Genomic DNA, 56,434 nt, shown 5'->3' on the forward strand with positions numbered 1-56,434 from the left:
CGGTCGTCGACCCGCTGCCGCTGCCGATGGCCGGGCCGCTCGGAGAGCTGCTGGGCCGGGCGCTGCTGAAGCGGCACGAGGAGCGCGGGGTGCGCTTCGCGCTCGGGACCGGGGTGGCCGGGTTCCTGGGGGACGAGCGGGTGACCGGGGTGGAGTTGAGCGACGGTTCCGTGCTGCCCGCCGACGTGGTGGTCGAGTCGGTCGGTTCCGTCGCCAACACCGAGTGGCTCGACGGCAACGGGCTCGACCTGACCGACGGGGTGCTCACCGACGCCTTCCTGCGGGCCGGCGGCCGGCCGGACGTGGTCGCGGTCGGCGACGTGGCGCGGTTCCCCAACGCCCGCTACGACGGTGTGCCGCGCCGGGTCGAGCACTGGTGCATCCCGACCGACACCGCCAAGCACGCGGCGAGGACGCTGGTCGCCGACGCCGATCCGGCGCCCTTCGCGCCGTTGCCCACCTTCTGGAGCGACCAGCACGACTTCCGGCTGCAGTCCTTCGGGGCGCCGGTGCTCGGCAAGGAGGACGTCCGCGTCCTCGACGGCGACCCGGAGGGGGACGTGCTCGTCGGCTACCACCGCGACGGCCTGCTCGTCGGTGTCGTCGCGCTCGGCGGTCCGGCCGTGGCCGCGTCCGCCGCCCGCTACCGAGCCGAGCTGCTGAAGCAGCCCGCCCTGACCGTTTCCTGACCGACCGAGGAGCCTCAAGTGACCGGTGTGCGTGGCTTTTTCCACCCCAGGACGGCGAGCGGTGCCTCGTCGCTGATCCCGGCGCCGCCGTGGCGGTACTCCGGTGACCTGCTCACCGTCGAGTACCGCACGGATCCCGCGCGGGTGCGCGAACTGCTGCCCGAGCCACTGGAATTGGCCGACGAGGATCCGGGCGCGGTCGCCCTGATCTGGGCCGACTGGCAGTCCTGCTCGGCGTCCGGGGCGGAACTTCTCGATCCGGTGCGCGCGCAGTACAAGGAGGCCTTTGCGGTCGTGCGCTGCAGGTACCGGGGGCAGACGTACTCGCGGTGCGTCTACATCTGGGTCGACAAGGACTTTGCGATCGCCCGGGGCCTGCACCAGGGGTATCCGAAGAAGCTCGGGTCGATTCACCAGACGCGGCCGCATCCTTACGGGCCCGCGCCTCGGATCGAGGCGGGGGCGCGGTTCGGGGCGACGCTGGCGGCGGCCGACCGGCGGCTGGCCCAGGTGGTGGTGACGCTGCGGGAGCCGTCCGGGACGAACGGGTTCGTCAACGGGCATCCGATGGCTCATCACCGGTGGCTGCCGGCGATCGAGAAGGGCAAGGGGTTGGCTCTGGATGAGCTGATCGAGTCGGGGGCGGCGGACTTTGAAGGGGGCCAACCGTGGGTGGGGGACGCCGAGTTGGAGTTGTTCGAGGCGCCTACGGAGGAGCTGGCCCGGCTGGAGGTCCGGGAGCCGATCGCCGCGTATTACCGGCAGGTGGGGGTGGTTTGGGATGGGGGGCGGCTTCTTGAGTCCGGAACGTCGGGAGTGGTTGCCGAGTGAGGTGCGTGGTCGGGTGCGGGTGGTTCGTGGCTGGTCGCGCCCACGCGGCGGCAGCCGCAAATTGAACACAGCCCCGCGCCCCTAGGTGGGGGCAGTTCCCCTCTTTCGAACAGGAGCCCATGTCATGATCGACAAAGTTGCCGTCGCCGGTGTTTCCGTCGACACCCGGCACTGGATCGGCGGTCAACGCGTCGCCTCCGGCGACACTTTCACCGATACCTCTCCCATTGACGGCAGCGTCCTTGGCGAAATCGCCCGTGGCGGTCCTGCCGAAGCCGAAGCCGCCGTTGCCGCCGCCCGAGCCGCCTTCCCCTCCTGGGCCGCCACCCCCCGTGCCGAACGCGCCCGGATCCTGCACGCCATCGCCGACGGGGTCGAGAAGCGCATCGAAGAGCTCGCGATCGTCGAGACCACCGACAACGGTGCCCTCCTTCGCTCGCACCGGCGCGGAGTCATGCCCCGCGTCGCGCACAACTTCCGTTTCTTCGCGGACTGGTTGCTCAAGCTCGGCCACGAGGACTTCGAGACCCGTGGCCACCGCAACCACGTCAGCTGGGACCCCGCCGGTCCCTGCGTGCTGATCACCCCGTGGAACGCCCCGCTCATGCTGGCCACCTGGAAGGTCGCCCCGGCCCTCGCCGCCGGGAACACCGTGATCCTCAAGCCCGCCGAGTGGTCCCCGCTCACCGCCTCCCTCCTCGCCGACATCGCGGCCGAGGCCGGGCTGCCCGCCGGTGTGCTCAACGTCGTGCAGGGGTACGGCGCCGAGATCGGTGATGCGCTCACGTCCCACCCGGACGTGCGCCGCATCAGCTTCACGGGTTCTGTCCCCACGGCCAGGCGCATCGCCGCCTCCGCCGCCGCCAACCTCACCCCCCTGAGCCTCGAACTCGGCGGCAAATCACCGCTGTTGGTCTTCGCCGACGCCGATCTCGACCTGGCCGTCGACCTCGCGGTGGAGCAGTACGACAACGCCGGGCAGGTCTGTCTCGCCGGCACCCGCCTGCTCGTCGAGGAGTCGGTCGCCGAGGAGTTCACCCGGCGGTTCGTGGAGCGGGCGCGCGCCCTGCGGCAGGGGGATCCGCGCGACGAGGACACCGACATCGGGCCCAACATCCACCCCCGTCAGCTGGAGAAGATCGACGGGTTCGTGCAGCGGGCGATCGCGGGAGGGGCGCGTGCCGTGATGGGCGGGCATCGCCAGGACGGGCAGTTCTACGCGCCGACGCTCCTCACCGACGTCGCGCAGGACAGCGAGGTCGTGCAGGAGGAGGTCTTCGGGCCCGTCCTCACCCTCCAGACCTTCGCCGACGAGGAGGAGGCGGTCCGGCTCGCGAACGACACCCGGTTCGGGCTCGCCGCCACCCTCGCCACCGGTGACCCCGAGCGTGCCGAGCGAGTCACCGGGCAGTTGGTCGCCGGCACCGTGTGGGTCAACTGCTTCTTCGTGCGTGACCTCCAGGCGCCGTTCGGCGGCTCCCGGCTCTCCGGGGTCGGGCGCGAGGGCGGCACCTGGAGCTTCGACTTCTACTGCGACCTGAAGAACACCGTCACCGCACCGAAGGGCTGGAAGGACCATGGGTGAGATCGTCGGGGCGGGGCTCCTCGCCCACGTCCCCACCATCGTGCTGCCGGAGGCCGACCGGCTGGAGCTGAACGAGGGTAAAGAGATCACCCTCGTCACCGGCCTGCGCGAGCTGCGCACGGACGTCTTCGAGCGGGACGACTACGACACCGTCGTCGTACTGGATTCACACTGGGCGACGACCGTCGAGTTCGTGGTCACGGCCCAGCAGCGCCGGGCGGGACTGTTCACCTCCGAGGAACTGCCGCGCGGGATGTGCCGGATGCCGTACGACTTTCCCGGTGACCCCGAACTCGCCCGCAACGTCGAGAGGTTCGCCGACAGGCACGGCACCTGGATCACCGCGATCGACGACGAGTACCTGCCGATCTACTACGCCACCATCAACCTCTGGAAGTTCCTGGGCGAGGGCCTGCCCGACAAGCGGTGGGTGACCATCGGGGTGTGCCAGACCGGGGACATGGAGGACCATCTGCGGCTCGGGCGGGCGCTCGCCGACGGCATCGCCGCCACCCCGGGGCGGCGGGTACTGCTCCTCGCCTCCGGTGCCCTCTCGCACACCTTCTGGCCGCTGCGCGAGCTGCGTGACCACGAGGCCAGCGACCCGGTGCACATCCGCACCCCCGAGGCCCGGGCAGCAGACCACGAGCGCATCGAGTGGTTCAAGGAGGGCCGTCACGACAAGGTCCTCGACACCATGGACGCGTTCTGGAAGTTCAAGCCCGAAGCGAAGTTCGCCCACTACCTGATGCTGGCCGGCGCCCTCGGCGAGCAGGCCTGTGCCGCACCGGCCCGGCAGTACGGCGAGTACGAGAACTCCGTCGGCACCGGCCAGGTGCACCTCTGGTTCGACCGGCCCGCCGGCGGCTGGACCGGCACCGATTCGCCCCTGACAGCCGCGCCCCACCACCCGCACCGCCGTCCCTAGGAAGGCCGCCATGGCTGCTTTTTCCGAGTATCGCCGTATCCTCCTCGACGGCGCCGCCGTCCAGGTCACCGTCGACGGGGACGAACTCGTCGCCGGGGACGGGCGCCGCGTCAGGATCGAGGAGGCGCAGCATCTGCCGCCGGTCGTGCCGTCCAAGGTGATCGCCGTCCACCTCAACCACCGCAGCCGGGTCGAGGAGTTCCGGATCGGGCTGCCCGACACCCCGACCTACTTCCACAAGCCGACCTCCGCCCTCAACTCCCACCGGGGCGCCGTCGTCCGGCCCGACGGCTGCAAGTGGCTCAACTACGAGGGCGAGGTCGCCATCGTCATCGGGAAGACCGCACGGAACGTCTCGCCTGCCGAGGCGGGGGAGTACATCGCCGGGTACACGGTCGCCAACGACTACGGACTGCACGACTTCCGGGACACCGACGCCGGCTCCATGCTGCGGGTGAAGGGGTCGGACACCCTGTGCCCGCTGGGTCCCGGCCTGGTCACCGACTGGGACTTCCACGGCAAGCGGCTGCGCACGTACGTCAACGGCGAGGTCGTCCAGGACGGATCCACCGACGAGATGAAGTGGGACATGCACTATCTCGTCGCCGACATCGCCCGCACGATCACCCTCCACCCCGGCGACGTACTGCTGTCCGGCACCCCGGCCAACTCGCGGCCCGTGCAGCCCGGCGATGTCGTCGAGGTCGAGGTGGAGGGCCTCGGGCGGCTCACCAACCACATCGTCACCGGGCCCACTCCGGTCCGCACCGACGTCGGCGCCCAGCCCACCGAGTCCGAGGAAGTGCTGTCCACCGCGCTCGGCGGCGACTGGGAGTTCCGTGGCATCCGCGCACCCCGCAGGTAGACGCCACGGCAGGCGCCGGGAACCGGCGGGTAGGGTCGCGACCATGACCGAATCCGCCGAGCCCCCGCACCAGCCCGACGACCAGCCGGAGGACCGGTCGCGCAGGCGGCTCGGCTACGGCGAGGGGCGCGAGGCGCTGCTCAGGGCCGCGGTCCGGGTCGTCGGCGCACGGGGGCTGCGGCACCTCACCTACCGTGCCGTGGCCGAGGAGGCCGGGGTCACCCATGGCCTGGTCGTCCACCACTTCGGCTCCCGGGACGCGCTGATCGAGGAGTCCCTCGCCTACGCCGTGCGCCTCAGCCTCAGCAGCAGCCTGCTGGAGCCCGGCACCGGGAAGCCCGAGGACTTCGTGGCCGGCCTGACGGACATGGTCGAGGACGACGCGGACGGCCAGGCGTACCAGTACGAGCTGCTCCTGGAGGCCCGCCGCCGGCCCGAGCTGCTCCCGCAGGTCCGCGCGCTCTACGACGAGTACTTCGGCGCCTCCCGGCGCGAGCTGGCCCGCATCCTGCCCGGCGACGCGAGTCCGGCGTTCAACCGGCTGGTCTTCGCCGCGCTGGACGGCCTGGTGCTGCACCAGCTCACCGGCATCGGCGACCGCGCCGACACCGAGGCGGCCCTGGCCGAGCTGCGTTCCCTCCTGCGCACCCTGGGTGAGCGGTCGCCGGACCGTCGCGACTGAGCGTGCCCGGCCCGGAGCCCCCCGTCGCGGTCGCGCCGGGGGGTTTGCCATGCCCTGGGCCGGTCGGTTTCCCTGGCGTAAATTCCCCTTCCCACCCCCTTGTCAGATGGATAGTTCCGGCCCACCATGAGGCAACTCGTTTGGCTCAAAACGAAAACTCTCCCTTCCCCTCAGCAGGTGATCCGAGTGGACAGTCAGACGGTCGACGCCTCTCCGCAGGCCGGAGCGGGCAACCAGCCCGCGGCCACCCTCAAACGCAACGCCCTGGGTGTCCTGGGCATCCTCTTCTTCGTCCTGTCCGCCCAGGCGCCGCTCACCGGTATCGCGGGCGCCGTGCCGATCGCGGTCGCCGTCGGCAACGGCGCCGGGGCCCCGGCCGCCTACGCCCTCGCCGGAGCGGTCATCCTGCTGTTCTCCGTGGGCTTCGTGGCCATGGGCCGGCACGTCGTCAACGCCGGCGCCTTCTACACGTACATCGGCAAGGGGCTCGGCCGGACGACCGGCAGTGGCAGCGCCGCCGTGGCGCTGTTCGCCTACTGCACGGTCCAGGCCGCGATGTACGGTCTGTACGGGTACGCCGTCGGCGGGCTCGTCGAGCACTACTCCGGCGCGCACATCGCCTGGTGGGTCTGGGCCCTGGTGACCATGGCCGTGGTCCAGGTGCTGGGCGCCGCCGGGATCGAGCTGGGCGCCAAGGTCCTCGCCGTGTTCGTGCTGGCCGAGTTCAGCATCCTGCTCGCCTTCGCCCTGGTCACCTTCGTCAAGGGCGGCGGGCCCGAAGGGCTCGACTTCGGCGGCACGTTCTCGCCGCACGCGGTGCTCCAGGGCGCACCCGGCGTGGCCCTGATGTTCGCCGTCGCCTCGATGTTCGGCTTCGAGGCCACCGCCATCTACGGCGAGGAGGCCCGCGAACCCCGCAAGACCGTCCCCCGCGCCACCTACCTCTCGGTCACCGTGGTCACCGGCTTCTTCGCCTTCGTGTCGTGGATGCTGGTCTCCTCGTACGGCCCCTCGAAGGTCACCGCGGCCGCGGGCAAGGCGCTGGCGGGCGGCGACTCCACCGTCTTCGTCTTCGCGCCGATCGCCGACCAGTTCGGCGGCTGGGCCGACGACGTCCTGCCGATCCTACTCGCCACCTCCCTCTTCGCCGGCATCCTCGCCTTCCACAACTCCGCCAACCGCTACCTGTTCTCCCTCAGCCGCGAGGGCCTGCTGCCGGGCCGCCTGCGCACCCTCAACCACCGGCACTCGCCGTGGGTCGCGGGCCTGGTGCAGACGGCGATCGCGGTGCTCCTGGTGATGCCCTTCGCCCTCGCCGGCAAGGACCCGGTCCTCACCCTCTTCTCCTGGTTCAGCGGCGTCGGGGTCCTCGCCTGCATGCTGCTGTACTTCCTGACCTCGGTCTCGGTGATCGTCTTCTTCCGCCGCGAGCGCCTCGACACCCGGCCCTGGAACACGCGGATCGCCCCGGCCCTCGGCGCCCTCGGCATCGCCGCCATGATCTGGGTGATCCTGGCCAACTTCACGACCCTCATCGGCGGCGCCACCACCACGGCCGTCTGGCTCGTCCTCGCCGTCCCCGCCGTCCTGCTCCTCGGGGCGGGCACGGCACGGCTCGTCCACGGCCGCTGACGCACCCCGCCGGGCCCGGCCCCGCACGGCCGGGCCCCACACCCTTCGATTGGGATCACCATGCTGGACCTCACCCCCGACGAACTGATCGGCCGGGCCAAGGCCCTCGACCTGCCCGCACAGCACCACATCGACGGCACCGACGAGCCCGGCGGAGGAGCGGCCTTCGCCGTCGTCTCACCCCGGGACGGACAGCTCCTCACCCAGGTCGCCGATGCCGGCCCGGCCGAGGTCGACCACGCCGTGGCCGCCGCCCGCCGCGCCTTCGACGCCGGGCCCTGGCCGCGCATGGCACCCGCCGAGCGCGGCCGGATCCTGCTGCGCATGGCCGAACTCCTCGAAGAACAGCGGGCGGAGCTCGCCCTCACGATCACCCTGGAGATGGGCAAGCCGATCACCGAGGCGTACGCCATCGAACTGCGCGCGGCGATCACCACCTTCCGCTGGTACGGGCAACTGGCGGACAAGCTCACCGACGAGTCCCCGCACACCGCCTCCGACGCCCTCGCCCTGATCACTCGTGAACCGACCGGTGTCGTCGGCGCCGTGGTCCCCTGGAACTTCCCTCTGACGCTGGCGAGTTGGAAGGTGGCCCCGGCGCTCGCGGCCGGCTGTACGGTCGTCCTGAAGCCGTCCGAGTCCTCCCCGCTCTCCGCCCTGCTCCTCGGCCGCATCGGCACCGAGGCCGGACTCCCGCCCGGCGTCCTCAACGTCGTCACCGGCGACGGCCCCACGGCCGGGCGGGCGATCGGCCTCCACCCCGACATCGACGTACTGGCCTTCACCGGCTCCACCGCCGTCGGCCGCCACTTCCTGCGCTACTCCGCCGACTCCAACCTCAAGCGGGTCTGGCTGGAGCTGGGCGGCAAGTCGCCCAACATCATCCTCCCGGACGCCCCCGACCTGGACCGGGCCGCCGCCACCGCCGCCTGGGGCATCTTCTTCAACCAGGGCGAGATGTGCACCGCGCCCTCCCGGCTCCTGGTCCACTCCTCGATCGCCGAGCGCGTCACCGACGCCGTCGTCCGCCGGGCCGAGGAACTCCGCATCGGCGACCCGCTCGACCCGGCGACCGAGATGGGCGCGCTGGTCGGGGAGGCGCATCTGGAGCGCGTGCAGGGGCATGTCGACGCCGGCCGTGAGCAGGGCGCCCGGCTGCGCACGGGCGGGGAACGCACCCTGGCGGAGAGCGGCGGCAGCTATCTGCGACCGACGGTCTTCGACCGCGTCGACCCGGGTATGCGCCTTGCCCGCGAGGAGATCTTCGGCCCTGTGCTGTCCGTCCTCGCCTTCGACGGCCTGGACGAGGCGGTCCGGCTCGCCAACGCCACCGAGTACGGCCTCGCGGCCGGCCTGTGGACCTCCGACCTGTCCACCGCGCACCGGGTCTCCCGCGCCCTGAAGGCCGGCACGGTCTGGGTGAACTGCTACGAGGAGGGCGACCTGACCGTGCCCTTCGGCGGGATGAAGCAGTCCGGCAACGGGCGGGACAAGTCCGCGCACGCGATCGACAAGTACACCGAACTCAAGACGACCTGGATCCAGCTGTGACCCGTCCGCCCCGTCCGCTCATCGCCGTACCCGCCCGGTTCTCCGCCACCAGCTCGGCGCTGCGCTTCGCCGCCGAGGTCAACGCCCGGGCCCTGATCGAGGCCGTCTGGCGGGCCGGCGGCGAACCCGCGAGCATCCACCCCGCCGACACCGACGTGCCCGGCCGGCTCGCCCGCTTCGACGGCGTGCTGCTGCCCGGGGGCGGCGACCTCGCCCCGCACCGGTACGGAGCGACGGACACCCACGACACCGTCTACGACGTCGACGACCTCCAGGACGCCTTTGATCTTCAAGTCGCCCGGCACGCACTGGAGTCGGGCCTGCCGCTGCTGGCGATCTGCCGGGGACTGCAGGCCGTGAACGTGGCGCTGGGCGGCACGCTGGAACAGGACATGGGCGGCCCGGACCGCACCCACCGGCACCTGCGCCATCCGGTGACGGTCCGGCCCGGGTCGCGCGTCGAACAAGCGCTGGGGGAGGAGAAAGTGGCCGCCTCCTGCTACCACCACCAGCGCGTGGACCGCCTCGGCACCGGCCTCACCGTCACCGCGACGGCCGAGGACGGTACGGTCGAGGGACTCGAACCGACCGATGGACGGGGTTGGTTCACCGCGGTCCAGTGGCACCCGGAGGACACCGCGCACGAAGACCCGGTACAGCAGCGTCTCTTCGACGCGCTCGTCCGGGCTGCGGCCGTCTGATCAGTCCTTGGGCCGCCGTCCGCTGCGGCGCGGCGCGGGCTCGGCGCCGTCGAGCAGTTCCCGCCGCCGCTCCTCGCCGTGGTCCTCGACCTGGAGCACGACCCGCCGCAGCAGCTCCGCGAGGGTCCGGCACTCGGCGTCGCTGAGCCCGGAGGTCACGAAGGCCTCCTCCGCGTTGAACTCCGGGAACACCCGCTGCATCAGCTCCTCGCCCTGCTCGGTGAGGCTGAGCAGCACCAGGCGGCCGTCGTCCGGATGCCCGGTGCGGCCGAGCAGGCCACGCGACTCCAGGGTGCGGGCCACACCGGTGAGGGTGCCCTTGGAGATCCCGGCCTCCTCCGCCACGTGCCGGGTCTCCGACTCGCCCCACACCCAGACGACCCACAGCACCACGAACGCGGTCCAGGTGAGATCCGAGCCGCGCAGCACGGAGTTCTCCAGATGCTGGCGCACGGCGGAGGCGGCCCGGTGGATGTTGGCCACGGCCGCCATCTGGTCCCGGCGGACCGGGATCCCGCCGAGCTTCGCCGAGGCGAGCTTCTCCGCTTCGGTGATGGACCGATGACCGGGCACGGGTGACTCCTTCTCGACCTTCGTTCGGCCTCAAATTGTACGGAACGAAGCGTGCCGTCAGCGGGTGGCCGGGTGGGGCAGGTCGTGGGCCTCCAGGCTGATCAGCTGCTCCGCCGTCGGGGCGGTGAGCTCGGCGACGCGCTGGGCCTGGCGTTCGGTCGTCTCCTGGAAGATCTGGCGGGCCGAACGGCCGTTGCCGAAGCCCTCGCCCCGGGGCATGGCCTCGAAGAGGGAGAACAGTTCGGTACGGGCCGTGGGCGTCAGCTCGTAGCGGTGCTGCCCCGCCTGGAACTCGACGATCGACACCAGCTCGCCCGGCTCGTAGTCCTCGAAGAGGAGGGTGCGGCCGAAACGGGAGGCGAGGCCGGGGTTGGAGCCGATGAAGCGGTGCATGTCGCCGGGGTAGCCGGCGGCGATGACCACCACGTCGTCGCGGTGGTCCTCCATCAGCTTCACCAGCGTCGCCACGGCCTCGGTGCCGAAGTCGTTGCCCGCGAAGGCCGGGGCCAGCGAGTAGGCCTCGTCGATGAAGAGGACGCCGCCGAGCGCCCGGTTGAAGGCGGCGGTGGTCTTCGGGCCGGTGTGGCCGACGTACTCGCCGACCAGCGCGGTCCGGTCGACCTCGATCAGATGGCCCCGGCGGAGCAGGCCGAGGGCCTTGAGAAGGCGGCCGTAGAGGCGGGCGACCGTGGTCTTGCCGGTGCCGGGGTTGCCGGCGAACACCAGGTGGCGGCTGAGCGGCGGGGCGGGCAGCCCGGCCTCCTCGCGGCGGCGGACCGTCTGCATGAGCTTGACCAGGGAGCCGACGTCCTGCTTCACGCGGTCCAGGCCGACCAGTTCGTGGAGTTTGCCGAGCAGGTCCTCCAGGTTCTCCTCCTCCGGCTCGTCGGAGTCGTCGGCGGCCTTGGCGGCGGAAGAGGAGGTGGGGGCCGCACCCGGTCTGCCGTTCGCGGGGGCCGCGGCCGGGGTGCCGAAGGTCAGCGGGGTGCCGTCGGCCGTGCAGTCCTCCAGGACCGGCTTGGCGCCCTCGTCGGTGCCCAGCGCCTCCGCGCAGTCCCGGATCCGGCAGTGCCGGAAGACCGGGTCGGCGCCCTTGGCGACGTGCAGGGCCGGGAAACCAGCCCGGGTGACGTCGAGCGAGGTGAACGTGCCGCCCGCGCCCTCGGCCAGGAACACCCCGTTCTTGCCCGGCCGGTCGATGTGCAGCCCGGTCACCTCCGGCCTGGCGCCGGTCCACACGACGGCGCCGGAGCCCGCGCAGTCCTCGACCCGGCCGCCGGTCACCGTCGCCTCGGCGCCCTCGTCGACCACCAGACCGGCCGCTCCCGCACCGCTGATCCGGATCCCGGCGAGGGAGACGGCGGCGCCCTTGGCGACCTGCACGCCGATCTCCTTCGTCCCGGTCACCGTGGTATCCGCGACCGTGCTGCCGGCGGGCGAGCCGATGCCGATCCCCGCGGCGGACCCGGCGACCCGGCAGCCGGTGAGCGTGGCCACCGCCCGCTCCAGGACACTGACCCCGGTCATGGCGACGTCGGTGATCCCGCAGTCGGTCAGCTCGATCCGGGCCTCGCCCGTGGCGTGCACCCCGTGCTCGGAGCCGCCCCGCACCCGGCAGTCGGCGAGCCGCCCGACGGCCGTACCGGCCAGATGCACCGCGCTGAAGGTGCTGCGGTCGATCCGGCAGTCGGCCAGCTCCGCCTCGGCCGAACCCGTGACCAGGAGGCCGTTGGCCCCCGCGTCGGCCACGGAACAGCCCGAGGCGCTGAGCCGCGCGGTCTCCTGCACGACCAGCCCGCTGGCGGCCGCTCCCCGGATCCGGCAGTCGGTCAGCTCGGCCCGCGCCGAACCGGTCAGATGCACCCCCGCCGCCCCGGGCGTCTCGATCCGCGACTCCCCGGCCGTGGCCTCGGTCGCGTCCTCCAGGAGCAGCCCCGCCCTGCCACTGCCGGCCAGGACCGAATCGGTCAGCCGCAGCCGGGACCGGCCGCGCAACCGCATCCCGGACCCGGTCGTACGCTCCAGCCGCAGCCGTACGGCGTCCAGGCTCGCGGTGCCGGACAGCACCACACCCGTGCCGTCGACGCCGGTGACCGCCGTGTCCTCCAGGCGGGCCCGGACCCCGCCCGCCAGGTGCAGACCGGCCAGCCTGGCCCCCTCCAGACGGCAGCGGCGCAGCACGACGGCCGTCGTACCGCCCTCCTCGTCCTCCGGGCCCTTCACCTGGACCCGGCCGCCCTCCACCGAGCACTCCTCCAGGACCAGCCCGGCGCCCGGCGACACACTCACGGCGGGCAGGCCCGCGTCCGAGCCCCACACCGTGATGTTGTGCAGGGCGCAGTCCGGCCCGTCCACGGTCACCGCGGGCGCCTCACCGGGCGGCGCCGCGATCACCACACTGCCCCGGCCGTGCTCCGCCGTGAGCACGACCGCGCGGTCCAGGACCAGGTTCTCGGTCCAGGTGCCGGGGGCGATCACCACCAGATCGCCGGGCGAGGCGGCGCGTATCGCCTCGCCGATGGTCCGGTACGCGCCCCGGCCGCCCTGCCCCTTGGGCGCCACGGTGTGACGGGTGGTCATCTACGTTCCTCAGTCCTCGGTGCTCGCCGCTGCCCGGTCACGGTGCCTGGTAGTACGTCGGATTGATGCTCGCACGATACGTACTGGTCAGGTACAGCGACTGGATCGTCTTCTCGAAGATCTTGAAGGGTAGCTGGATCCAGAAGTCGGCGAAGCCCTGGCGGTGGAAGAGCCGGCTGCCGGCACTCATCACGAACACGTTCTTGACGAGTCCGGTGGTGGCCGCCGTGGTGACCGAGGCGGCGGCGTTGATCCCGCCCTCCCAGACCGCGTCCCCGCCGTGCAGCTTCACGGTCTGCCCGTCCGCGTTGGTCACGCCCCACACGGCCGCGTTCATGCTGCCGTTGACCCAGCCGGACAGCGCACTGCTCAGGACACCGAACGAGAAGTCGTACATACCGCCCCGCCAGCGGGTCGGCGTCTCGTTGCCCGCCCACTCGTTGACCCAGGTCTTGTCGTGGTTCAGCGGACGCCGGGTCCACGGCTTGCCGCCGTCGATGTTGGCGATGCCCGCCTTGAACTGGCCGAGCTTCTCGAACCCGAGGGCCCGGTTCTCGTGCACCGCGGTGCTCAGACCGGTCTTGATGGTCGCGCCGACCGCCGCGTTGGCGAACGACTTCAGCGCGTCCTTGCCGGTGAACGGCTTGTTCTGGACGGCGGCCACGATCCCGTTGACGGCCAGGTTCGCACCGAACTCCAGGATGAACTCCTGGCCGAACTCCAGCGCCGCCTTCTTGGCCACGGACTGCCAGTACGGCTCGTAACGCGCCTCGCGCAGCGCCGCGTTGCCGTCGGGCAGGACCGTGCCGGACCACGGCATGCGCTGGGCCTCACGGGTGGTACGGCCCCAGCCGCGGATCTCGGTGAGCGCGCCGCGGAAGTCGTACTCGTTGCCGACCAGCCGCCAGGTGTTGAACGTGTCCCGCTCGAACACCAAGCCGCTGTCGGTGCGCTGGGCGATCAGATCGCCGTTCCTGTTGTAACGGTTCCACTGACCGCGCCAGGCGTCGGTCTCCAGGAACCCGCCGCCGTCGGCCTTGCGCTCCCGCACCACACTGCCGTGGTCGAACTCCTTCCAGACCGAGCCGGCCGGGGTGTTCTGCGTGACGGTCGTGCTGTACGCCCGCACCCGCAGCGGTCCGCCGTTGTGCACCGGGGTCTCGCGCAGCACGGTGGGCGCGGCCTGGCCGGGCACGCGCAACTCGTCACGGAAGTGGCGGGCGCCGTCCGTCCACCGGTCCTGCCAGGCACGGCCGTTCCACCAGCGGCGCACCTGCTCGCCGTTGCCCACGGCGACGGGCGTGCCGTTGCGTTCGTGGGTACTGACGCGCCAGTCGCCCTGGTTGTCCCGCCAGGCGTCGACGTACCGGCCGGAGTCCAGCATCCGGCGCTCGCGGACCAGGTTCCCGTTGCCGTCGTAGTCCCGGTAGGAGTCGTCCCACGGCAGCCGCGAGTCGTTCGAGCCACGGAAGAACTCCCGTCGGCCGCTGCCGAGTTCGGTGCCCTGGGCGTCCAGCTCACGCCAGGTCCAGCGGCCCGAGTCGGCGCGGCCGGAGCCCTGGATCACCCGTCCGGCGGTGCCGTCCGGGTTGGCGTGGCTCTGCCCGACGAGGTTGCCGTGCGGGTCCCGGTCCACCCAGGTGCGGTCACCGGTGAACTCCCGCACGACCCCGTTCGGGCGGCCCTCACGGGCGGTCCGGGTGACGCCGCCGGCGTCCTGGTGGACGTCCTGCCAGAGCCTGCCCTCCGGGTCGTTCGCGAGCGGTTGGCGGTAGCCCCTGAGGTCGCCGGCCTGCCACGGGTGGTCGCCCGGGTTGGCCGGGGGGTGGCCGGGGCGCGCCGCGTGATCGCCGACCTTCAGGGACGTGCCGTCCTGCAGCTTGCCGCTGAAGCGCGCGAAGGTGCCGTCGGCCGCCAGGTCCAGAGCGCTGCCGTCCATCCCGACGTAACGCACCCCGGAGGTGGTGGCGCCGTCCCCGGCTTCCTTCGTCCAGGTGAACAACTGGTAGGTGTCGTCGCCCCGGACATGGGCGTACGGCGGCCGGGTGTGCTCGGCGCCGGCCAGCCAGCGGGTGCGGACCCAGGTGGGCGGGCGCTGCTCGCGCCAGCGGTCGGTGGTCAGGAAGCCGTCGCCGAAGGCCTCGTGCTTGCCGACCTCCTTGCCGTGCGGGGAGTGCCGTTCCCAGGTGGCGCGGAGATTCCCGTCGGCCGGGTTCATCGTGTGTTCCTGGTACTGGCCGGCCCGCTCGGGCCATTCGGCCATGCCCCACTGCTGCTGGGCGATCCGGCCGTCCGCGGTGCGGTCGGTCCAGCCGCTGCCGATGCGCTCCCGGGTCCGCGGTCCCGAGGCGATCACCTTGCCGTCGCCGTCGTAACGGTGCCAGGTCCAGGCCCCGTTGCCGTTGTCGACACCCAGGGTGTGGCCGGTCCGGCCGTTGAACTTCTGCAGCCCGTCGCGGTACTCGCGCACCGTGCGGCCCCAGCCGTCGGTGTCGCGCCAGCCGGTGCCCGCCGTGTCGTAGTGCCGGCTGCCCGTGCCGAGCGGAGTGCCGGTGTCGTCCCAGCGCACCCAGTGGGTACGGGGGTTGGTGCGGGCGAAGTCGATCGTGTCGGTACGCCGGAAGGAGTCGACCACGTCGCCGGAGGCACCGGGCAGCACCCGGCGCTCGAAGACCGGCACCTGCTTCTTGGTCGAGCTGAGCAGCTTGACGTGGCCGCCCGCGGCGCCGGTCAGGTCGGCGGTGCCGTGGTGGAAGGACCCGGCCGCCACGGGCGCGCCGGACCTGGTGGTCCGCTCCCAGGTGCCCGTGGCGTGGTCGACGACGTACCGGTAGTCCGTGCGTCGCCCGTTGTCCAGCACGTTGAAGCCCTGCCGGGCCACGCTGCCGTCGGCGGCCAGGTGCACGAACTCGCCGTGCCGCGGGCTGGTCCGGTCGTCGAAGACGATCCGCGTGGTGCCGTCGGGCCGCCGGACGGCGTCCCAGTGCGCGAGCCTGCCGCCCGCCGCGTCCTCCAACCAGGCGCCGGGGTGCTGCGCGGTCGGCGGCGCCACGACGAGGTGGCGTCCGCCGTGGCCCACGGGCAGCGGGGTGCCGGTGGCCGCGACGGCACCCTGGCCGTCGTACCGGGTGAACGTCCCGTCGGCCAGGGTGGTCCGGTGACCGCCGCCGGGCAGCGGGACCGTCTCCTGCGCGAACCGTCCGGTGTGCTGGTCGAAGACCTGCCGGCCGCCGCCGGGTCGGGCGATCTCGATGCGGCCGGCCGCGTCGAAGGTGACCGCCCGCGCCGGGTCCGGAGCGAAGGCGTCGTCCAGCCGGTGCGGAGCCGCGCCGAGCGGCCGGTCGAGATGCCCGGCCGGCGCGCCGTCCCGTCCGGTCAGCCGCAGCCCGTCGCCCGCGAAGTCGCCGTTCAGCGTGAAGGTGCGGTGGCCCGTGTCGTGGACGGTGCGGAAACCGCCGTTGTTCGCCAGCGTGGTGACGGTGTCGGGCAGTCGGTTGCCGTCGGCGTCGGTGAGGCGGTGACCGCCGGCCCCGTCCGGCTCGGTGAACCGGGCGCCGCGCGGCCCGCCGGCCGGGTCGGCCAGCGCGGTCGAGGTGCTCGCCGGGCGGCCCTGGGTGTCGTACAGCACGGACTCGCCGGTGACGTCGTCGATCGTGCGCGGCCGGTTGCCGCCGACCGCGACCACCCGCTGGGGCAGCGGCTGCCCCGCCGCGTCGGTGAGACGGTGACCGCCCGCGCCGTCCGGTACGACGATCCGGCCGCCGCGCGCGTTCGCCGCCGGGTCGAACAGGGCGAGGCCGGTGTCCTGGTAGCGGCCGTCGGCCGTGAACCTGCTGGTCGCGCCGTTCGTCTCGTCGGTCACCCGGAAGCCGGGGCCGCCGGGCAGCGCGGTGACCGTCTGGGGCTGCCGAGCACCGGACGGGTCGGTCAGCGTGAAGCGGCCCGTGCCGTCGTCGGCCAGGAACCGCTCCCCGCGCGTGCCCCGCGGGTCGGTCAGCGAGACACCGGTCTCCTGGAGACGGCCCTGGCCGTCGTGGCGTACGGACACCCCGGTCGTCTCATCGGTGACCCTGACGCCGTTCCCGTCACCCAGGTCCTGCACCCGCAGGTCAAGACGGTTGCCCGCGAGATCGGTGACATGGACGTCGGCGCCGCCGGTGACCCACACCCGGTCGGCCCCGCCGGGGACGCCGTCCCGGCCGGTGAGCTGGACACCCTCGTCGAGCCGGCGACCCAGGGCGTCCACGCGCTGGGTGACGCCGGTGTCGAGATGGGTGATCCGCGCCGCGTCTCCGGGCAGCGGGAAGGCGGTCAGCCGGTCCGCTCCGGGGCCGCGCACCGTCAGGGTCTGGCGCGCACCGTGGCCGTTGATGTCGGTGTGCAGACGCAGCCCGGTCGGCCCGCCGTCGGCCCCGTGCAGTGGCATGTCGTAGGCGATCCGGTCGCCGTTCGCGGTGTAGGTGTCGACGGTGTCCGACTGGGTGTTCCGGACGTCGAAACCGCCGTCCGGCCGGGCGACGACCGTGCGCGCCGGGTCCGGGTGCAACTGCTGGTCGACCACCCGCAGCGTCACCGCGTTGTCCTGGCCCACGCTCCGCTCGATGGTCAGGCCGTTCGGCCCGCTCACGCCCGAGTTGTTCAGAGCGATGTGGTTGACCGCGGGCGGGGCGGAGTCGGGCAGCGTGTCGAGCTTGCCCGCGCCGAGCGTCGCGCCGCGGCGGGTGGCCCCCAGCTCGATCTCGTGGATCCGGGCCTCGATCTCGGTCGGATGGACACCGAGGTCCTCAAGGTTCGTGTAGGCGGAGCGGAAGCGCTCCTGAGCGGAGATCAGCTCGTGGTTGAGCTGCACGTCGTATTCACTGACACCCCGTGAGGTGCCGGCTCCGCCCGGCGCGGCACGCAGATCCTCGACCCGGTTCAGTTCGACCCGGGCGGACGACAGCTCGACCCAGGCCTCGCGGAACGGCCGGCCGTCGCCGCCCAGCAGCTCGTCGAGCCGCGCCGAATCCTCCGCCCACGGCGTCTCCCCGGGCTGCCGGGAGGGCGCCGCGAGGGTGGTGTCACCGGTGTTCCGGAGCGGCGGGGTGCCGTCCAGCAGGCTCAGGGCGTCGTTCTGCCGCTGGGCCTGCGCGGACCTGTCCATGCCGTCGAGCATCGTCTGGAGCCTGGTCTGCGTGTACGGGGTCGTGCCGCCGGCGGCGAGCGCGGTACGGGTGCGGCCGGCCAGCCCGTCACCGTCGCCGCCGAGCCGCCGGAAGTCGTCGAGCAGCCGGTAGGCGTTCGCCTCGGCCCGCACCTGGTTCAGCAGCTGTTCCACTCCGGCGCGGCGGACCGAGTCCGGGCGGTCCCGCAGGAAGCGCTGGGCGGCGTCGGCCAGATTGTCGAGGGCCTGGGCCCGCTGCGCCAACCGGTCGGCGGGGACATGGTGGAAGGCGTCGAGTGCCCGGTCGACGTACCGGATCTGCGAGCGGGCGCGGATGCCGTGCTCCCGGTACGTGCTACGGCGGAAGGCGTCCCGGTCGAGGAGGTCGGGCGCGGCCGGGTGAGCGGTGCCGGGCGCCGGTGTTGCGGTGGTGTCGCCGGTCCGCCGGGGCGGCCCGAGCATGTCGTCCAGGACGGAGTCACCGAGCCGCGTGCCGTCCCTCGGGGGTACCGGGGTGAAGTCGCCGCCGTCGCCATGGTGGGGCGCGGCCGGGTGGACGTCGTCGAGGTGCGTTGCGGCCGCCTCGGTTTCGGTGGGGCGGGGCGGGGTGGTGCCGGTGTCCGCGAGGTGGGGTGTGCGCGTCTCGGCGTCGGCGAGGTGCGGTGTGGTGGTGTCGGTCGCCGCGAGGCGGGACGGAGGCGTGCCGGTGTCGAGCGGGTGCGGCTGGAAGGTCTCCGTCTCGGTCTCGGCCGGGCGGTGCGGTGTGGTGGTGTCGGAGAGGTGCTGCGGCGCGGTCTCCGCGTCGAGGGGGTGCGTCGCGACGCCGTGGTTCGTGGAGTGCGAGACGGTGGTGTCGCCCTCCTTGATCAGCGGCGCGGCCTTCTCGGAGTCGACGCTGTGCGGTGCCGGCGTCTGCGTGTCGGTACCGTGCGGTGCCGGGGACTTGGTGTCGAGGTCGTGCGGCGCCGGGGACATGGTGTCCGGGCCGGCGTGGTGGGGTGCCGGTGAGCCGGTGCTGAGGTCGTGCGGTGCCGGGGAGTTGATGTCCAGGGTGCGGGACGGGAGGCCGTCGCCGACGAGTGCGGGGGCCTCGATGTCAGGACCCAACTGGGTGTGTGGCAGCTGGGGTTGGGAGTGCGCCGGGGTCGTGTGGACGTCGGTCGCACCGGACCCGGACGGCGCCGCTGTCTTTGTCTCGGTGCTCGGCGGCAGGAACAGCCGGCGGCCGTCGTCCGTGAAGTGGAGGCCCGCGCCGTCACCATAGACCAGTTTCTCCTTGGCCAGGTGCTTGAACGCCTTGCCGAAGGCGGTCCTGCCCAGGTCGACGGCCGCCGTGGTGTGCGTGCCGACATTGGAGTCCGGCAGGACCCGGAAACCGTCCGAGTTGGCGAGCGCTCGGACCATCTTCCTCATGTGGTCGGTGATCCCCGCTACGGCATTGAGCGCATCCTCGGCCGCTTGCGGAAGCGTGCTCAGGTTGGGGCCGTTCACCGCGGCGGTCGACGAGGAGGTCCCGGCGCCCTGGTTCTTGCCCGGCCTGGGCTGCGCCTTGGTGCCCTCGGGCCTGTTCTGCGGCTTCAGGGCGTCGAGCCGGGTGTTGATGTCCTTGAGGAGCTGCTCGCGCTGGTCGAGCAGGGTCTTCGCCATGTCCTTGCGTTCGCCGACGGCGGCCGCGTGGAACTCCTGGGTCAGCTTGACCGACTGCTCGGCGTGCGGCTGCGCCTTGTTGAGGTTGTAGCGCAGTGCCTTGTTGTTGCCGCTCTTGACGGCGTTGTCCGCCTGCCGCATCCGGTCCGACGCCTCGTCGAACGCCTTGCCGGCGGCCCGTGCGGCCGGGTCGACCGTGCCGTCGGCGAGATAGCGTCCGTCGCCGTCCGCGTCATGGACCGCGAGCGGCGACGGCCACTCGCTCGTGGCATGGCTCTCGAACGGGTTGATGGGCAGCCCCGAGCCGAACTTCGCCTCGGGACGGTACAGCTTGGAGATGACCGAGCCCAGTTCCTCCGGAGTCGCGGTGTCGGCGAGCAGCTTGAAGACGTCGTCCTTGAAGGCGCCGCCGATGAGATGGACCTCGCGCACCACCGACAGAGCGAGCGCCTCCTGCACGTGCTCGCCGTGGAAGACCTCCTGTTCGAAGGAGACCTGGCGAGTGCTGTGGTCGGGATACTCGTACGTCCAGCGGCCCCGCCTGCCCACCTCGTCGAAGCCGTCGTCGTACTTCGCGCTGCGCACGACGTCGTCGCCGACCTTCAGCTGGTTCATGGTGTCGCGGTCCAGCGGGTGCAGCTGGTCGTGCAGCGAGACCCAGCCGCTCTTCTCCTCCAGGACCTTGGCGTCGAAGACGAGGGTGGTCGGCCCGTACCGGGTCGCCATCGGCTTGTCGCCGACCTCCATGCGGAAGAACACGAAGTCGTCGTTGCCCAGGTTGGAGGTGTTCTTCGCCGAACTCTTGCCGGACGCCAGGAACCTGACGCCCCGGCGGGCCAGGTCGCCCTGGGAGGACATCACACCGCTGTTGGCGATGGCGTGGTAGGCCGGAGTGGCGTGCTTGATCCGGTACGGCAGGTCCTGGAGCCTGTCCCGCAGCTCCTGGAACTTCGGGCGGTCCGCCTCCGGCATGTTCTTCAGCAGGCTGTCGACGTCGGCACGCAGGTCCGCGATGTTCTGCTCGGACAGCTTGCGCACGAAGTCGTGCTGCTGGGACCGGGAGAGCTTGTCGAAGCCGTCGAAGTCCTCGAAGACCTTCCGCCACTGGGCCTCGGTCCCGGGCAGTACGGCGTTCCACTGCGAGCCGCTGTGCACCTCGCCGAACGCCTGGTTCTCGCGATAGCGCCGCAGGAGGTCCGGGATGCCGCGCTGGATCCGTTCCACGGACGCGTCGGTGCCGAGGAAACCCTTGAGCACGAGGTTGTCGCCCGGCTTCGCCGCCTTGACGGCGTCGTCGACCAGCTCGGAGAGATGGTGGGCCACGGCGGCGACGGGCGTGTGCTGGTTGCGCAGGGTGTACGTGCCCCCGAAGCGGGCGGCGTCCGTGACATGGCCCTGGAGGGCCGCGTCCAGGTCCTTGGCAGCCTTCTCCAGCCCCTCGGCGAGACCCTTGAGCTCGGTGTGCGGAGTCGTGCCCGCCTTCACCAGGGTCTCGAGTTCGTTGGCGAGCCGCCGGACGGTGACCGACTGGGACCGGATCTCCTCGCCGGTCCGGATGAACTGGTCCGCGCGGACGGGGCCGTCGCCCGCGCCGCGGGAGCCGGCGTCCAGATTCCGTGCGTGGGTCTGCAGCTTCCGGGCCCGGTCGATGTCGCCGGCGCCCGCGAACTGGTCGACGAGCTGGTTCAGTTCCCGCTGGGAGAGCAGGCGGTTGTCGAGTTCGTGCTGGAGTGCCTCGTCGAGTTCGCGGGTGGCGTCCTTGAACCTCGTGTCCGCCTCGGTCACGTTCGCCTTGGCTTCCGCGATCTTGTCGGCGTCCTTGCCGGTCTGCGTCTGCTTGATCTCCGCCTGCTGCAGTTCCTGATGGGCCTTGGTCTGGTCGGCCAGGATGTCGTTCAGCCGCCTGGGTGGTGTCACGGAGGCCGCGCCCGCCTCGCCGTGGGCGGCGGGGACGGCGGCCGCGGGCGGGGGAGTCGCGTCGTTCGCCGTGGTGACCGTGCCGCCGAGCAGCCGGGGCCGCTCCTTCAGGCTGAGCCGGCGCAGGGCGCCGAGATCGGCCTCCATCCGCACCGGGTCGACGCCGAGTTCGGTCAGACGGTGGTGTGTGGCGTCGTACCGCTGCTGGGCGAGGTCGACGTTCTCGCGGGCGCGGATCTCGTCGGGCGTGGGGCCGCGGGAGCTGCCCGCGTGCCCGTTGTGCGGCAGCAGGTCCTCGGCCCGGCCCAGGTCGTACCGTGCCTGGACGTGGTCCCCCCAGGCCTCGCGGCGGGCCCCGCGCAGCGGGTCGTCCAGGTGGCCGAAGAGCGCGTCGACGCGTTCGCCGTCCCGGAACCACGCCTGCTCGATGTCGGCCGGGGTGAGCCGGGGCCCGCGCCCGGGCAGCTCCTGGCCACCGGAGTGCGAGGTGTCCGGGCGTGGCGTCGGCGTCGTGTCGGGGGTGCCCCGGGTCGGGCTGGGGACGGGCGTGTCCGTGTGGGCCGCGCCGGGGTGGGTCGGGCTCGGCAGCTCCTTGCCCCATGACGTGGGCGTCGGCAGCGAGCTGAGCAGTTCGTTGTTGTGGAGGACGTGGCCGCGCAGGTCGGCGGCGAGGTCGTTGAAGCCGGTGCCGCTCCACTCCCTGGTGAAGGTGCGGTCGCCGCCGGTGATGGTGACGGACACCGCGTTGTCGTCCACCTTGTGGGTGACGGTGATGGTCATCTCGTCCGCGTAACCGGGCCGGCCGACGGTGAACGTCTTCACGTTCGGGCCGTCACCGCCCTCCCGGACGACCGCGTCACCGAGGCCCTCCCAACGGCGCATCGCGTCCTGCCCGAAGGCGCGGCCGAAGTCCTCGAACGCCTCGCCCGAGTGCAGCCCGGACCACTTCTCGTTGATGAGCGTGTCGAGCTGGGCCTCCGGGATCTGCTCGGCGCGCACCGGCACGACCGTGATGCCGTCCTCGACCCGGGCCGGCCCGGTCCGCACCAGCCGGGTCGGCGAGAGGGTGACCTCCCACTGGTCCTGGTTGAGCGCGAGGGCGTCGTCGGCGGCCTTCTGGTACCCCGGCGGGTAGGCCATGGCGAGCTTGCCGTGGTCGGCCGGGACGTCGATCTCGAAGACGACGCGGTTGCTGTTGACGCCGTTCTTCGCCCACTCCGCCTGGAAGGCGCGGTTGTTGGAGGTCGAGGCGGGCAGCCGCTCCACGAACACGTCGGCCTGCGCGGCCCGCGGGTCCATGGACACGCCCCGCCACACCGTCATGCGCTGGTTGGGGCCCTCGAACATCAGGTCGCCGGCGACCTTGTTGAACTGCTTGACCTTGCCGACCAGACCCGGATTGGCCTCCAGGGCGCTGGGGTTGACGAAGCCGCCATACCCCTTCTTCGAGGTGAACGCGCCACCGATGACGCCCTGCATGAAGAGCTTGGTGTCGTTGTCGGCGGCAGCCTTGCCCATGTGGCCGCGGGCCGCGTGCGCGGCGGCGTCCCAGCTGTCCGCGGACGTGCCGGTGAGCCCGGCCGGGCGCGGGGGCAGCGTGATGTCCGGGGTGGAGGAGCGCAGCAGGTCGCCGGTGGACCGGCTGTAGACATGGCTGCCGGAGGTGGAGGCGACCACGATCTCGTCCTCGCCGCCCAGTTTCGCCGGCCAGGTGTCGGCGCCGTCGCGCACGGAGTCCACGGACTTGCCCGCGACCTTGACGCTCACCCCGCCGAACGGGCCGTCGCCGAACCGCACGGTCTCCTCGGCGAGGCGGATGCCGCCCAGCCGCTTGAACGTCCAGCTGTGCACCACGGTGCCGCCGACGGCGTCCAGCTGCCGTACGACGAAGCCCGTGCCCTGCTTGTCCACGGTGTACAGGCCCGACTCGACCGCGCCGCCGTGGAGTTCGGGCGTGCCGCCGCGCGGTGCCTTGACCGCGAGCTCGTGGTTGCCGGGGACCTTGACGACGTTGGGGTCCTTGAGCAGGTCGTCGAAGGCGCCGGTGGTGTCGGCGGTGTGGGCGGCCGGCGCGGGCGAGGAGTGGCCCGGCAGCGGGGTGCGGGTGCCGGGCGGGGTGGGGGTGGCGTGGGACGGCAGGTCCTCGGGCACATGCGCCGGGGTGCCGGTGGAAGAGCCGGCCAGGCCCTTGTCGGCGTCCGTGTGGGCGGGCGCGCCGGCGAAGGCGGGGCTGTCGGTGGTGCGGGCGCTGCGGCCGGTGTCGACCAGGTCGAGGGCCGAGCGGCTGTGGTCGCCGCCGGGACCCGGGTGCCCGGAGCCGCCGACGGACGGGGGAGCCGGCTCGTGCGTACCGGCGTTGACGGTGAGCCGGTCGGGGGTGATGGGGCTCGTCGTCAGCCGGTCCGGGGTGGCCGGGGTGATCGTGAGCCGGTCCGGCGTCCCCGGCGTCGGGGACGGCGAGCCGTGCGGGAGCCGCTCCGCCGGGGTCCCGGGACGCGGCGAGCCCGGCTGGTGCACGAGTTCGTCGAGGTGGAGGCGGGTCTGGTTGGCGTTGAGGGCGCTGGTGGTGCGCTCGGCGAGGGCGTCGCCGGTGCCGGGGGCCACGGGTGAGTGCGGGGTGTTGTGGCGGGTGCCGGCCAGCAGGTCGAAGGCCGAGACCCCGGCGTCGACGTTGCCCGGCCCGCCGTGCCCGATGCCGGTCGGGGAGGGGTGGGCGACGGTCGTGGGGCCGGTGAGCAGGCTGTGCGGCGCCGTCACGTCGTGCGGGGCGCCGGGCGCCGGGGCCGAGTCGAGCGCGGTGTGGGCGATGTTCGTGCCCGGGGTGCCGGTCAGCGTGGTGTGGGCGGCGCCGATGCCGGGGGTGCCCGGTGCGTGCACGGTGCCCACGCCCGGGGTGCCGGTGAACGCGGAGTGCAGGGTGCCCGCGGTCGGGTTGGCGGTCGACAGGTCGCCGAGCGTGGCCGCGACCGGCGGCGGTGTGGCGTGGGTGCCGGTGAGGACGGTGCTGCCCGGAGTGTGGGTGGTGCTGTGCGCGCCGCCCGGCAGCAGCACGTCCGCGTGGGAGGTGAGGTTCGCCGGCGTCGGGGGCAGCCCGGTGAGCGTGGTGTGGGCGCCCCCGGAGACGGCGGTGACCGGCGTGTTGGTGATGCCGTGGGTGGCTCCGGGGACCCCGGCCGAGGCGGGCACGTGCAGGCCGGACGCGGTGGTGATGGTCGGCGTGGCGCCGGCGCTCACCCCGAGCTCCGAGTGCCCGCCCAGCGCCCCGAAGTTCTCCACGTGCACGTTGCCGAGCTGCACATGCGGCATGTCGACCAGCGCGTCCACCGTGCGCGCCGCGTGGACGCCGAAGTTGCCGCGGTGGGCGATCGCGCCGACGTCGCCCAGGTTCAGGGACGGCGGCCGCAGCGTGGAGGTCACGTCCAGATGCGTGCTCGGGATGTTGAGGTCGAGGTTGCGGATGCTGCTCTGCCCCGAACCCGCCCCGAACCGCACCTCGTTCAGCTGGATGCGGGGCATGTCGACCAGGGCGTCGACGGTACGCGGGTCGACCGGGACCGAGCTGATCGTACGGCCGATGCTGCTGGTGATCGGGGCGCCGAAGACGTGCTGGCCGAGCACACCGCGGTCGAAGAGGCCGATCCGCAGGGCGCGCGCGAAGCCGTACTCGCCGATCTCCGCCGCGTCCACCGGCAGGAAGATCCGCAGCCACTTGGTGCCGCCGAACTCCTGGCCCACCCACCCCTTGGTGGCCTGCCAGCCCCGGGAGAGCGTCTCGGGCAGCCCGCGCACGAACCCGGGAATCGCCTTGAAGCCCTGCACGACCGTCAGGCTGAGGGAGTTGACGCCGTGGCTGATGACGTTGGGCAGGTTGTGGATGCCGTCCAGCACCCACAGGCCGCCCTTGTAGACCCAGGTGCTGCCGAGGCGCACCAGGTCCTTGAGGCCGAGCAGCAGGGTGGTGGGGCGGAAGCCGTTGGTGAACAGGTTGCGCAGCGCCTGGAAGGTGCCCCGGGCGATGTTGGCGAACCCCTTGGCGAACGCGCTCGTCGCGACGCCCTTGATGATCTGGAAGATCGGCAGCGCCTTGGTGGTGGGCGCCAGGATGCCGAGTCCGGCGAGGAAGAGGTCGAGGAAGCTGGCGTTGCCGTTGGCGAAGTCGACGATGGTCTTGATGAAGAGGGTCAGGTTGACGCCGAGGGCGAGCAGCGCGATCGGGCCGCCGAAGATCAGCGCCGGCACGATCAGGATGATCGCCAGCCACTGGAACGCTTCCCAGAAGATCTGGCACTCGGAGATCGGCAGCTGGATGTTGGAGACCCCCGAGATGCTGCCCGCCGCCGTGGCCGCGCCCTCGCCGTGCTCGGTCCCGGCCTGCCGGGCCGTGGAGGCGTAGGTCTCCCGGTCCGGGTCGTCCTCGGACAGCCCGCGGCCCGAGTTGAGCGCGCCGTCGGCACGGGACTGGAGGTCGACCAGCTTGTCCGCCCAGGTGTTCAGCGCGGTCGCCGCGCTCTCGAAGGACTGCGCCACGTCCTCGATGTGCCCGCGCAGCCGGTCGTTGACCTTGCCGCGCAGGGCATCGGCGGCCTCGCCGACGAAGACGCTGTCACCGGCGGTGTTCATCACCGCGTCGATCGCCGTGCTGATGCGGCGGGCCTCGGAACCCAGGTGGTTGAGCTCGGTGGACAGCGTCCGGATCTGGTCGGGCTCGCCCGGAGTTGGGTCGCTGTCCAGCCCGATCGCGTTCCAGTCGGTCGGGCGTGGCATACGGGTTCCTCCCGGAAGCTGCGGGGCTCGGGGCGGTTCCTCCCCAACTGACCACGCCACAGCGGCCGCTGCGGTTCACGTGATCTGGGTTACAGCCGCCGTCCCAGGTGAACCGGCGGGGCGTGTGCGGCGTGGTCCAACTGACCGGAGTCGTGACTGGGAGGCCCACCCATGGCCGATGGCCTGAAAATCGAATACAACGTCCTCAACGACGCCAAACGGGACCTGGAGAACCTGGCCGGCGACATCGGTCCGCTCCTCGACAACAGCACGTTCTCCCGGCTGGGCCAGACGGACTACGACGGATACACCTCCACCGAGGCCCTGACGGTCCTCGGTGACCAGACCCTCGCCGACGCGCTCTCGGGTTTCTACTCCAACGCGAGCAGCACCATGTCCCACGCGGACAAGGGCCTCAAGGAGCTGGCGGGCGCCTTCGGTTCGGTGGGCGAGGCGTTCCTGTCGTTCGACTCGGAACTGGCCCAGGGCATGGGCATCACCGGCAGCAACCTGGGGCTGCAGAACTACTTCCGGGACAAGGACCTGTGGGACTACAAGCAGTCCCACCTCGACCAGTGCGTGCCCGGCCCGGACGGCACGATGCCGGACTTCTGCTCCGCCACCGACCCCGGCAACCCGCCGCTGGACCAGACGATCACCACCGACCGCGGCACCGTCCACACGCATCTCACGCTCGACGACCAGCGCCACGTGATCAAGGAGGAGTCCACCGTCACCTACGACGGCAAGACGTACACCTCGGTCACCAACTACTCCAGCGACGGCAATCACTACACCACGGACACCTCGTACCCGGACGGCAGCACCGTGCACTCGGAGACCAACCTCAACTCCGACGGCAGCGGCACGATGGTGACCACCGGCAGTGACGGCGACCGCACCGAGTACACCCGCGGCCCCAAGGACGCCAACGGCAACCAGCCGGACTGGCAGCAGGTGGGCGGCAACGACGACAGCGGGTCGGGCGACCCGTCCGACAACCCGCCGGTCGTCGAATAGTCGAACAGCGGACCAGCCACCTCATCACCCCATCGAGTACGACAGGAACGGACAGGAACCCCATGGCCAGCTACAACGGCATCAACCTCGACTACCACAAGATCGAGGAGGTCGTGAGCCTGCTGCACGACGCCCACGAGAACCTGCTGCCGGTGCTCAGCAACCTGCGCAACCGGGTCAACACCCTCGTCGACGACGGCATGGTCTTCCAGCAGTCCAGCGAGGTCATCCGCACGACCTACAACAACTTCGACACCAGCCTGCTGGCCGCCGTGAAGGGCATCAACGACTTCTCCGAGATGTTCAACGGCATCAAGGAGAACGCCATCCAGTTCGACCAGGGCATCAGCAGCAGCCTGCAGAACAACTCGTAACGCCCGTACGCGCGAAGGGGCCCTCCCGGACTTCCCGGGAGGGCCCCTTCGCGTGCCGTGCGGCGGGGGTCAGGCCCGCAGCGGGGTGAGCGGAACCTGGAGGGCGAGCAGGGCCCCGCTCGGTCCGGCCGTCCACGCCCGGCCCGGGTGCGTCGTCGCCCGGACCACGCTCGGCATCAGGCGTACGCCGACCAGGTCGCCCTCGGTGAGGTTCTTCGGCGCGAGCAGCAGACCGCGCCGCGCCCGGCGGGCCGCGAGCGTCCAGCCGCTCATCCCGCTCTGGAAGCCCTCCGCCGAAGCCGCGTAGACCAGCCCCAGGCCCTGGTCGCGGCCCGAGACGGCGATCTCCTTGAGGAGCTTGTCCGCCGCCGAACTGGTGAGCAGATCGGCGTCGTCGATCACCACCACCCTCGGCCCCGGCAGCGCGTCCAGCGCCGCCCGCACGGTGTCCGCCGACGGGTCGTTCTCGGTGAGCACGGTGGCCGTGGCGTGCCGCTCCAGGGCGCGCAGCGGCGACTCGCGCGGGGTGAGGACGACCAGCGAGGTACCGCCGGCCAACAGGGACACCGCGATCGAGGCGAGGGCGTTGCTGCGGCCCGACCCGGCCGGGCCGAACACCCCGAACGCCGAGGCGGAACCCGCCAGGTCCGTGCCCACCGGGCCGCCCTCGTCGCCGCCGACGCCGAGCAGCCCCCACATCGGCCGCCGGTCGGTCTGCGCGACCTTCTCGTAGGCCTCGGCGAACTCCACCGAGCGCGGCAGCACCGCGACCTGGAACGGCCGCCGGGCGTCCGGCACCTGTGCGTCCCGCTTGCGGGCGGACTCGCCGATCGCCCGCAGCGCCTCGGCCTGTTCGGTGCCGCCGCCGGCCGCCAGCTGCGCCACCTGGGTCTCGGTGCCGCTGAGGACGTGCCAGCCACGGCCCGGCGGGATGTCGGCCGGGATCTTGTTCGGCATCATGCCGACCGCCTGGTAGTCACTGCGGTCGCCCTGCCGCAGCAGCAGCTTGTGGTCGTTGTGCGCGGCCATCCGCCCGCCCAGCAGGGAGCGCTCGGAGGTCGCGATGACATGGATGCCGGCGGCGGCACCCTCCCGGATGAGCCGGGTCACCTCCTGCACCAGCTGGCCGTGGTCGTGCTCGTCGATGATGACCGAGAGCGAGTCCCAGCCGTCGATGAACAGCAGGATGTGCGCGAGCCGTTCGGCCTTCGGCAGCAGCTTGCGCAGCTCGGCGATGCCGGTCGCGCTGTGCGTCTGCGCCAGGTCCTGCCGCTCGGTCAGCTCCCGGTTCAGCCGGTGCAGCATCCGGCCCAGCCGCTCCAGGTCGTGCCGGGAGACCACGCCACCGCAGTGCGGCAGCGCCCCCAGCGCGGTGAGTCCGCCGCCGCCCGCGTCGATGCCGTAGATGTGCACATCGGCGGTGCTCGCCGCCCGGGCCGCAGACCCGGCGATGGTCCGCAGCACCTGGGTACGGCCCGAGCGCGGCGCGCCGATGACGTACAGGTGCCCGAACGTGGCCAGGTCGGCCACGGCCACCCGGCGCTGCTGGAGCTGCGGCACGTCCTCCAGGGCGTACGGGACGACCAGCCGGCCCTCGCGGGTGGCGCCGAGCTCGTCCAGGTCGTCCAGGGTCAGTTCGCGCTGGAGCGGGGGCAGCCAGGGGCTGGGCTCCGGGGTGAAGTCGTCGAGCAGGTCGGCCGCGGTGCGGATCTCCTCGACGAGCGCCTGGAGGTCGGTCGGGGCCGGCCCCTGCGCGGACGCGACCGTCACCGTCCGCGTCTCGGCGGGCAGTTCGGCGGGACGGCCGAGCGCGTCCCAGCCCACGTCCACCGAACGCACCGGCTTGCGGGGACCGGCCTCCGGCTCGGCCGCGGCGGCCGGGGTCTCCCGGGGCCGCTCCGCGCCCACCCAGGCGGTCTGGAACGGGTCCGCCCGCTTCGGCCCGCGCCGCACCAGGGCCCGCCCGGGGGTGCCGGACGAGATGTCGACGGCGTCCTTGACGTCGATGATGTCCTGGCTCTCGGTCATGTCGGTGACCCGCAGCGCGATCCGCAGGTTGGTGTTGGCGCGGATGTCACCGGTGACCACACCGGCCGGGCGCTGCGTGGCCAGGATCAGGTGGATGCCGAGCGAACGGCCGCGCTGCGCGATGCTGATCAACCCGGGCACGAAGTCGGGGACTTCACGGACCAGGGTGGCGAACTCGTCGATGACCAGCAGCAGCCGGGGCAGCGGGGCCAGCGAGGGATCGGCGGCCCGCTTGGCCCGGTACTCGGGGTGGTCCTTGGCGTCGGCGGCGGCCAGCACCTGTTCCCGGCGCCGGAGTTCGGCGCCGAGCGACTCCAGGGCCCGCTCCACGAGGTGGGCGTCGAGGTCGGTGACCATGCCGAGGGTGTGCGGCAGGCTGGCGCACTCCTTGAACGCGCTGCCGCCCTTGTAGTCGACCAGCACGAAGGTGAGTTCGTCGGGCCGGTTGGCGGCGGCCAGCGAGGCCACGAACGTCTGCAGCAGCTCCGACTTGCCGGACCCTGTCGTACCGGCGACCAGGCCGTGCGGTCCGTCCTGCACCAGGTCCAGGGAGAGCGGCCCGTCGAAGCCGGTGCCGATGAGGAAGGACGTGGAGGCGGGATCGGTCTGCCAGCGGTCCAGCAGGGCCTGCGCGTTGGGCGGCTCCTGGTCCAGCAGGTCCAGGAGCCGCACCCGCTGGGGCAGTCCGGCGTCGTGCTCGGGGCTGACGTCCCGGATCGGGGCCAGCCCGCGGGCCAGTTGCTCGCACCACTCGGGGGAGACCCGGTCCGCGCGCACCGCGGGCAGGTCCGGCGCACCGGGCCGCCGTACGGTCAGCCGCCCGTCGGCGGCGAGCACGACACCCGTGCTCTCCTCGGGCAGCAGCCGCTCCTGCTCGTCCAGACAGACGCTGAAGATCCGCACCCGCGGGCCGTCGGTCAGCACCTGCACCATGCCGGGCACGTCCCGCAGCCGCCGCGCCCCGTCCGCGATCACCAGCACGTCGGGCTCGGTGAAGACCACGTCACGCTCGTTGCCGGCCTGCCGGCGGCGCGACTGCACCTGGGAGACCAGTTCGCTGATCCGGGCGGAGGTGGACTCCGGGTCGTTGCCGATCAGGACCACGGGACCACCGGCCGTACCGGGCTTCAGATGCGGCAGCCAGCGCGTCCACGCCCAGTCCGCGACCCGGTCCGGCTCGGTCAGGACGACGATCCTCAGGTCGCGCGGGCTGTGCAGGACACCGGCCTGCGCCACCAGCCAGCGGGCCAGCGGCTGCACCTCGGCGGCCGGACCCGCGACGCCCACCACACCGTGGGCGGTGATGTCGACGCCGATCGGCGTGTCGGGGATGTTCCAGCGGATCGAGCGGTGGTTCTCGTCCCGCGCCGGATCCTCCAGCTCCCGCACCGACGGCTGGTCCACCGTGCCCAGGCGCAGCACCAGATGGTCCGGGTCGCGGCGGCGCCGCTCCCAGAGCCGGCCACCGGGCCCCGTCGCGATCAGGGCGACCGCCGCCGGGTCCGGGCCGGTCTTGTCCCGCACCCGCCGCTCGCCCACCACCGCGTCCCGGACCTGCTCCTCCAGGACCTCACGGCGCCGCTCGTAGGCCGCCTCCGACTCCAGGAACTGCTTGCGGGCCGCACGGCGGCCGGTCGCCCAGTTCGACAGCATCATCATCGGGCTGAGGAACAGGAACACCAGGAAGTAGTACGACTTGAAGATGCTGACCATGAACAGACCGAGGACGATCGGGGAGATCATCATCACGGTCGGGAACGGCCGCTTCTGCGGCGGCGACGGCGGCTGCGGCAGCCGGACCCGCTCGGCGTCCAGGTGCGGGGCGATCCGCGGCGGCCGGTTGTAGTCCACCCCGTAGCCGTCGGCGGACGGCGTGACGGCCGCGTCCGCCTCGACCGGGCCGCTCATCCGCAGCAGCACCGGACCCACCGTCAGATCCTCACCGGCCGGCCACGGCACCGGGCCGGGGCCCGCCGGGCGTTCGCGCGGCGGCTGCGGGCGGGGGCGGCGCAGCTGGGTGATGGCGTCGTCGGGCGGCGGCGAGGCGAGCCGGGCCCGCACGGCGGCCTCGGGGTCGCTGTCGATGCGCTGCCAGGCCGCGGTGCCGTCCGCGCCGACCGTCACCCACAGCCCGCTCTCCGGCACCCCGTCGGCGACGTCGAGCCGCAGGGCGCACAGCGGGTCGGTGCCGATCTCGTGGCTGCCGGGGCCGAGCCGCCAGGTGCGCCCGGCGCCGGGCCCGGAGACGAGGTGCACCTCGGCGAGCACGCCGTCCCGGTCGCCGTCGTCCTGGACCCGGACCAGGTCGGCCGGGCGGGCCGGGCCGCCGAGCCCGACCAGCCCGCCGTCCCGGATCCCGCTGCCGGACACCGGCGTCTCGGGATCGAGCCGGTGGTCACCGGCGTAGAGGTTCCGGGCCCGCGGCGCGCCGGCCGCCGCCCAGTCCGCGCCGCCGGTGGCGGCGGCCTCGTCCTGGGTCAGGGCGGCGGCGAGATCGCCGACGGTGGCGTTCGAGGGCAGCCGGACCTGGTGGTCGCGGCGCTGTCCGTCCGTGGCGTCCACGGTGGTGATGGTGAGGTTCACGGCTCCCAGCCGGGCATTTGTTCGTACGGGATCGGGGGACGGGTACGGCGGTCAAGGCGTCACGGTGCCTGCGGCGAGGTCGCGGAGACGCCGGCCGCCTCGGAGGTGCTCGGTTCCGCGAAGTCGTCGTCGCTCTCGACGGCAGCGGCCGGAGCGGGCACCGGTGCGGCGGCCGGCTCCGGCGCGGGGACCGGCCGGGTGGCCGAGACCCCGGTCGGCCCGGCGACGGGGGCCGCGCCGGCGTCGAGGTCCGGCTCGTCCGGGAGCAGGTCGGGGTCGGCCGCGGACAGGGCGTCCGCCGGATCCACGGGTTCGTCGTGCGGGAGGTCCGGGCACGGCGGCAGCGCGGCCAGCGTCCGGGCCACGGCCCGCGACAGCGGCAGCACGTCGACCCGGGCGGCGGCGGGCGCGCCGTGCACCGTGAGCACCGCGTCCGGGGCGATCTCCAGCAGCCGGGTCCGGCCCCGGGCCACGCCCAGGCTCAGCAGCCGGACACCGGACGGCAACGGCCGCTCCAAGGGGTCGGCGCACACCGCGACCTCGATGCCGGGCTGCCCGACCGCCGCCGCGGCAGGCATCCCCGGATGCCGCGGGTGCACCCCGTCGGCGATGGCGACCCGGCCCTCCGGCAGCCGGGCGTCCAGCTGCGCGGCCAGCGCCTGGAGCACGGCGCGGGCCGAACGGGCGGCGCGCGACGGGCCGTACACGGACAGCGCGGGCGGACCGGAACGCACGTCGAGCAGCACGGCGTGGCCCATGTCGTGCCCCACGCACACCAGCAGCGGTACGGCGGTCTCCACGCCGTCGGCCGTCAGATCGGCACGGTCGATCCACCACAGCCGCGGGTCGCTCTCGTCCGCCGCCCAGGGCTCCGGCGGCTCGCGCAGCGCGTCGCCGTCCGCCGCGACCAGCACGGCCATCCACTCCGGGCCGGCCAGCACGCCGTAGGGCCGGACCCCGGGCCGGACGGCCGCGGCCAGCGCCGTGGCCCGCTCGGCGTCGGCCCACACGGCCGGGTCGCGCAGCAGCCGCACCAGCAGCCGCAGACCGCGCCGGTAACGCAGCTCCGTGCGGACCGGACCCGTGAACGCCTTCACGGTCAGGGCGATCTCACGCCCGAGCCGGCGCCACAGGGCCTTCCAGCCGCCGCCGCGCCGGACCAGCCAGTGCGTGACGGCGAGGACCAGCACCAGGACGCCGACGAGGCCGAGCAGGGTGGTGATGGTGTCGGAGGTCATCAGGTCGTCTCTCCCCGGAGATGCTCGGTCCCGGCCGGGCGGCAGCCGTGTGAGTCGAGGGTGGCGCGCAGCGCGCGGATCCCGTGATGGGTGCGGGACTTGACCGTGCCCGGGGGCAGCCCGAGCTGGCGGGCCACGTCGTCGCCGGGCTGGCCCAGCAGATGGACGCGGGCGACGGCCTCCCGGTGTGCGGGAGCGAGGGTGCGCAGGGCGGAGACCAGCACCCGGCGGTCACCGACCTGTTCCGCGTGGTCGGGCACCGGCGCGGGGGCGGCGCCGCCGAAGTCCGCCGCCGTGATCCCCACCGGGATGGTCCGGTCCCGGCGCCGGCCGTCGACCACGAGGTTGCGGGCCACCCGGAACAGCCACATCCGGATGGGCCGGTCCCGCCAGTCCAGCCGGCCGGCCGACTGCCAGGCCCGCAACAGGGTTTCCTGGACGACGTCCTCCGCGCCGTGGGGGTCGCGCCCCATCATGCCGGTCACGAAGCGGCGCAGGCTGTCGCGCTCCGCGAGAAGGAGGCCGAGCGTCCGGTCCGCGCCGTCGGCGCGGTCATGGTCGATGAGGCTCACGGCCTCCGCCTTCCGGTGTCGGTGGTGCTGTTGTGCTGTCGTGCCGGGTTGCTCTGTGTCACTGTGAAACGTGTCAGGCACGAACGCTAGCGCGAATAACGCCAGTTCCCGAAGCCGCACCCGCCCCGGACTTCAACAGATTCGTCACAGGCAACTCCGCATAGGTGGACGGAAGGTGACGTTCGGCGGGATCTTCGTGGGCGGGCGGGCGGATCGGTGCCGTGCCTTGGTTACTGTTCCTGTGCCCCTGCATGTTCCGGGTGTTCCGAGACCTTCACGAGACCTTCAGGAGACGACGTGCCGCCCCTTCGCAAACCCCGGCCCTCGGCGGAACGGCCCGGTACCCCGGCGGGACGTTTCAGCGACACCTTCGCCCGTCGGCCCGCCATGCCCCGCCGCGGGCTCGTGCCGGGAATGCGGGTGTGGGCGACCGTCGGCGCGGCGGCCGGGCTCACCGTCGTCGTGGCCCTGGCCGTGCCGCTGCTGAGCCGGGTGGACCTCTTCCCCGACCCGGACACCACACCGGCCGCGGTGGTGGCGGCGGGGGAGCCGACGACGCTGTCCAGCACGACCGAATCCGTGTCCCCGTCGCCGTCCTCGTCCCCGTCGCCCTCGCACACCTCCTCCCACAAGCCCGAGAAGACCACCTCCGGCGGTTCCGGGTCGGCCGGCGGCACGGGCACCGGCTCGACCGGGCAGCAGTCGGGAGGCGGCACCGTCGGCTCCGGTTCGAACTCGGGCTCGGGCTCCACGTCCTCCGGTTCGAAGTCCAGCGGCACCAAGTCCTCGTCGTCCTCGGGTAAGTCCTCGTCCGGCAGCACCTCGTCCGGAAGCACCGGTACGAAGACCCCCACCGTCCCCGGCGTGAAGCTCATCGGCACCGGATCCGGCCGGTGCATCGACGTCACCAACGCGGGCGGGGACGGCACCCGGCTGGAGATCCTGGACTGCTCGGGCGCCGCCAAGCAGAAGTGGGTCTTCCAGTCGGACGGCACCATCCGCTCGCTCGGGCTGTGCATGGACCTGGCCTGGGGCAACACCGCGAACGGCACCGCGATCCAGGTCGCCAAGTGCAGCGGCAACCGCGCCCAGCTGTTCTACCTCAGCGCGCAGGGCGACCTGGTCAGCGCCCTGGCCGACAAGTGCGTGGACGTCACCGACAACGCCACGGCCAACGGCACCAAGCTCCAGCTGTGGACCTGCTCCGGCACCGCCAACCAGAAGTGGCGCAAGGGCTGACCACGGCCGGTCATCTGGTCCAGTAGCGGAGGTTGCGGAAACGGGCCTCCGCACGGCCGGAACCGTGGTTGTAGACGCCGTTCTTGAAGTAGCGGGTGGCCGGGCCCCGGTCGTCGACGGTCAGGACGAGGGAGTCGTCCAGGTAGACCTTGACGGTCCCGGTCCCGGTGCTCGCCTCGTGCGCGATCTTGACGTTGAACCAGGTGTCGTACGCGTCCGTCCTGAGCACCGTGCCGTCGTAGCGCCGCACGGTGCCGCCGCCGGTGTCGTAGACGTCGAGCATGATGTCCGTCGCCGGGGTGCCCGAGGGATGGACGCTCCGCAGGATCTGCACGAAGGTCGCGCCGTCGGTGCCGGACGGCAGATAGACGTCGGCGTCCCACATGTGGTCGCCCGTGCTGTAGTCGACCTTCCAGCGCATCTCCGTGCGCGGGTCGGTGTCGCTGCCCTCCTCGAACGGCTCGTCGGTGGCGTACACCCACATCCGCTCGACGCCCCCGCTGGAGCTGTGCCGGTCGCTCAGATCGAGGTTCCAGGGCTTCTGCCAGCTGTAGGTGAACGAGGTCTGCGTCCATCCGTCGGTCGGGGCGGCGGCCGCGACGGCGACGCCGTCGGTCAAGCCGGTCAGGGGAAGGGCGAACAGCGCTCCTGTGCCGGCCCGTAAGAGGGATCTCCGGTTCATCGACTGTCCTTTCCGGTGGGGGAGTCGAGAGATGGCGCGATCGCAGGCAACTCCAATACATCGGAGGAGTCAAGGACTTGGGTCAGGGTTATCGATGTGAACATGGAGCTCAAGCCAGTTCATTGACCTAAGTCGACGTGATCGTAGCCGTGTTGGGGTTGTTGACAGGTGCAAGCTGGGTCCCTAGGTTCCCCGATACACCCGATGTATCGATGATCCGTCAGGTATGGAGGACGATGATGACCTCGCACCCGGAGCAACGTTCGCCGGTGCCCCGCAGAGCCGTACTCGGCACCGCCCTCGGCGGAGCGGCGGCCGTGACCCTGCCCGGAACCGCCCACGCGGCGTCGACGGAACCGGCTGCCACGGGGGCCCGACGCCCTTGGAAACTCCGCAACACCATGACCACCGACGGCGCCTGGGACCGGTTCCTGCGCGGCCAGGACCTGCTGTGGACCAGGCTGCCGACCCTCTGGTACGAGGGGCCGTTCCTCGGTGACGGGCTGCTCGGCAGCATGATCTACCAGGAGCCGGGCGCCAACCAGATCCGCTTCACCGTCCAGCACGGCCGGGTCCAGGACCACCGGCCCGAGTTCGGCAGCGGCTGGGGCACCGCCCGCCTGCCCGTCGGACACCTCACCCTCGAACCGGCCGGCACCATCACCGCCGTCGACTGGCGCCTCAGCCTGTGGAACGCCGAACTCACCGGCACCGTCACCACCACCGCCGGCACCCTCGCCCTCGCCGCCATCGTCCACGACGAGGTCCTCGCCGTCCGCGCCACGGCCGGCGGCGGCGAGCACGTCACCTGGACCTTCCACCCCGAGGAGGCCATCAGCCCCCGCAAGATCCAGGAGGCACCGCCCGCCGGCTACACCGCCAACCCGCCCTGGACCACCCGCACCACGGCCGACGGCACCGAACAGGTCCTCCAACCTCTCACCGGCGGCGGCCAGACGGCCACCTCCTACCGCCGTACCGGCGACGAACTCCTGCTGAGCGTCGGGCACAGCTTCCCCTCGGACAGTGCCGCCGAGGCGGACTCCCGGCGGAACCTGCGGAGTGCCATGTCATACAGCACACTCAGGCGACGTCACACCCGCTGGTGGCACGCCTTCTACCGCAAGAGCTTCGTGTCGTTCCCCGACCAGCGGCTGCAGAGCTTCCACTGGATCCAGCTCTACAAGGTCGCCTCCGCCAGCCGCGCCGACGGCCCGGTCATGGCCACCCCCGGCCCCTGGCTGGAACCCACCCCCTGGCCCGCCGTCTGGTGGAACCTCAACGTCCAGCTCGAATACTGGCTGATCCACGCCTTCAACCACCCGGAACTGGACTCCCTCGCCACCACCCTGCGCCAGAGCCAGGAACAGCTCACCGCCAACGTGCCCGCCGCCTACCGCACGGACAGCTCCGGCATCGGCCGTAGCTCCGACATGTTCGCCAACCGGGAGGTGGGACAACCGGGAACCGGCGCCGAGACCGGTGACCTCACCTGGGCCCTGCACAACGTCTGGCTGTCCTACCGCCACTCCATGGACAAGTCCCTCCTCCGCGACACGATCTACCCGGTGCTCCGCCGCACGATCAACTACTACTGGCACTTCCTCACCCCGGGCAGCGACGGCAGGCTGCACCTGCCGAGCACGCTCTCGCCCGAGTACCCGGTCGTCCCGCCGCAGGACACCAACTACGACCTCGCCCTGATCCGCTGGGGCTGCCAGACCCTCCTCGACTCCGCCGGACTGCTCGGCATCGACGACGAGTTGAAGCCCCGCTGGCAGGAGATACTGGCCCGGCTCACCCCGTACCCGGTCGACGACAACGGCTTCATGATCGGCGCCGGCACGCCGTACGCCCAGTCCCACCGCCACTACTCGCACCTGCTGATGGTGTACCCGCTGTACCTCGTCAACTGGGACCAGCCCGAGAACCGCGACCTGATCACCAAGTCCGTCGTCCGCTGGCACGCGCTGACCGGGGCCCACCGCGGCTACAGCTACACCGGGGCCGCCTCGATGTACGCGATGACCGGCGACGGCGACACCGCCATCGGCTACCTGCGGAAGTTCTTCGACCCCACGACCCGCTACCCCTGCCGGGCCAACACCCACTACACCGAGGCCGGTCCGGTCATCGAGACCCCGCTGTCCGCCTCGCAGTCCCTGCACGACATGTTCTGCCAGAGCTGGGGCGGGATCATCCGCGTCTTCCCCGCCGTCCCGACCGCCTGGGCGGACCTCACCCTGCACGACTTCCGCACCCAGGGCGCCTTCCTGGTCAGCGCGGTGCGCAAGGCGGGCAGCACCCGGTTCATCCGCATCCGCAGCCTGGCCGGTGAGCCCCTCAAGCTGCGGCACGGCATGGCCGGCCCCCTCACCGTCCTGCTCGACGACGGCACCCCGGCCCGCACCCACGACCTCGGCGACGGCACCCTCGCCATCGACCTGCCCCGCGGCCGCGAGGTCCTCGTGCACGCCGGCTCCCGCCCCGACCTCGTCATCGCCCCCGTCGCCGTCAGCGAACCGGGCGCGGCGTGGGGACTGCCGTAACGACCGACCGGAAGGCAGGGTTCTCATGACCGTTCCCCTCACCAGAACCATGGCCGCCGCGCTCTGTACCGGGCTGGCGGCCACCCTCCTCGCGACCGCGACCGGGCCCGCAGGGGCCGAGCAGCGGCAGCCGCACACCTGGACCGTGACCGAGGCGGCGCACGCGCCCCGCGCCCGGATAGCCCTCGACGACACCACCGGCACCCTCAGCCTCGCGGTCTCCCGCGACGGCCGTACGGTCATCGAGCCGTCGCCCGTCGGCATCGTCACCCAACAGGCCGACCTCTCCCAGGGGTTGCGCTTCCTGCACCGCAAGGACCGTACGGTCGAGGAGCGTTACCGGGCCAAGTCCGGCAAGCGCCTGGACCGCCGGGTGCGCATGAACGAGACCCGGCTGTCCTTCGCCACCGCCGCCGGCGCCCGCCTCGACCTCGTCGTCCGCGCCTCCGCCGACGGCATCGCCTACCGCTATGTCCTGCCCGCCGGGTACGGCGACGTCCTCGGCGAGACCTCCGCGTTCGACCTGCCGTCCGAAGCGGGCGCCTGGCTCAGCACCTACCGGGTCGACAACGAGGGCCAGTTCAACCAGTACACCGCCGCGACCGCCCCGACCGGCGAGTACTCGGACCAGGCCCTGTTCGCCACCGACGGCGGCTACACCCTGCTCGCCGAGTCCGACCTCAGCGGCACCTACTCCGGGGCCCGGCTCGCCCACACCCAGGGCACCGGCACGTACCGCATCAAGCTCGCCGACAGCCAGGTCCACACCGACGGGTCCCTGACCACCCCCTGGCGGGCCATGATCACCGGAGACCTCGCCACCGTCACCCGATCCACCTTCACCGACGACCTCGCCCCCGCCTCCAAGGTCGCCGACACCTCCTGGATCCGCCCCGGCACCGTGCTGTGGACCTGGCTGGCCGGCGGCCGCACCGCGGGGCAGAGCCTCGACGCGCAGAAGGCGTACGTCGACTACGCGGCCGCACACCACTGGCCGTACGAGGCCGTCGACTCCGGCTGGTACTTCAAGAAGGACGAGTGGGACGTCACCGACCCCGACTGGCAGACCGACAGCTGGATGCCGCAACTCGTCGACTACGCGCGGGCCAAGGGCGTCGGGATCATCGTCTGGATCCACCAGCGCGACCTCGACACCCCCGAGGAACGCGCCCAGTGGCTGCCCACCCTGGAACGCTGGGGCGTCAAGGGAGTCAAGATCGACTTCATGAACTCCGAGGCCCAGTCCATGTTCCAGTGGTATGACACCGTCCTCGCGGAGACCGCCGCCCACCACCTCATGGTCGACTTCCACGGCGCCACCCTGCCCAAGGGCATCCAGCGCACCTGGCCCCAGGTGATGAGCATGGAGGCCGTCGGCGGCGAGGAGAAACGCACCAACACCGCCGCCCACCTCACCACCCTGCCCTTCACCCGCAACGTCATCGGCTCCATGGACTTCACCCCCGGCGGCTTCCAGCGCGTCGGGCTGCGCCCGAACTCGGACGCCGCCGAGGCCGGGCTCACCGTCGCCTACGAGTCGGGGCTCCAGATGTTCGCGGGCACCCCGGAGTCGTACGACCAACGGCCCCTCGCCCGGGACTTCATGGACCAGGAGCCCGCCGCCTGGGACGACACCCGCCTCCTCGCCGGCCGCCCCGGACAGGAAGCCGTCCTCGCCCGCCGCAGCGGGGACCGCTGGTTCCTCGGCGGGGTGTACGCCGGTGCCGCCCACACCGCCACCGTGCCCCTGACCATCGGCCGGGGACGCTGGCTGGTGCAGACGATCCGGGACGGCGCCGACGGCCTCGTCCAGGACAGTCAAGTCCTGCACGGAGGTGATGAGTTGAGCATCGACGTCGTCGCCGACGGCGGCTTCGCCGGGATCGCCTGCCCCTGGCACCCGGGCGTCACCACCTGCTACCGCTGAGCGCGCACCGCCGCCCGGCGGGCACCGAGCAACAGCTTGAGGGTGCCCGCCGTGGACGGTGAGGCCGAACCCCGCAGCACCCCCGTACCGCGGGCCAGTACGGCCTCGGCGGTCATCAGCTCGATCTCGATGAGCGCGCTCACCATCGGCCGGTGCGCGGCCGGCATCAGGCCCAGCACCTCCCGCCCCGACCGCAGATCGGCCCGGGCCGCCTCGACCTCGTGCTCCACGAGGGAGCGCAGCCCGGCGGAGGCCCGGCGCGCTTCGAGGTCCTCCGCCGTGACCGAGAAACGCTTCAGGGTCTCCGCCGGGATGCCCAGATGTCCGTCCCGCAGGTCCTCGGCGAGGTCGTTGACGAAGTCCAGCCGCTGGCTGCCGTCGATGAGCGTGCGGCAACCCGCCCGGAACCGCCCGTCGGTGTCGCTCTCGGGCCCCAGAAGTCCGGCGATCGGCAGGAAGGCGGGCAGCGAGTAGGCGTCCACATAGGCCTGGTAGTCGGCCTCCGTCGCGAAGCCGTCGAACTCCAACTCGACTGCGGCGGTGGCCAGATACGACTCCACGACCTCCCGGTGCCGTGGGTACGCGGTGACGGTGTGCAACAGGGTGCGGATCAGCGGATCGTCACTGGTCCCGGTCTCCAGCGCGGTGCGCACCCGCCGCTCCCAGACGTCCCAGGCCGCCGCCCGCTCCGGCTTCGGGCCGGAGTCCAGGAGTCTGTCCCCGTGGTGCATCACGGCCGTCGCGGCCACCACATGGGGCAGCACGGCGGGCGGCAGCAGCACCCGGCAGGCCAGGTAGGCGCTGCGCCGGTACTGCCGCACCAGCCGACGCTGGACGCTGTAGTCCCGGCGCAGTTCCGGGTCCGTGATGCCTGCCGCCGTCAGGGTCTTGTTCCACGCGCTCACGCAATGATCGTAGAGGTACGCCGTTCTCCGCCCCCACGTCATGCGGTCGTCGCGGTGAGGAACTGGGTCTGGATGCGGACCGGCCGGTCGGCCACGGGCAGCTCGAAGTGGTCGACGGCCGTCGGCTCGGAGGCGCCTTCGACCTGCCAGCCGTGCTGCTTGAGCAGGGTCAGCCAGGCTTCGCGGTCCTTGATGGTGTGCAGGGGGCCGGCGCCACCGAACATCACGTCGTCCACCGTCGAGACGACGAGCGCGGAATCGAGGCCGGCGGGGTGCACCTCGGCGGTGAGGGCCAGGGAGCTGCCCTTCGCCGCGCGGCCGGAGACACCGGTCAGGAGCCTTTCCGCGGCGCCGGGTCGAAGGAACAGGACGAGGTGTTCGCCGATGAAGAGGGTCGGCTGCCGGGCGTCGTGCCCGACGCCTGCCAGCACGTCGGCGACGTCGTCGGTGGCGAAGTCCACCGCGGCCAGGGTGACGTGGGTGCTGTCCGTGTCCAGGGCCCGGAGGCGGCGGGCCTTGTCGGCGATGACGTCCGGCAGGTCCAGGTCGAAGAACCGCACGCCGGCGTGCCTGAACCGCAGCGCGCGGTCGTCGTAGCCGGCGCCGAGGTTGACGACCTGGCGGGTTCCGGCCGCGACGGCGTCCAGCACGAGCTGGTCGAAGTACGGGGCGCGGGGCGCCAACAGGCCCAAGGACAGGGAGATGTCACTGGGCTCGCCGCCCGGATCGGCGGCCCGAAGTCCCTGGACGAGCGCACGTCCGGCGGCGGTGTCGCCCTCGGCGGTGTGCGGGCGGTCGAACGCGACGCGGCCGAGGGCGCACACCTCGCGGATCAGGGTCAGGGTCTGTTCCGCTCGGGTCGTCATGAATGGTGCTCCGTTCCTTGTCGCGCGCTCGTCCGGGCAGGTTCGGGCGCGCGTCGGCCCCTGCCGGCACGGTGGGTGACGGGATGTGGTTCCGGCGGCTTCGACGTGCGGGTCAGGGTCTGCCGAGGTGCGGCAGACCGGCGGTGACCTTGTCGAGCAGTGCCTGGAGGGTGGCCCGCTCCGCCGGAGTGAGGGGCGCGAGGATCGACTCGTCCACGGCCGTCATCGCCTCCTCGTGTCCGGAGACGAGCGCGATCCCGGCGTCGGTGGCGAAGACACGCTTGCTGCGTTCGTCGCCGCCTTCGAAGCGACGCTCGACGAGGTGCCGCGCTTCCAGGCCGCGCAGGACTCCGGAGACGTTCGCGGCCGTCGTCCGTGTCGCCTGCGCGATGTCGCGCTGGATGGCTCCGGGGTGGTCGGCAAGGTAGCTGAGCACGAACGCCTGCTGCACGCTGAGTCCCCGGGAACGGATCCACTCCTGCCCTGCCTGCGCCTGAGCCCAGTTGATCGCCTTGAGCTGCTCAAGCGGACCGGTGGAGACGTTTCCGGGACTGTCCATGCTTCGAAGTTGACTGTTAAGGACCTAACAGTCAAGGTGTCAACTGGTGGCTCTCGCACAGGCACTCAGCTTGTTCTTCGACCTCAAGATGCTCGGTGCGCCCGGTCCGGGTGGAAGACGCGGCGACGGCACGTGGCGCGGGCCCGGTTGTCCGGCCGTTTCTGGACTCCGCTGGAGGGAGTCCCGTAGGTTCCGAGGTGATCTCGCCCGATGGGAGGCGGACGCGATGGAACAGGCCTGGGATCGAGAACTCGCGCACTCGGCGGCACGGATGCGGCGGCGGCTGATGGCCCATCCGACCGAAGGGCGCTGGCAGGAACTGCGGTACTGGGATCCGTTGCCCAGCGCCCGTAAGCTCACCGACTCGATGGGCGACGGGCGCTGGGAGGACCGCAGCCGGCTCAACGTGCCCGGTCCGTTCTACGCGGGCGTGACCGACGACGGCCTGAACGGCCCGTACTACCTCCCCGACCAGGTGCTCTCCAGCGACGAGCACTACGAGTTCGTGTACCGCCAGCCCGCCAATCCCCGCGAGGTGGCGGGACTGGTGGAAATCGCCGCCGACGAACCGCAGGGTGGCTACGCCTGGGACGGCGACCAACGGTGGACTCCCGAAGCGGTGAGACAGTGGTGGGCCGGGCGCGAGTCGGTCCGCGCCTGGATAGCCGAGGAACTCGACGGCCGCCAGAACGAGAAGGAAGCCCTCCACCAGTACGCCGCCTACTTGGACGACGGCCTGGAGGACTACCTGCGCGGCTACCTGTTCTGGCTGATCGAGAACCGCGAGCCCCGCACCGACGAGGAACTCCCCACGCTGAACCTGTGACGGACCACTGATTCTGGTGTTCTCCGGACAGCCGAGCGGCCTTGGGGTGATCAACGTGCCCTTGATGATGGGCAGTTCGCCGGTGCGGTCGATCCATGCGGAGCGGACCTGCACCGGCAGTCCTTCCAGCAGATGAGCCATGCGCGGAGCGTCGTAGCCGGCGTCGAAGACGCCGTGTTCACGTCCCTGGGATCCCCGGACGAGTGATCACGTTCGGGGCATCGTTCGAGGTCAGGCCATGAGGAACAAGCTCAGGAAAGGGAGTTCAGGAAGTCGAGCAGCGCCGTGTTCACCTCGTCCGGCCGCTCCTGCTGGGTCCAGTGGCCGCAGCCCGCCAGCCTGAGCGGCTCGCGCACCAGGTTCGGCATCAACTCGGGTAGACGCTCGATGAGTTCGGGTGTGCCGGGGAACGCCGGGACCAGGTCGCGGTCGCCGTAGACGTACAGCGCGGGCGGGGTGACGACGGCGCCCTGCCAGGGGGCGGTCAGTTCCCAGTTGCGATCGAGGTTGCGGTACCAGTTGAGGGCGCCGGTGAAACCGTGGGAGAAACTCTCGGTGAGCGCGTCGAGGTCCACCTCGGTGAACCACCGCGGCAGGGTCTCCGGGTCCGGCATGTCCGCGAGCCAGCCGCGCTCGGGGTCGACCAGCGGCTGCCGGATCTCGCCGGTGCCGGCGCCCTCCCCGGACGCCATGGTGAAGAACTTCCGCAGCGTGGTGCGCGGGTCGCGGGCGAACTCGGCGTCGGCGACACCCGGGCGGTTGAAGTAGTTCCAGTAGAAGCGGCCGCCGAACCTACGGTCCATCGTCTCCAGCGGCGGCTGCGCCCCGCGGAACGGCGGCGGCACGCTCAGCCCGGCCACCCCGCGTACCAGGTCGGGGCGGAACAGCGCGGTGTGCCAGGCGACCGGCGCGCCCCAGTCGTGCCCGACGACGAACGCCCGCTCCTCGCCCAACTCCCGGATCAGCCCGACGACATCGCCGACCAGGTGGAAGATGTCGTACGCCTCGACGTCCGCGGGGTGATCACTGCTTCCGTACCCGCGCTGGTCGGGAGCGACCACGTGGAAGCCGGCCGCGGCCAGCGGGCCGAACTGGTGCTGCCAGGAGTGCCAGGACTCGGGGAAGCCGTGCAGCAGCACGACCAGTGGGCCGGAACCCTCCTCGGCGATGTGCAGCCGGATCCCGTTCACGTCGACCATTCGATGCTGAACCATGTGCACGAGCGTACGCGCAATGATCTTCGACTACCCGCCCTGCCCGGCTCCGGCCGCGGGGGCGGCGTCCGGAGCCGGCGGCGGCTCGGGGGGCCGGTGGCCCTTCCCCGCCGCGACCGCGGCGTCGAAGGCGTGCGTGGCCTCGGGCGTGGTGCCGGGCAGCAGGAAGGACCGGGCCTGCTCCTCGAAGCGCTGGTCGGTCACGGTCTGCCGGGTGTGGTGCTGGGCGAGGTGCTCCGCCCACGACCCGACCAGGTAGTTCTCGATGAACCGGCCGGGTTCGGTGCCGTCCTCGTACAGGCCCCAGGTGAGCGCCCCGGTCCGGCGCCGCGAGCGGGCGACGTTCTCCATGGCCCGGGCGAAGGCCACCCGGTCGTCGGGGGAGACGTGGTAGACGATCGAGACGAGGACCGGGCCGTCGGCCGGGCCGGGCTCGTAGACCAGGGGCGGGGTCGGCCAGTGGTCGGACGGGGTCGGGTCGATCCGCGCGGCGTCGTACAGCGGCCACAGCGGGACGGTGCCGGCGGTGAGCACGAGCAGCCCCGCCGCCACGAGCAGGGCGGTGCCGAGCCCCGCGCCCTGGGCCAGTGCGCCCCACAGCGGGGCGGCGAGGGCCTGGCCGCCCTGGAAGACCAGCAGGTACACCGCGAGCCCGCGGGCACGCACCCAGCCGGGCAGCCGGGTCTGGGTCGCGGCGTTGAGCGTGGACAGGACCGCGATCCAGGCCACCCCGGCGGGCAGCAGCGCGACCGTGACCACCCAGGTGACGTGGACCGTGGCCAGGACGGCCAGGACCACACCGAAGGCGACGGCCCCGGCGGCCAGGACGCCGTTCGCGCCGAGCAGCTTCTGCAGCCGGGGCAGCAGGAACGCACCGCCCACGGCACCGAACCCGACGGCGGCCAGCAGCAGACCGTATCCGCCGGAGCCGAGGCCGAGCGAGTCGCCCGCGATGAGCGGCAGTAGGGACCAGACGGCGGCGGCGCCCGGGATGAACAGCGCGGTGCGCAGCAGCACCCTCCGGACGCCGGGCGCGTTCCACACGTAACGGCGGGCCGCGTACAGGGCGGTGAAGAACCCCTCGCCCTCGGTGGCCGGGACGGCCGCGCCCGCGGGACGCTTCCACAGCAGCAGCACGGCCACGATGCCCAGGTAGGACACCGCGTTGAAGGCGAACGTCCACCCCGCGCCCGCCGCCGCGACCAGCACACCGCCGACGGCCGGTCCGATGGCGCGGGCCAGGTTCATGTTGACCGCGCCCAGCGCGGATCCACAGGGCCCGGAACACCGGCAGCGCCAGCGGCGCCCAGGCCGAACCGGGGGTCGGGGAGCCACCGCCACCGCCGCCGTCGTCGCCCTTCGTGGTGACTGCCATGTCGCCGCCGCTCCGCGAGAGGTGGATGCCGGGCCGGGCGCCCCCGGTCCCCGCCTTCCCAGCTTTCCTACGCGGCTTTCTTACGCGCCGAAACCGCGCCCCCGCAAGCAGAGAGGCCCTCCCAGCTCGCCCTTTGCCCGAACGGGCAGCCCCGGGGGCCCGGCCGGGGCGCCGCGCGCGCCGAGACGGATCTGCCAGGCGGATTGATTGACGGGAATGCATCGGCAGGAGAGATTGATGCCATGGAGCTGCGGCATCTGAAGTACTTCCTGGCGGTCGCGGACACCCGTAACTTCACCCGGGCCGCCGCCCGCTGCTATGTCGCGCAGTCCGCGCTGAGCCAGCAGATCGCCCGGCTGGAGAAGGACGTCGGCGCCCCGCTGTTCCACCGCACGAGCCGGTCGGTACGGCTGACCGCCGCCGGTGAGCTGCTGGAACCGCTGGCCCGGCGCATCCTGGCGGACGTCGACAACGCCCAGGCCGCCCTCGACGCGCTGGCCGGGCTGCGCCGGGGCCGGCTGCGGCTCGGCCTGGTGCAGACGATGGCCGTCTCCCTCGACATGGTCGAGGTGACGGCCGAGTACCGCGCCCGCCACCCCGGCATCGACCTGCGGGTGTCCAACGCGCCCAGCTCCCGGATGGCCGCCGCGGTCCTCGCCGGCACCCTCGATGTCGCGGTGGTCAGCATGGCCGCCCGGGAGGTGCCGGAGGACCTGGACCACCGGGTGCTCGGCAGCGCCCCGCTGGTCGCCGTCGTACCCCGCGAGCACGCCCTCGCCGACCGGGACGCCATTGACCTCGCCGAGCTGCCGGACAGCCACCCGCTGATCCAGTTCTCGCGCGGCAGCGGCCTGCGCCTGCAGGTCGAGGCGGCCTTCGCCCGCGCCGGGGTCGAGGCGGGCCAGGACTTCGAGGTCGGCCAGATCCACGACATGATCCGGCTCGCCGTACGCGGGGTGGGCGTCACCGTCGTCCCGCGCTCCTCCGTCGTCGGCCCCGGCTCCCTGCTGGGCCTCGACGCCGCCGGCGAACTGCCCCGCGGCGCCCGGGTGCTGCGCCTCGTGGACGACGAAGCCGTGCACCACATCTGCGTGGTCTACGACGGCACCCGTCTGGCACCGGCCGGCGCGGCCTTCCTCGACGTGCTCGACCGGCACATGGCCGGTCGATCGATATGAGCGATCGCTGCGTCCGGATCCATATGTTGGACAGCATGACCGCGGCGGCCGGACGCTGGACGTGACGCACCGCACCAGGCGCGCCCCGGTTCCCGACCCGAATGGACCACCATGTCGATCATGGACGCGGTCCGGCCCGTAGTGCGCGACGCACGGGCCACCGTGCTGCCCGACCCGGCCGACCGCCACGGCCCCCTGCCTCCGGTGATGCTCGCCCTCACCGTGGTCACCGGCCTCGTGGACTCCTTCAGCTACCTGGCGCTCGGCCATGTCTTCGTCGCCAACATGACGGGCAACGTCGTCTTCTCCGGCTTCGCGATCGCGGGCGCCGCCGGTTTCTCCCTGGCCGCCTCGCTGGCCGCGCTGGCCGCCTTCGGGGCGGGCGCCCTGCTGGGCGGCCGCATCGCCCACTGGTGCCGGGCCCACCGCGGCCGCGTCCTGCACGTGGCGCTCGTCCTGGAAACGGTCCTGGTCCTGGCGGCCTACGTCGTCGCCCGCTACCACGCCCCGCTGGGTGCGGCCGGGACCCGGTACCCGCTGATCGCACTGCTCGGCCTCGCCCTGGGCATCCAGAACGCGACGGCCCGCGCCCTCGCCGTACCGGACCTGACCACGACCGTCCTGACCATGACCATCACCGGCATCGCCTCCGACAGCAGGGCCGCCGGTGGTCCTGGCGGCAGGACGGGCCGCCGCGCCCTGTCCATCCTGGCGATGTTCGCGGGAGCCCTCGTCGGCGCCTGCGCAGTCCGCTTCGGCGACCCGTCCCTGCCGCTGCTGCTCGCCACCCTGCTCCTCGCCGGCTGCACACTGACCGCGTTCACCCTGACCCGCTCGGACGCGAGCTGGACCGACCCGCTGTGACCCCGGTCCGCCGGGGCCCCTTCGGCGAGAACGCGACACGCAGCGGGCGCGGTGCTCAGAACGGGTAGTGCGCCTGCTGGGTCGCGAGGGTCACCCAGCGGGTGTTGGAGAACGCCTCGATGCCCCACCGACCGCCGAACCGGCCGTACCCCGAGGCCTTGACCCCGCCGAACGGGGCATGCGGCTCGTCGGCCACGGACTGGTCGTTGATGTGCACGATCCCGGTACGGATGCGGCGTGCGACCGCCAGCCCGTGCGTCGCGTTCTCGGTGATGATGCCGCAGGTCAGACCGTTGTCCGTGTCGTTGGCGAGGGCGATCGCGGCGGCGTCGTCGGCGAACGTCTCGACGACGCCGAGCGGTCCGAAGGCCTCCGCGTAGTACAACTCGGCATCCTTGGGGACGTCGGCGAGGACGGTCGCCGGATGCACCGCGCCCTCCGGCCGGCCGCCACCGGTGAGCACGGTGGCGCCCTTGCCGACGGCGTCCGCCACCAGCCCGGCCACGCGCTCCGCGGCGGAGGCGGTGACCAGCGGGCCCACCACCGTGTGCGGGTCGCCCGGATCGCCGGCCGGGAGGGCGGCGACCTTGGCGCTGAGCTTCCGGGTGAACTCCTCGGCGAGGGACTCGTGGACGAGGATGCGGTCGCCCGACATGCAGATCTGCCCGGAGTTCATGAACATGCTGAAGGTGACGGCGTCCACCGCGTAGTCCACGTCGGCGTCCGCGAGGACGAGCACCGCGTTCTTGCCGCCCAGTTCCAGCACCGCCGGCTTGAGGTGCCGTGCCGCGTGGGTGCCGATGATCCGGCCCACGCCGGTGGAGCCGGTGAAGTTCACCGCCCGCACCCGCGGGTCGGCGATCAGCGCCTCCGCGATCCGGGCCGCGTCCTCACGGGCGTTGGTGACCACGTTCAGTACCCCGTCGGGCAGGCCGGCCTCGCGGAGCACGTCCGCGACGAGCAGCCCGCAGGCGATCGGCGCGTCCTCGCTCGGTTTGACGACGACCGTGTTGCCGGCGGCGAGCGGAGCCGCGACCGCCCGGACGCCGAGGATGACCGGGGCGTTCCACGGCGCGAACGCTGCCACCACCCCGAGCGGCTCCCGTACCGCGAGCCCCAGGGTGCCCTCCTCCTGGGCGCTCAGCACCTCACCCCGCGGAGCGGTGATCGCGGCCCCCGCCTCGCGCAGGATGTTCGCGGCGAGACCCACGTTGAAGCCGGCCCACGGCCGGGTGCCGCCGACCTCCTGGGCCATCAGGTCGGCGACCTGCTCCGCGCGCGACTCCAGCAGGTCGGCGGCCTTGAGGAAGATCGCGCGGCGGGCGAAGGGGGCGAGCGCGGCCCAGGCCTCGAAGGCCGCGTCGGCGGCGTCCACGGCTCGGGTCACGTCCTCGGGCCCGGCCGCGGCGACCGTGGCGTAGACCTCGCCGGTGTAGGGGGCGATGTCCTCGGTGGTACGGCCGGACAGGGCGGGGACGTCCTTGCCGCCGATCAGAAGTTCGCGAATGAGGGGCATGGACGCAACCGTAGGCACCACATGTTTACGGTTCAAGCATTCCGCGCTCTACTTTTCGACGGCCGCCGCCGTCCGGGTCGGCCGGCCCAGTGCCCAGAACAGGACACCGAGGAGCATGAATCCGACGAGCGGGATCAGTTCCGTCAGCAAGTACTTCCCGCGCTCGGCGTGGGTCCAGCCGTCCGGCTTGTAGTCGGTGCCGAACCAGTGGTCGCCGGCCCCGGGCGCCACCAGCTGCACGCTGGCGAAGAGGATGAGCAGGGTGAGCACCACGCTGATGACCCAGGGGAACGGGGCCCGGTACGGGCGGGGTGTGTCCGGGTACTTGCGGCGCAGGAACGGCAGCGCCGGGAAGATGCCCAGGTAGCTGACGAGGGTGGTCGACACGGCGAGGCCGAGGACCGCGCCGAAGAGCTTGGCCGCGCTGCCGTTGGTCAGCTGGTGGGCCAGGATCAGGACGCCGGTGGAGACCAGGCCGCTGAGGATGTTCACCCGGACCGGGGTGCCGAACCGGCTGGAGATCACGCCGAGGAAGCGGGGCGCGGCGCCGTCGTAGCCGGAGACGGCCAGGGCGCGGTCCGAGCCCATGATCCAGGTGACGCCGGAGGAGAGCACCGTGAGGATGAACATGATCGCGGCCAGGTCGCCGAGCACGGTGCCGAACCCGCTGAGCGTGGGCGTGCCGTCGGCGGCCACGTGGCCGCCGTACACCGTGAAGACCTGCCGGATCGCGTCGACGAAACCGCCGAGGCCGGTGATCGCCTTCACCGGCAGGACGAGCAGGATGCCGAGGATCGGCAGCGCGTAGAGGAGCACGGAGAGGACGGCGCTGCGGAAGATGCCGTAGGGGACGTCCTTCTGCGCGTTCGTCATCTCGTCGCCCGCCGTGTTGGGCAGCTCGAAACCGACGTAGTTGAACATCAGGACCGGTACCAGGCCGACGAATCCGGCGTAGGTCGGCGAGAAATCACCGATGCCGAAGCCGTGCAGCCCGTGCTTGATCCCGTACACCACGACCGTGACGGTGAACAGGCCGAGCAGCACGAACCGGCTCCAGGCGCCGATGGTCGGGATCCACTTGCCGACGTCGAAGGAGAGGATCGCGGCGAGCACGCCCACCCAGACGAAGACGATGGTGAAGACGTAGAAGGCGGGGGTGCTCAGGTCCTTCCCGTCGTTGAAGAAGGTGGTGTACGCCGTGACGGCGGAGACGGCGAGGGTGCCGCCCAGCCACACCGGGTTGGTGATCCAGTACAGGAAGTTGTTGACGGCACCGGCCAGCCGCCCGAAGGCCCGGCTGGTCCAGATGTAGGGGCCGCCCTCGTCGGGGAAGGCCGCCCCGAGCTCGGCGATCAGCAGCGCGGACGGCACGAAGAACACCACGGCCAGCACGATCAGCCAGGTGAACGCCTCGGCACCGTTCTTGGCCACGGCACCGATGGTGTCCACGCCGACGATCGTGCACAGCAGGAAGAACAGGATGTCGAAGCGGCCGAAGTGCTTGCGCAGCTTCTGGCGTTCCACCTGGGCGGCGGCCGGCGCGTCGACCGGCTCGGGTGCGATGGGGGCAGCGGTCACCGGGAGCTCCAGCGTGCTCGGGAGGGGCGCGATCCGGCCATGGTCCACGGCGCCGCACAAGCACACAAGCGTTCGGACCCAAGTCGTGACCATCGCTCCCGGCACTCACAGCCGTCGGAAATCTCCCGGAAACGCCGGGGCCCGGCGCGGCCCGGTCCCGGCGTCCGGCCGCCGCCGCGGAGACCACCGGCCGCCGCGCCGGCCGGTGCGGTCGTGGTCACGGCCGTCCCCGCCGCGTGCCGGCTTCCGCCGGAGGAATCACCCGAGAGGGTTTCGGACCCGTGGCGGCGTGAAACGCCGCAGATGAGGAGGGATCGTGAACGCGGTCATGGAGAGCGTGCGGATACCCGCCGCAGGGGTGCGGCTCGACGCCGACGTGGCCGTCCCCGAGGCGGCCAAGGGCATCGTGCTGTTCGCGCACGGCAGCGGCAGCAGCCGGCACAGTCCGCGCAACCGCTTCGTCGCCGGCGAACTGCACGCGGCCGGGATCGGCACCGTGCTCGCCGACCTGCTCACCCACGAGGAGGAGAGGACCGACGCGGCCACGGGGGCGCTGCGCTTCGACATCGGCCTGCTCGCCGCCCGCCTGACCGACCTCGCCGACTGGCTCCGGGAGTACGAGCCCGCCGCGGGCCTGGGGTGCGGGCTGTTCGGCGCCAGCACGGGCGCGGCGGCCGCGCTCGTCGCCGCCGCCGCGCGTCCGGAGACGGTCCGCGCGGTCGTCAGCCGGGGCGGACGGCCGGATCTGGCCGAGGGCGCGCTGGCGTCCGTCCGTCCGCCGACGCTCCTGATCGTCGGCGGACGCGACCGGGAGGTCCTGCGGCTCAACCAGGCGGCAGCGCGGCAGATCCCCGGCGAGACCCGACTCGAAGTCGTCCCCGGTGCGACGCACCTGTTCGAGGAGCCCGGCACCCTGGAGCGCGTCGCACACCTGGCCTGCGACTGGTTCACCCGCCATCTGCCGGTCTGACGCCGCTCAGGGCGTCGAGGGGCGGGTCTCCGTCCAGTCGACCATCAGCCGGCGCTCGGCGAACAGCCACTCCCCGCCCTGCTTGACGAACGCGTCGAGATAACGGATCGACGCGATCATCAGCGTGCGTCGCCCGTCGTCCTCCACCGAGAGATGGTGGGCCAGGCAGTAGCTCTCACCGGTCGCACGGTCCCCGTCCAGGGACACGGTGCTCTGGCCGTTGAAGTGGGTCGTCGTGCGATACGTGTGGAGATTGTCGAACACGGGGGCGAGGGAGTCGCGGCCGTGCAGCTCCTGCGTAGGCTCCGCCGCCGTGGCGTCCATGAACACCAGGAAGCGGGTGTCCTCGGTGAACAGGCTCATCTGGCCCTTGGCGTCCCGCCGGTCCGCGCAGTGGGCGTAGGCGTCGATCAGCTCACGGATGGCCAGCCGGTCGGCGGCCTCCTGGGGTGAGACGGAGGTGTGGGCGGCCATGAGGGGTTCCTCCAGCTTTGTTGCACCCATCTAATTGACAGATGTATAAAAGCACTGCCGGAGTGGCCGCGCAACGGCCTCCCGCACGAGGGCCGCACCACACGAGGGCAGGACCAGGAGGGCAGTGCTCTGAACGACCGGATCGATCCGCGCATCACCCGCACGGTCCACGCCTTCGAGCAGGCCGTCGTGGAACTGGCCTCGGCGCGTCCCGTCTCCCAGATCACCGTCGCGGAGCTCGCGGACCGGGCCGGCGTCACCCGGGCGACCTTCTACAACCGTTACAGCACCCCGCTGGACCCGCTCATCCAGGTGCTCTACGACGACCTGGAACGCGCCCACCGCCGGGAGGACGAGCTACGGGCCCAGGGCGGACACTCCGCCCGGGAACTGCTCCGGATCGCCACCGCCGGGGTCGCCGACCACGTCGAACGGTTCATGGACGTCTACCGCAACTCCCTCGCCGACCCCGCGGACAGCGGTGTCTACGAGGCACTCGTACGGCACTTCGGCGAGTACACCCTGGCGTTCCTGGCCCGTGCCGAGCCGTCCGGCCGCCCCGGCGCCGACCGCAAGGTCATCGCCCAGTTCATGGCCCACGGGTTCGCCGGGGCCATCAAGGCATGGCTCGACGACCCGTCCGTCACCAAGGACGACCTGGTCGACGCGGCCGTGGCCTGCGCCCCCGCCTGGTGGACGTCCGGCCCCGCACCGGACGCCGCCTCCCAGCAACGGAGATCCTCGTGAACGTCGTCGTGTTCGGTGCGTCCGGCATGGTCGGGCAAGGCGTCCTGCGCGCCTGCCTCCTGGACCCCACGGTCGGCAGCGTCCTGGTGGTGGGCCGCCGCCCGCTCGGCATCACCCACCCGAAGCTGACCGAAGTCGGCCACGACGACTTCACCGACCTGTCCGCCCTCGCCGACCGGCTGACCGGCCTGGACGCCTGCTTCTACTGCCTCGGCGTGTCCTCCGCAGGCATGAGTGAGGCCGAATACACCCGCGTGACCTACGACTTCACGCTCGCCGCCGCCCGCGCGGTGCTCGCCGCCAGTCCCGGCCCGACCTTCACCTACGTCTCCGGCGAGGGCACCGACAGCACCGAACAGGGCCGCACCATGTGGGCGCGTGTGAAGGGCCGCACCGAGAACGCCCTGCTCGCCCTGCCGATGAACGCGTACATGTTCCGCCCCGGCTACATCCAGCCCCGGCACGGCGCGGTCTCCCGGACCCGCTCCTACCGCGTCATGTACACCCTCACCTCCTGGCTCTACCCCCTGCTGCACCGCCTCGTCCCCGCCCACACCACGACCACCGAACACCTGGGCCGCGCCATGCTGGCGGTGACCCGCCAGGGCGTGACCGAGAGCCGCGTGCTGTACAGCAAGGACATCAACCGCCTGGGCGCCTGACGCGCCCTCAACCGCTCTGCACGGCGGGAGACGCGGCCCGGCGCGCGGCGACGACCATGACGATCAGCGCCGCCAGGGTGATCGCGGCGCCGGTGTACAGCGGCGCCGTGTAGCCGAGGCCCGCGGTGATGGCCAGGCCGCCGAGCCAGGCGCCGAGGGCGTTGCCGACGTTGGACGCGGACACGTTGGCGCTCGCGGCCAGCGCCGCGCCCCCGGCCGCATCGGTCACCCGGGTGATCATGCCGGGTACGGCGGCGAACCCGGTCACCCCCATCAGGAACACCAGCACCACCGACGCCGGGGCACTGCCGGCCAGCAGACCGAACACGGCCAGGGTGACGGTCAGTCCGAGCAGCGCGAGAACCAGCGCGCGGTCCCGGTCCCGGTCCGCCGCCCGCCCGCCGATCACGTTCCCGACGACCAGGCCGACGCCGTACACCATCAGCAGCCAGGCGACGTCCGCCGAGGAGAACCCGCCGACCTCGGTGAAGGTGTACGCGATGTAGCTGAACGCCCCGAACATCCCGCCGTAGCCGAGCGCGGTGGCGGTGAGGGTGAGCCACACCTGCACGGACCGGAACGCGCGCAGTTGCTCCCGCAGACCGCCGTCCGACGCGTCACCCGGTACCGCACCCGCCCCGGCAGGGACGAGCGCCACGATGCCGGCCAGCGCGAGCACGCCGATCGCGGTGACGGCCCAGAACGCCGCCCGCCATCCCCAGCGTTCGCCGACCGACGCGCCGAACGGCACACCCAGCACGTTCGCGAACGTCAGCCCGGCGAACATGACCGCCACCGCGCGGGACTTCCGCTCCGGTGCGACCAGGCTCCGGGCGACGAGGGAGCCGACGCCGAAGAACGAGCCGTGGCAGAGGGCGGCGACGATCCGCCCGAGCAGCAGCACGCCGTACGTGGGCGCGACCGCCGACAGCAGGTTGCCGACGACGAACAGCACCACCAGGCCGACCAGGACCCGCTTGCGAGGCAGCCGCGCCGTCGCCGCGGTGAGCGCGATCGCGCCGACGGCCACACTCAGCGCGTAGCCGGAGACCAGCCGGCCCGCGGCCGCCTCCGACACCGAGAAACTCGACGCAACCTGTGGCAGCAGCCCGGCGATCAGGAACTCGGTCAGCCCGATGCCGAACCCGCCGAGCGCCAGCGCGACAAGCCCGCCCGGCATCCGTCCCCGCACCGGCACCTGCCTGTCTTCGACCGCGGATTCACCCATGCACCGACCCTCGCCGCCGACGGATGCTCCGTCCATGGACAAAGATCGGCGGCCCTTGGACGAACGAACCAGACGAAGGGACGGATGGATGGGGGCGGGGGCGGGGCGGGAAATGCGGTGGACGCGCGCGCCCCCGGTGCGTAACGTCCGTCGGGCCGTGACGTCGTCCGAGGAGGTGAGACCCATGAACGCTGTATCCGAGTGGGTGCTCCCTCGCTCCGTCACGGTCGGGCGATCGACGTAGGTGTCGCCGGGAGCGCCTGGACTTCAAGGCCATCCCGAAAGGCAACACCCCATGCATTCTGTGCAGTTCACCGCCGAGACGACGTCGAACGGCGTCGTCGAACGCGACTTCACCGTGGGCGGGATCCCCGGCGTGCTCTGGTCGCCCGCGTCCGCCTCCGAGCGCGCGCCCCTGGTCCTGATCGGCCACGGCGGCGGCACCCACAAGAAGTGGCCGGCGATGCCGGGCCGCGCGCACCGGATCGTGTACGGCTGCGGGTTCCACGTCGCCTGCATCGACGCGCCCGGTCACGGCGACCGGCCGCGCACGGCGCACGACGAGCAGGAGATCGCCGCGCTCTACCGGGCGCGGGAGGCGGGCGAGCCGGAAGGCCCGATCGTCGTCCGCTACAACGCCCACCTCGCCGAGCGTGCCGTGCCCGAGTGGCAGGCGACCCTGGACGCCCTCCAGGAACTTCCCGAGATCGGCGCCGACGGACCGGTGGGCTACTACGGCCTCAACATGGCCACCGCGATCGGGGTGCCGCTGACGGCGGCCGACCCGAGGATCACCGCCGCGGTCTTCGGCCTCCACTGGCCCGACGCCCTGGCCGCGCCGGCCCGGCGGATCACCGTCCCGGTCCAGTTCCATCTCCAGTGGGACGACGAACACATCCCGCGCGAGGCCGGTCTCGCACTGTTCGACGCCTTCGCCTCCGAGGAGAAGACCCTGCACGCCAACACGGGCAGGCACAAGGACCACCCCAGGTTCGAGGCCGACAGCGCGGCCCGCTTCTTCGCCCGGCACCTCACCCGGCCCGTGCCGGCACCGGCCCTGAGCTGACGGCCCGTCGGCGCCCGGCGCGGAGCGGCGGGGCGGCAACCCGCCAGCCGGAACCCCGGGATCACACCCAGGCTTAAACAGGCCGAGATTGGGGGGGCCGACACAC

At 72.2% G+C, this 56,434-nt stretch carries 37 protein-coding genes (1 of these 37 cut by a window edge); 21 read left to right on the plus strand and 16 right to left on the minus strand.

Translation table 11 applies throughout. The features are described from left to right. The 9 genes from ABT137_RS04455 to ABT137_RS04495 form a co-directional block, all read left to right on the plus strand. Positions 1-689 carry the 3' portion of an NAD(P)/FAD-dependent oxidoreductase gene (locus ABT137_RS04455; RefSeq protein WP_351702217.1) on the plus strand. The gene continues 508 nt to the left of window position 1, outside the view, so the window shows 689 of its 1,197 coding nt (coding positions 509-1,197); its start codon lies off the left edge, out of view; the stop codon is at positions 687-689. 18 nt (positions 690-707) lie between these two features. Beyond that, a complete protein-coding gene (locus ABT137_RS04460; RefSeq protein WP_351702220.1) occupies positions 708-1,520 on the plus strand; it encodes an acetoacetate decarboxylase family protein in 813 nt (270 codons plus the stop codon). A gap of 124 nt (positions 1,521-1,644) precedes the next feature. Then, positions 1,645-3,105, plus strand: coding sequence for an aldehyde dehydrogenase (locus ABT137_RS04465; RefSeq protein WP_351702223.1), 1,461 nt, complete (start codon positions 1,645-1,647; stop codon positions 3,103-3,105). Continuing rightward, complete coding sequence (locus ABT137_RS04470; RefSeq protein WP_351702226.1) at positions 3,098-4,033, plus strand: 3,4-dihydroxyphenylacetate 2,3-dioxygenase; 936 nt, start codon at positions 3,098-3,100, stop codon at positions 4,031-4,033. Before ABT137_RS04465 ends, ABT137_RS04470 begins: the two co-directional genes overlap by 8 nt. Positions 4,034-4,043: 10 nt before the next feature. Beyond that, the gene (locus tag ABT137_RS04475) at positions 4,044-4,898 is read left to right on the plus strand and encodes a fumarylacetoacetate hydrolase family protein (protein ID WP_351702228.1); all 855 of its coding nucleotides are present in this window, start codon (positions 4,044-4,046) and stop codon (positions 4,896-4,898) included. A 43-nt stretch (positions 4,899-4,941) separates the two neighbouring features. Further along, positions 4,942-5,580 (plus strand): TetR/AcrR family transcriptional regulator, encoded by a 639-nt coding sequence (locus tag ABT137_RS04480; RefSeq protein ID WP_351702231.1) that lies wholly within the window; start codon positions 4,942-4,944, stop codon positions 5,578-5,580. 186 nt (positions 5,581-5,766) lie between these two features. Continuing rightward, positions 5,767-7,212: an APC family permease gene (locus ABT137_RS04485; RefSeq protein WP_351702234.1), complete on the plus strand. Its 1,446-nt coding sequence runs from the start codon at positions 5,767-5,769 to the stop codon at positions 7,210-7,212. 60 nt (positions 7,213-7,272) lie between these two features. After that, positions 7,273-8,763, plus strand: a complete 1,491-nt coding sequence (locus ABT137_RS04490) for an aldehyde dehydrogenase (protein WP_351702237.1) — start codon at positions 7,273-7,275, stop codon at positions 8,761-8,763. Next, positions 8,760-9,464, plus strand: coding sequence for a gamma-glutamyl-gamma-aminobutyrate hydrolase family protein (locus ABT137_RS04495; RefSeq protein WP_351702240.1), 705 nt, complete (start codon positions 8,760-8,762; stop codon positions 9,462-9,464). The genes ABT137_RS04490 and ABT137_RS04495 overlap by 4 nt, the downstream gene beginning before the upstream one ends. Here ABT137_RS04495 and ABT137_RS04500 read toward each other — a convergent pair whose 3' ends face one another. Genes ABT137_RS04500 through ABT137_RS04510 form a run of 3 tightly spaced genes read right to left on the minus strand, consistent with a single transcriptional unit; the run spans position 9,465 to position 26,088 of the window. Then, a complete protein-coding gene (locus ABT137_RS04500) occupies positions 9,465-10,037 on the minus strand; it encodes a MarR family winged helix-turn-helix transcriptional regulator (protein WP_351702243.1) in 573 nt (190 codons plus the stop codon). A 57-nt stretch (positions 10,038-10,094) separates the two neighbouring features. Then, a complete protein-coding gene (locus ABT137_RS04505; RefSeq protein ID WP_351702246.1) occupies positions 10,095-12,617 on the minus strand; it encodes a right-handed parallel beta-helix repeat-containing protein in 2,523 nt (840 codons plus the stop codon). 37 nt (positions 12,618-12,654) lie between these two features. Beyond that, positions 12,655-26,088 carry a hypothetical protein gene (locus ABT137_RS04510; protein WP_351702249.1) on the minus strand — a complete coding sequence of 4,478 codons (13,434 nt, stop codon included), beginning with the start codon at positions 26,086-26,088 and terminating at the stop codon, positions 12,655-12,657. Between the two features lie 171 nt (positions 26,089-26,259). On the opposite strand from ABT137_RS04510, the gene ABT137_RS04515 reads away from it, so the two are divergent. Next, a complete protein-coding gene (locus ABT137_RS04515; RefSeq protein ID WP_351702252.1) occupies positions 26,260-27,108 on the plus strand; it encodes a hypothetical protein in 849 nt (282 codons plus the stop codon). Between the two features lie 62 nt (positions 27,109-27,170). Beyond that, positions 27,171-27,482 (plus strand): hypothetical protein, encoded by a 312-nt coding sequence (locus ABT137_RS04520; protein ID WP_046730425.1) that lies wholly within the window; start codon positions 27,171-27,173, stop codon positions 27,480-27,482. A gap of 69 nt (positions 27,483-27,551) precedes the next feature. Here ABT137_RS04520 and ABT137_RS04525 read toward each other — a convergent pair whose 3' ends face one another. From ABT137_RS04525 to ABT137_RS04535, 3 genes are read right to left on the minus strand one after another with little or no spacing between them, the layout of a single operon-like run. After that, on the minus strand, positions 27,552-32,093 hold the full coding sequence (locus ABT137_RS04525; RefSeq protein WP_351702255.1) for an FtsK/SpoIIIE domain-containing protein: 4,542 nt from the start codon (positions 32,091-32,093) through the stop codon (positions 27,552-27,554). Positions 32,094-32,152: 59 nt separating this feature from the next. After that, positions 32,153-33,331, minus strand: coding sequence for a hypothetical protein (locus ABT137_RS04530; RefSeq protein ID WP_351702258.1), 1,179 nt, complete (start codon positions 33,329-33,331; stop codon positions 32,153-32,155). Then, positions 33,331-33,903: a sigma-70 family RNA polymerase sigma factor gene (locus ABT137_RS04535; protein ID WP_351702261.1), complete on the minus strand. Its 573-nt coding sequence runs from the start codon at positions 33,901-33,903 to the stop codon at positions 33,331-33,333. The genes ABT137_RS04530 and ABT137_RS04535 overlap by 1 nt, the downstream gene beginning before the upstream one ends. 297 nt (positions 33,904-34,200) lie before the next feature. Here ABT137_RS04535 and ABT137_RS04540 point away from each other — a divergent pair, with 297 nt between their 5' ends. Continuing rightward, entirely contained in the window at positions 34,201-35,142 is a 942-nt protein-coding gene (locus tag ABT137_RS04540) for a ricin-type beta-trefoil lectin domain protein (RefSeq protein ID WP_351702264.1), read from the plus strand. Positions 35,143-35,152: 10 nt separating this feature from the next. On the opposite strand, the gene ABT137_RS04545 is transcribed toward ABT137_RS04540, so the two are convergent. Further along, positions 35,153-35,824, minus strand: coding sequence for a polysaccharide lyase family 7 protein (locus tag ABT137_RS04545; RefSeq protein WP_351702267.1), 672 nt, complete (start codon positions 35,822-35,824; stop codon positions 35,153-35,155). Between the two features lie 239 nt (positions 35,825-36,063). Between ABT137_RS04545 and ABT137_RS04550 the strand changes: the two genes are divergently transcribed. After that, positions 36,064-38,373, plus strand: a complete 2,310-nt coding sequence (locus ABT137_RS04550) for a glycosyl hydrolase family 95 catalytic domain-containing protein (RefSeq protein ID WP_351702270.1) — start codon at positions 36,064-36,066, stop codon at positions 38,371-38,373. 25 nt (positions 38,374-38,398) lie between these two features. Further along, positions 38,399-40,300, plus strand: coding sequence for a glycoside hydrolase family 97 protein (locus tag ABT137_RS04555; RefSeq protein WP_351702273.1), 1,902 nt, complete (start codon positions 38,399-38,401; stop codon positions 40,298-40,300). Here the strand turns inward: ABT137_RS04555 and ABT137_RS04560 are convergent. The 3 genes from ABT137_RS04560 to ABT137_RS04570 form a co-directional block, all read right to left on the minus strand. Next, the gene (locus tag ABT137_RS04560) at positions 40,291-41,205 is read right to left on the minus strand and encodes a squalene/phytoene synthase family protein (RefSeq protein ID WP_351702276.1); all 915 of its coding nucleotides are present in this window, start codon (positions 41,203-41,205) and stop codon (positions 40,291-40,293) included. The two genes, ABT137_RS04555 and ABT137_RS04560, sit on opposite strands and share 10 nt — an antisense overlap. A 38-nt stretch (positions 41,206-41,243) precedes the next feature. After that, entirely contained in the window at positions 41,244-42,071 is an 828-nt protein-coding gene (locus ABT137_RS04565; RefSeq protein ID WP_351702279.1) for a class I SAM-dependent methyltransferase, read from the minus strand. A gap of 112 nt (positions 42,072-42,183) precedes the next feature. Next, on the minus strand, positions 42,184-42,630 hold the full coding sequence (locus tag ABT137_RS04570) for a MarR family winged helix-turn-helix transcriptional regulator (RefSeq protein ID WP_351702282.1): 447 nt from the start codon (positions 42,628-42,630) through the stop codon (positions 42,184-42,186). A 226-nt stretch (positions 42,631-42,856) separates the two neighbouring features. Here ABT137_RS04570 and ABT137_RS04575 point away from each other — a divergent pair, with 226 nt between their 5' ends. Beyond that, positions 42,857-43,456, plus strand: a complete 600-nt coding sequence (locus tag ABT137_RS04575; RefSeq protein ID WP_351702285.1) for a ferredoxin — start codon at positions 42,857-42,859, stop codon at positions 43,454-43,456. Positions 43,457-43,707: 251 nt separating this feature from the next. On the opposite strand, the gene ABT137_RS04580 is transcribed toward ABT137_RS04575, so the two are convergent. Together ABT137_RS04580 and ABT137_RS04585 are read right to left on the minus strand one after the other, a co-directional pair. Then, entirely contained in the window at positions 43,708-44,670 is a 963-nt protein-coding gene (locus ABT137_RS04580) for an alpha/beta fold hydrolase (protein WP_351702288.1), read from the minus strand. 30 nt (positions 44,671-44,700) lie between these two features. Then, a complete protein-coding gene (locus ABT137_RS04585; RefSeq protein WP_351702291.1) occupies positions 44,701-46,011 on the minus strand; it encodes an MFS transporter in 1,311 nt (436 codons plus the stop codon). 276 nt (positions 46,012-46,287) lie between these two features. Between ABT137_RS04585 and ABT137_RS04590 the strand changes: the two genes are divergently transcribed. Then, positions 46,288-47,223, plus strand: coding sequence for a LysR family transcriptional regulator (locus ABT137_RS04590; RefSeq protein ID WP_351702294.1), 936 nt, complete (start codon positions 46,288-46,290; stop codon positions 47,221-47,223). A gap of 120 nt (positions 47,224-47,343) precedes the next feature. Continuing rightward, a complete protein-coding gene (locus tag ABT137_RS04595) occupies positions 47,344-48,087 on the plus strand; it encodes a YoaK family protein (protein WP_351702297.1) in 744 nt (247 codons plus the stop codon). Positions 48,088-48,142: 55 nt separating this feature from the next. On the opposite strand, the gene ABT137_RS04600 is transcribed toward ABT137_RS04595, so the two are convergent. Together ABT137_RS04600 and ABT137_RS04605 are read right to left on the minus strand one after the other, a co-directional pair. Continuing rightward, complete coding sequence (locus ABT137_RS04600; protein ID WP_351702300.1) at positions 48,143-49,603, minus strand: aldehyde dehydrogenase family protein; 1,461 nt, start codon at positions 49,601-49,603, stop codon at positions 48,143-48,145. Between the two features lie 48 nt (positions 49,604-49,651). Next, a complete protein-coding gene (locus tag ABT137_RS04605) occupies positions 49,652-51,181 on the minus strand; it encodes an APC family permease (protein ID WP_351702303.1) in 1,530 nt (509 codons plus the stop codon). A 328-nt stretch (positions 51,182-51,509) separates the two neighbouring features. Between ABT137_RS04605 and ABT137_RS04610 the strand changes: the two genes are divergently transcribed. Continuing rightward, complete coding sequence (locus ABT137_RS04610) at positions 51,510-52,151, plus strand: dienelactone hydrolase family protein (RefSeq protein WP_351702387.1); 642 nt, start codon at positions 51,510-51,512, stop codon at positions 52,149-52,151. 6 nt (positions 52,152-52,157) lie between these two features. Here the strand turns inward: ABT137_RS04610 and ABT137_RS04615 are convergent, their stop codons facing one another. Continuing rightward, positions 52,158-52,625: a nuclear transport factor 2 family protein gene (locus ABT137_RS04615; RefSeq protein ID WP_351702306.1), complete on the minus strand. Its 468-nt coding sequence runs from the start codon at positions 52,623-52,625 to the stop codon at positions 52,158-52,160. On the opposite strand from ABT137_RS04615, the gene ABT137_RS04620 reads away from it, so the two are divergent. Together ABT137_RS04620 and ABT137_RS04625 are read left to right on the plus strand one after the other, a co-directional pair. Further along, positions 52,614-53,372, plus strand: coding sequence for a TetR/AcrR family transcriptional regulator (locus ABT137_RS04620; RefSeq protein WP_351702309.1), 759 nt, complete (start codon positions 52,614-52,616; stop codon positions 53,370-53,372). The genes ABT137_RS04615 and ABT137_RS04620 overlap by 12 nt on opposite strands. Further along, positions 53,369-54,034 carry a Rossmann-fold NAD(P)-binding domain-containing protein gene (locus ABT137_RS04625; RefSeq protein WP_351702311.1) on the plus strand — a complete coding sequence of 222 codons (666 nt, stop codon included), beginning with the start codon at positions 53,369-53,371 and terminating at the stop codon, positions 54,032-54,034. The genes ABT137_RS04620 and ABT137_RS04625 overlap by 4 nt, the downstream gene beginning before the upstream one ends. Before the next feature lie 7 nt (positions 54,035-54,041). Here ABT137_RS04625 and ABT137_RS04630 read toward each other — a convergent pair whose 3' ends face one another. Further along, positions 54,042-55,214, minus strand: a complete 1,173-nt coding sequence (locus ABT137_RS04630) for an MFS transporter (RefSeq protein WP_351702390.1) — start codon at positions 55,212-55,214, stop codon at positions 54,042-54,044. 343 nt (positions 55,215-55,557) lie between these two features. On the opposite strand from ABT137_RS04630, the gene ABT137_RS04635 reads away from it, so the two are divergent. Further along, positions 55,558-56,328 carry a dienelactone hydrolase family protein gene (locus tag ABT137_RS04635; RefSeq protein WP_351702314.1) on the plus strand — a complete coding sequence of 257 codons (771 nt, stop codon included), beginning with the start codon at positions 55,558-55,560 and terminating at the stop codon, positions 56,326-56,328. The last annotated feature ends 106 nt before the right edge of the window (positions 56,329-56,434 follow it).

This window comes from Streptomyces sp. NPDC001980, from assembly GCF_040296885.1.
Lineage (GTDB): Bacteria > Actinomycetota > Actinomycetes > Streptomycetales > Streptomycetaceae > Streptomyces.

What these genes read in the sequence shown, in the direction of transcription:
- ABT137_RS04465 (WP_351702223.1), top strand. Translation starts at nt 1,645, where the DNA reads ATGATCGACAAAGTTGCCGTCGCCGGTGTTTCCGTCGACACCCGGCAC.
- ABT137_RS04470 (WP_351702226.1), top strand. Translation starts at nt 3,098, where the DNA reads ATGGGTGAGATCGTCGGGGCGGGGCTCCTCGCCCACGTCCCCACCATC.
- ABT137_RS04475 (WP_351702228.1), top strand. Translation starts at nt 4,044, where the DNA reads ATGGCTGCTTTTTCCGAGTATCGCCGTATCCTCCTCGACGGCGCCGCC.
- ABT137_RS04480 (WP_351702231.1), top strand. Translation starts at nt 4,942, where the DNA reads ATGACCGAATCCGCCGAGCCCCCGCACCAGCCCGACGACCAGCCGGAG.
- ABT137_RS04490 (WP_351702237.1), top strand. Translation starts at nt 7,273, where the DNA reads ATGCTGGACCTCACCCCCGACGAACTGATCGGCCGGGCCAAGGCCCTC.
- ABT137_RS04505 (WP_351702246.1), bottom strand. Translation starts at nt 12,617, where the DNA reads ATGACCACCCGTCACACCGTGGCGCCCAAGGGGCAGGGCGGCCGGGGC.
- ABT137_RS04510 (WP_351702249.1), bottom strand. Translation starts at nt 26,088, where the DNA reads ATGCCACGCCCGACCGACTGGAACGCGATCGGGCTGGACAGCGACCCA.
- ABT137_RS04515 (WP_351702252.1), top strand. Translation starts at nt 26,260, where the DNA reads ATGGCCGATGGCCTGAAAATCGAATACAACGTCCTCAACGACGCCAAA.
- ABT137_RS04520 (WP_046730425.1), top strand. Translation starts at nt 27,171, where the DNA reads ATGGCCAGCTACAACGGCATCAACCTCGACTACCACAAGATCGAGGAG.
- ABT137_RS04530 (WP_351702258.1), bottom strand. Translation starts at nt 33,331, where the DNA reads ATGACCTCCGACACCATCACCACCCTGCTCGGCCTCGTCGGCGTCCTG.
- ABT137_RS04545 (WP_351702267.1), bottom strand. Translation starts at nt 35,824, where the DNA reads ATGAACCGGAGATCCCTCTTACGGGCCGGCACAGGAGCGCTGTTCGCC.
- ABT137_RS04550 (WP_351702270.1), top strand. Translation starts at nt 36,064, where the DNA reads ATGACCTCGCACCCGGAGCAACGTTCGCCGGTGCCCCGCAGAGCCGTA.
- ABT137_RS04555 (WP_351702273.1), top strand. Translation starts at nt 38,399, where the DNA reads ATGACCGTTCCCCTCACCAGAACCATGGCCGCCGCGCTCTGTACCGGG.
- ABT137_RS04565 (WP_351702279.1), bottom strand. Translation starts at nt 42,071, where the DNA reads ATGACGACCCGAGCGGAACAGACCCTGACCCTGATCCGCGAGGTGTGC.
- ABT137_RS04570 (WP_351702282.1), bottom strand. Translation starts at nt 42,630, where the DNA reads ATGGACAGTCCCGGAAACGTCTCCACCGGTCCGCTTGAGCAGCTCAAG.
- ABT137_RS04575 (WP_351702285.1), top strand. Translation starts at nt 42,857, where the DNA reads ATGGAACAGGCCTGGGATCGAGAACTCGCGCACTCGGCGGCACGGATG.
- ABT137_RS04580 (WP_351702288.1), bottom strand. Translation starts at nt 44,670, where the DNA reads ATGGTTCAGCATCGAATGGTCGACGTGAACGGGATCCGGCTGCACATC.
- ABT137_RS04590 (WP_351702294.1), top strand. Translation starts at nt 46,288, where the DNA reads ATGGAGCTGCGGCATCTGAAGTACTTCCTGGCGGTCGCGGACACCCGT.
- ABT137_RS04595 (WP_351702297.1), top strand. Translation starts at nt 47,344, where the DNA reads ATGGACGCGGTCCGGCCCGTAGTGCGCGACGCACGGGCCACCGTGCTG.
- ABT137_RS04600 (WP_351702300.1), bottom strand. Translation starts at nt 49,603, where the DNA reads ATGCCCCTCATTCGCGAACTTCTGATCGGCGGCAAGGACGTCCCCGCC.
- ABT137_RS04610 (WP_351702387.1), top strand. Translation starts at nt 51,510, where the DNA reads ATGGAGAGCGTGCGGATACCCGCCGCAGGGGTGCGGCTCGACGCCGAC.
- ABT137_RS04615 (WP_351702306.1), bottom strand. Translation starts at nt 52,625, where the DNA reads ATGGCCGCCCACACCTCCGTCTCACCCCAGGAGGCCGCCGACCGGCTG.
- ABT137_RS04630 (WP_351702390.1), bottom strand. Translation starts at nt 55,214, where the DNA reads ATGCCGGGCGGGCTTGTCGCGCTGGCGCTCGGCGGGTTCGGCATCGGG.
- ABT137_RS04635 (WP_351702314.1), top strand. Translation starts at nt 55,558, where the DNA reads ATGCATTCTGTGCAGTTCACCGCCGAGACGACGTCGAACGGCGTCGTC.